Consider the following 57,671-nt stretch of genomic DNA (forward strand, 5'->3'; position numbering starts at 1 on the left):
GTAGTCGCAGGCTGTTCAACCGATTATAGCGAGGTCGATGTTCAAGGGAAAATTGTAGACGTAAATACTGAAGAGACGATGATTTTAGTCGAAGATCAAGACCGCGGTCAAATTTGGGTCGATGTATCCGGTTTGAATGACGAGATTGAACGACTGCACAGTCCGCTCGAGGTCAACGTTTGGTTAGACGAATCCATCACCGAAGACACCTCCACTGTAGGAAAGGCCGAACGAATCGATGTCATCAAATAATATCGAACACATCAAAAAAGCACGAACGCCCACAACGGACGTTCGTGCTTCTCTCATTTCTTGACCATTCCTTTTAACACGAACGCGACGTTGGCCGGACGTTCGGCGAGGCGGCGCATGAAGTAACCGTACCAGTCACGGCCGTACGGCACGTAGACCCGGACTTTATAGCCTTGGCGGACGAGCTCGAGTTGACGCTCGACCCGGATGCCGTACAGCATTTGGAACTCGAACTGGTCGAGTGGGATGTTGTTCAGTTTCACATGCTCGATGATGGCATCGATCATATGGTCGTCATGGGTCGCGATAGAGGCGTAATTCCCGTTCGCAAGATGGAGTTTGACGAGCTTCAAGTAGTTGTGGTCGACGTCTTCTTTCTCCGGGAAAGCGACCGTCGCCGGCTCTTTGTAAGCCCCTTTGACGATACGGAGGTTCGGCTTGATCAGCGCGAGATGATTGATGTCATCTTCCGAACGATACAAGTACGATTGGATGACCGTCCCGAGTCCGTCAAAGTCCGCTTTCAACTTCTTGAACAAGTCGAGTGTCTTCTCGCAGCGCGACTCGTCTTCCATATCGATGGCGACGAAGACGCCGACCGACTTAGCCGTCGTCAAGATCTGGCGCATATTGTCCTCGATCAACTTGTCCGAAATATCGAATCCGAGTGACGTGAGCTTGAGCGACATATAGGCGTCGAGTTTCTCTTCGGCCATGATCTCGATGGCACGGATGATCTCGTCACGGTTTTGGTTCGCTTCTTCGACCGTGTTAATGAATTCCCCTAGATGGTCGACCGTGACCGATAGCCCTTTCGCGTTCAGTTCGCGAATCGTCGGCACCGACGTCTTGAAATCTTCTCCCGCCACAAATCGTGACGCCCCGAACCGAAGCCCGTACTTTTTAGCCAAACTGTTGAGTGCTTTGTTTTGAGACATGTAAATAAAGCCATCACGTAACACTTTTTCCATCAGATTTTCCCCCTTGCGTTTACACTCATCTATCTCTATGACGATGTCTGAAATTATTATGACATACAAACGTCAATTCGTCTTTAGTTTTGTAACCGTTTCCAACACTTCATTGGCCAAGTTTATAAAAAAGCAGACGCCCTCACGGACGTCTGGTTCACAGGCCTGTATTCGGTGCGACGTAGAGCAAAATACTGAGGAAGACGAACACGCTCCCGGCGAGCACGAACAAGTGCCAAATCGCATGATTGAACGGCAGTTTCTGCCAGACGTAAAACACGATCCCGACCGAATAAGCGAGCCCACCAGCAAGCAGCAACATGAACCCTTGATGCCCGAGCGACTCGTAGAGCGGACGGATCACGATGATACAAATCCACCCGAGCCCAAGGTACGTCACGTTCGATACCCACATGTACTTCCCGGTCGAATACATTTTCCAGACGATGCCTAAGATGGCGACGCCCCAAACGATGCCGAATAACACCCATCCGAGCGTTCCCTGAAGCGACACGAGTGCGAACGGCGTGTAGCTCCCGGCAATCAATAAGTAAATCCCAGCGTGGTCGAACACTTGGAGCACCCGCTTCGCCCGTGGATGCGGGATCGCATGCATGAGCGTCGAGAACAAGTACAACAAGATCATCGATACCCCGAACACGCTCACCGCGATGACGTTGCCTGTGCTACCGGTCTCAGTCGCGGTCGTGACGAGCAGGACGAGAGCGACGATGCTGAAGATGACCCCTAGTCCGTGCGTGACGGCGCTCGCGATTTCTTCGCCGAGCGTATCGGCATGGAGCATGTCTTTTAGTTTCTCTTGATCCATTCGGGTCCCACCTTTCTTTCCTTGCCTCTATTATGGATATTCCCCAATTTTGTTGCAAATAAAAACACGGGTCTGTAAAAACCCGTGTCCTTGATTATGCGACTTCCTTCACCGGAACGTCACATTCCATATTTTGTGCCCGCATCGCCCGTGCGCGTATGTGGAACAAGACGAGTAGCGTCACCGTACCGATCGTCGCGATGACGTAGGGAATGACCCCATCCATCTTGAAACCGATCGGTGCTGTGAGGATGTAGAACCAAACCGCATACAGCATGAACGTCCCCGGGATGAGTGCGATCCAGTGGTTGCGTCCTTTAATGTACAAGTACATCGCACCAACGAACAAGGCGATGACCGCTGTCGTCTGGTTGGCCCAGTTGAAGTACTGCCAAAGCATTTGGAAGTCCATGTTTGTGAGCACGTACGAGATCGCGAACAACGGGAGTGCGATCCAAAGGCGTGACGAGAAGTTCTTCTGTGCGACTTTCAAGTAGTCGGCGATGATCATCCGGGCACTCCGGAACGCCGTATCGCCTGACGTGATCGGCAAGACGATGACGCCGAGGATGGCGAGCGTGCCGCCGATGCTGCCGAGCATGAGTGTCGCCACTTCTTGGACGACGAGCGCCGGTGTCCCCGCTTGAATCATGCCGAGCAACTCACCCGGCTCGAAGATGGCCATAGCCGCTCCGGCCCAGATCATGGCGATGACGGCCTCGACGATCATCATGCCGTAGAAGATGCTGCGGCCATTACTTTCTTTCATCGTCGTCCGCGAGATGATCGGCGACTGCGTCGCGTGGAAGCCTGAGAGCGCGCCGCACGAGATCGTGAAGAACAAGAGTGGCCAGATTGGCAAGCCGTCCGGGTGCATGTTCGTCAATGTCATCTCTGGGATTTGATAGCCTTGGACGAACAAGCTGACCCCGATACCGATGGCGCTGATCATGAGGAGCGCCCCGAAGAACGGATAGATGCGGCCGATGATCTTGTCGACCGGGAGAAGCGTCGCCAAGATGTAATAAGCGAAAATCGCAAAGACGACGAACACGAGCGTCGACGCGTTGCCGTCGAACAAGTTGTTGATCATGTTACTCGGTGACGTGACGAACACCGTCCCGACAAGGAGCAGCAGTAACAGGGCGAACCCGTTGACGATATGGCGGAGCGAGCGGCCGAGGAACTTCTCGGCGAGCTGCGGCAAGTGTGCCCCGTTGTTACGGAGCGAGATCATCCCCGTCAAGTAGTCGTGCACGGCACCTGCGAAGATCGATCCGAAGACGATCCACAGGAAGGCGACCGGACCGTAGAGCGCCCCCATGATCGGCCCGAAAATCGGACCGACGCCGGCGATGTTCAACAGTTGGATCATCGAGTTCCGTTTTTTCCCCATCGGCACGTAGTCGATGCCATCCTGCGACGCATAGGCGGGCGTCGTCCGCTCTTCCTTGATACCGAACGTCTTTTCGACGTAACGGCCGTAGACGATGTACCCGACAATTAAAATAGCTAAGGCGATAAAGAATGTAATCATGTGTGCTGTCCCCTTTTAAACTGTGTAGCCGATCCCCATCGGCCCCGAAAAATGAATCCTGATGTTTTACGCATATAATGTAAACGCTTTCGTGATTGATTATACAGCAATTCCCAACGTTTCGTAAGGGGTTTCGTTCACTTTTTTGACACAAAAATAGACCCGGCTTTTTATCGAGAGCCGGGTCGTCTATCGTACTGCTTATTGTTTGATCCGGACCGTGAACGGACCGTCCGCGGTGACGTCTTCGAAGACGACCGAGACCGGATAGGCGTGTTTGCCTTGGACCGGCTCGCTCAAACGAATCGTCGTGTTCGCGATCGCCTCGTCCCCGCTCACGAGTTCGAGCGGTAACTGTTCAACGTTCAGTTCATGCTCGTAGCCGTTACGGAGAAGCAACGTCGCCGTGACGTTCGTCTCACTTGTTTCGACCGAGACGAGCATCAAATTGAACTCATTCTCGCCGACGGGCGGTGTCGACACGTTCGTCCGACGGAGCTGTTGCCACGCCGTGTTCGAAAATTGTTCGACTTCCTCATCTAGAAGCATCTGTAACGGATCGATCGGATTCATTTGGAAGACGAGTCGCATCGACGTCAGTTCTTCCGCTTCAAACTCGCCGAACAGTTCATCTGCAAAAAAGTCCAAATAGACCGGTTTGCTCGTCCACGGCTCGAAGCTCGGAAGGTCGACGCGGCTGAATACTTTCCGCCCGAGCGGAACGTTGTCTTTGTTCAAGAGGAGAACCGGCAATTCATTGACTTCGAACGAGCTCGGGAGCGTGTTCCGGAACAAGGCGACGAGCGACAATCCGCCCATCAAGTTTTCAGCGTGCAACAGCTCGATCGACAGTTGGTTGTCGAGGAGCGCCGGCAGCCGCTTCGCATGATAGCGGAACATGTACTCGTCTTCTTTCGGAATTCCCATGTCGCTGTCGATCACGAGCGTCAGTTGACGCCCTGTCTCGGTCTTCCCTGTATCGATCTGTTTACGTTTACGAAACCCTAACATATTACTCCTCCTCCAATTGCGTGACGAAATAGCGGTCGAGCTGACATACTTCCGTCGTCACTTCACGGGCAATATTGACATACGTCTGTTCGAAGATCTCAAATCCTTCTTTACCGAACTGACGACTCGGGTCTTCCTGACCATAACTGCGGAGTCCGATGCCTTCTTTTAATCCGCTCATCGTCGTGAGGTGGTCCGTCCATTTTCCGTCCAACGCCCGTAACAGTGATTCTTTGACGAACGTCACGACTTCCTCGGCTTGAAGACGGGCCTCGGCCGTTTTGACGATGTCGTCGATCCACGGCGCAAGCTCTGCCTTCAATTCCAACGAGTCGGCGATCTCATCTGACCAGACCGGCTCGCGTGTCGTCAAGTAGACGAGGTCTGTCTTCAACTCGTCGAGCGGCCACTCTTCTGGGACGAGCTCGTCCGAGACGTGCATGTCGATACTGTTCGCTAAAGCGAGATGCATCATGCCGAGCACGTTGTTCGTGATCGCCGCAGCGTCGGCGTTGACCGCCTGATCGCGGATCGTGTAGATGATTTTCCGTTGTTCGTTCAAGACGTCGTCGAGCTTGAACAAGTAGTCCCGAATCGAGACGCCGAGTCCTTCGATCGTCGTCTGGGCGTACTCGATGACGTCAGCCGCGTCTTTTGCGGACACTTCGCCACGTTCGTCCGGCTTCAGTTTCTTCTCGATCCGCTCCAGTTTTTGGATCGCGTAACGTTTGACGATCTCATCTTCGAGCGAGACGAAGAACTGCGTCGCGCCGGGATCGCCTTGACGTCCCGAACGACCGCGGAGCTGGTTGTCGACACGTTGCGACTCATGGCGTTCCGTCCCGATGACGAACAAGCCGCCCACTTCTTTCGATTTCGCGTCAAGCATGATATCGGTCCCGCGACCGGCCATGTTCGTCGCGATCGTCACTTTGCCGAAGCGTCCGGCGTCGGCGATGATGTCCGCTTCTTGCGTGACCGTCTTCGCGTTCAACACCTCATGCTGAATCCGCTGTTTCGACAAGTGCTTACTGATGGCCTCGGACTGGGCGATCGACGTCGTGCCGATCAACACCGGGCGTCCCGTCTCATGCAGCTCGACGACTTTGTCGGTCACGGCCGCATACTTTTGGTCGACCGTCATGAAGATACGGTCCGGGTTGTCTTCGCGCAAACGCGGCCGGTTCGTCGGCACTTGGACGACGTCCATGTTGTACGTCTTCAAAAACTCTTGGCGAGACGTCTGGGCCGTCCCGGTCATACCGCCGATGAGCGGATACATCCGGAAATAATGCTGAATCGTGATCTCGGCCGTCGTCTTGTTCTCCTCGGTGATCGTGACGCCTTCTTTCGCCTCGAGCGCCTGATGAAGCCCTTCCGACAGACTGCGTCCTTCCATGATCCGTCCCGTGAACAAGTCGATGAGCTCGATTTTGTCTTCTTTGACGATATAGTCGACGTCGAGTTCGAACAAGACGTTCGCCCGGAGCGCTTGGACGAGGTAGTGATAGAGCACTTGATGCTCGGCGCTGAACAAGTTGTCGACCGCGAACATGTCTTCGATTTTCAAGATTCCGGAGTCAGTGAGCGCCGTCGATTTCGATTCGAGGTCGACTTCGTAGTCCGCCTCGTCGAGCTCGGTGACGACACGTTGCGCCAACTCCTTCAAGCGGATGTGCGAGCGGTCTTTTTGGGCGATGATGAGCGGCGTCTTCGCCTCGTCGATCAAGATGCTGTCGACTTCATCGATGATGGCGAAGTGGAACGGGCGCTGGACGCGCTCTTCCGGTGACCCGACCAAGTGATCACGCAAGTAGTCGAACCCGAACTCGGTCCCGACGCCGTATGTAATGTCGGCCTGGTAAGCAGCGTGCTTGTCGCTCTGTTCCATCTCAGGAACGTTCAACCCGACCGAGAGACCAAGGAAATCGTGGATCTGCCCGATTTGTTTCGCGTCACGCGTCGCGAGATATTCGTTGACGGTGATGACGTGGACGCCTTTGCCTTCGAGTGCTATGACGTAACTCGGGAGCGCGGCGACGAGCGTTTTCCCTTCTCCGGTCGGCATCTCGGAAATGTTCCCTTCGAGGAGGGCGAACCCGCCGATGAGCTGGACGTCATAGTGACGCATGCCTAAGACACGCACCGCCGCCTCACGGACGAGGGCGAACGCTTCTTCGGCGACATCATCGACTTTGGCGCCGTCGGCGATTTTTGCTTTCAATGTTTCGGTATATGTGCGCATCTCGTCGTCCGAGAGCGCCTGCATCGTTGTCTCTAATTGGTTGATCCGGTCGACGCGTCGCTGATAGCCTTTCAAGCGCCGGCTCTGGTCATTCGTCAATTGCTTTACAAACTGAATCACGTTGTAGCCTCCATTTAGTTCACAGTCATTGTCAAATCCATACCCGTCTATTATAGCGAAATTTTGCTCATTTCGGAGACTTTTTTACGAAAACTTCCTAAAAGATGGTTTTTAAATTGTGAAATTCCTATAAAAATTGGGTAAATTTCAAAATATATTTACAAGTTTATTTTCATTTTTCTATTTGAGACGGTTTGAGACCGTGATACGATAAGAAAAACAGAACATTTGTTCGTAAAAAGGAGATGGAATCATGCGCCGGCGGATCTTCTGTGTCGACAGCGTCTCATTTTATGCCAGCTGCGAGTGCGCAGCCCGTAACTTGAACCCGTACAAGGCGAAGCTCGTCGTCTTATCGAACTTACAGGACAGCGGCGCCCTCGTCCTCGCCGCGACCCCGCCGCTGAAACGGCTCGGCATCAAGACCGGCTCCCGGCGCTTTCACATCGACCGCCTGCCTTGGCATGAACGACGGCACGTCCTCTACGCCGAGGCCCGGATGAGCCACTACTTGAACGTATCGGTGCAAATCGTCCACATCCTGCACCAGTTCGCACCGCCTGAGGCGATCCGCGTCTACTCGGTCGATGAGACGCTCGTCGACTTGACGGGGACGGAGCGCTTGTTCGGGAACGATGACCACGTCGCCCGCCTCATCCGCTCGACCGTCTTCCGCTACACCGGCGTCCCGGTCACGATTGGGATCGGACCGAACAACGTCCTCGCCAAACTCGTCCTCGACTTGCATGGCAAAAAGACCGGTGTCGCCAGTTGTGCCCTCCACGACGTCGAACGATTGATCCATCCGGCGCCGATCGAGAAGATGTGGGGCGTCGGGGCGAAGATGGCGGTCCATCTCCATCGGCTCGGCATCGACACAATCGGCGACCTGGCCCGTTATCCGCTCGACGTGTTGCACGATAAGTTCGGTGTCATCGGCGCCGAGCTGTGGCACCACGCCTGGGGCATCGACGAGTCGCCGACGATCCTGCCGGCGAGTTCGCTGTTCGGGGCGAAACGCCAACGGCCCCGGACGATCGGCCACGGCATCACGCTCATGAAAGACTATACGACGGAAAGTTCGATCCGACTCGTCTTGCAGGCGATCGCCGTCGAGGTCGGGATGCGGACGCGGCAGTCGGGACTCGTCGGCGGCAACATCCATCTCGGTGTCCGCTACACTCGGACGAGCGAGCGGCGCGGCTTCAGCAAACAAAAAAAGCTCGCCCGCTTCACAGCGGACGAGCGTGAGTTTTTGCCGGTCCTGTTCCAACTGTTTCTTGAGGCGTGGGACGAGACGGAGGCGGTCCGTTACGTCTCGGTCGCCCTCGGCAAGCTCGAGCCCCGGAGCGACCACATCCAGCTGTCGTTGTTCGAGGACGAATGGGCCCGGGCCCGTCGGTTCGACTTTTTAGACCTCGTCGATCAATTGAACGTCCGCTTCGGCCGCGGCACGATCCGTCCGGCATCGAGTCTACTGAAAGACAGTCCGCTCCGCACGCGGCAACGCCTGATCGGCGGACATAAACAAGGAGGTGAACCGTCATGAGCCAAACCCGCTACAAAGACCGCGGTGAATTGAAGTGGATCCCGTTTCTCATGCCCGAACACGTGGCGCTGCTCAAAAAATATTACGCCCACGTCCAAAAGATCGAGCTGCCCGACATCGACGAGCAACTCCTTTATCTGTGGCAGACCGAACTCGAACGGGCCATCCGGGAAGGCGATCAAGTCGAACTGACGTTGTTCGAGGATGGTCTCGCCCGCTCTATGCGTGGCTACGTTCATGCCATCTATTACGCCGAACGCGAAGTCGAACTGTTCGACACGGACGTGCGCCGCATCCCGTTCGGCCACATCCTGTCGGTCCGTTAAGACGCGTCAATCGCGTCTTGCGTCGTCTCGAACGTCGCAATCCCGTCAAGGACGCCGTAATGGTCGAGCGTCTGCCGCACGGGTTCCGATAAGTGGGCGAAGACGACACGACGATCCGCCGCTTTCAGTTCCCGGACGACCCGGCGGACTTCTTCGACCGCCGTCACATCGATGACCGGACAGCGATGGAAGTTGAAGATGAACACGTTGGGCTCGTTATGGATCTGTTGCAGGACGTGCTCGAACATCTCGATCGCCCCGAAGAAGAGCGGCCCTTCGACGCTGAAGACGACTTGGCCGTCGCGCGTCACGTAACGTTCCGTCTGTTCGCGGACGTCGATCGTATCGGCCATCCGTTTCGCGAACAAGGCGAGCGCACAGATGACCCCGACCTCGACGGCGACGACGAGGTCGACGAAGACGGTCAGGCCGAGCGTGACAAGCAAGACGAGTGACTCGGCGGAGCGATGTTTGAGCATCTCGAAGACGTGGTGCCGCTCCGACATGTTCCAGGCGACGCGCATCAAGATCGGCGCGAGGGCGGCGAGCGGGACGTAGCTCGCGAGCGGTGCCAACACGAGTACGGCGAGGAGCACCGTCAACCCGTGGATGACACCGGAGCGGCGGCTGACGGCCCCTGCTTGGATGTTCGTCGCCGTCCGGGCGATCGCACCTGTCGCCGGGATGCCGCCGAAGAACGGGACGACGACGTTGGCGAGCCCTTGCCCGAACAGTTCCTTGTCCGGGTTCATCTTCGTGCCGGCCATGCCGTCCGCGACCGCACCTGACAACAGCGACTCGAGCGCCCCGAGGAAGGCGATGGCGAACGCCGATGGGAGCAGCGTCGCGATCAAGTCGAGGTCGATCGTGAGCCAGTTGAAGTCAGGCAGTCCGCTCGGGATGCCACCGTAGGCGCTGCCGATCGTCGCGACCTCCCCTGGGATGACGAGGCTGATAAACGTTGGCACGAGCATCGCCATGAGCAAGAGCGGCAACCGGACCGGCAGTTTCGGGACGAGCCAGAGCGTCAGAAAACCGATGGCGGCAATGAAAACAGGCCAAAGACTCGCCTCGGGGAGTGACGTGACGAGTTTTAGGACGTTCTCATGGAAGTGCGGCGCCTTCTCGAACGTGATGCCGAACAGTTCATCGAGCTGGTCGACGAAGATGACGACGGCGATCCCCGCCGTGAAGCCGATCGTTACGGCGCGCGGCATGAAGCGGATGAGCCGGCCGACGCGGAGCACGCTCATGAGGAACAGCAAAATCCCGGCGAGAAACGTCGTCACGAGCAGCCCTTCGTAGCCATGCGCCAGCATGACGCCCGAGACGATCGGGATGAAAGCGCCGGTCGGTCCGGCGATTTGGAACGTCGAGCCGCCGAACAGGCTGACGAGGATGCCGGCGATGATGGCCGTATAGAGCCCGTACACCGGTCCGACGCCCGAGGCGATCGCGAACGCCATCGCGAGCGGCACGGCGACGACCCCGACGGTGATCCCGGCCGAGATGTCTTTTTGCCACGCCTCTCGTGTTGTCATGAAGTTGTCCATTCTTGCATTCCTTCTTTCCATTAGTTCGAAAACAAGTTCAGTGTACGCCTGTCACCACTTCTTGTAAACGTCACAGAAGAAACGTTTACATAATCGACAAACCAAAAAGACGTATCCATCACGCGATGGACACGTCTTCGTTAATTCGTCGGTGCTTCGACGACTTGGTCACCCTCGTCCGCATCTTCCCCAAGCAAGCGAACGTGGCGGCCGAATAGCCACATGACGACGAGGTGGGCTTTCGCCTGCGTCTTCGTATAGAACCACCACGGCATGGCCGGCACGAACTCATGGATGGCGATAAGCCCCTCGTTCGAGTCCGGGAGCCGCCTGAACTCGAGGCGGCCGGTTTTATCGTCCTCGGTCAGCTTCGCGAACAGTCCCCCGTCGATCTCGAACGATGCCATGTCGTCCGTCGCCGCATCTTCAAGCGACAGATGGAGTGCGACGAGTGATGGGCGCAAAAGCGCGATCTCCCAATCATCCTGTTCTTTCGTCGTCTGGATGAGCGGATACGCGATCCGCCCGAGCCATTCGAAATATTCGTCGGCCATCCAGGCAGCCGACTTGTCGTCCGGCAGACCGAAGCGTTGGATCGAGCGGACCGTATACTGTTGTGGCGCTTTTTTCGTCTTGCCGGCCGACTTCTGCTTCTCTTCTTCCTCGAGCGCGTGTTCGACCGCTTCCTTGAACGGGATCTCACCTTGCTTGACGCCGTCCGTGTCTTTGGCGACCATGGCGTGATCCATGCTCTCGACGAGCGGATAGACGGTGTCTTTCGGCTCACCGGTGACAGCCATGACCCAAAGCCGTGACAGCTTGATCGTCGGGAACGGGAAGTCGATCATGACGCGACGCTTACCCATGACGTCAGCCGTATCTTCGATCATCTTTCGATACGTCATCACTTCCGGACCACCGATGTCGATATGATGGTCGTACAGCGACTCGGCCCCGACGACCGAGATGAGTGCTTGGACCGCTTCTCGCAAATCAATTGGATGTGTCTCCGTCTTCGTCCAGTTCGGGAGGATCATGACCGGGAGTCGTTTGACGAGTTTCGCGAGAATCGGAAACGACGAGCCTTCCGGACCGATGATGAGCCCAGCCCGGATCGTCGTCACCGGCACGCCTTGCCCGCCGAGGATGCGTTCGACTTCAAGTCGGCTCTTCAAGTGACGCGACAACGTCTTCGACTCTTTCGGGATGATGCCGCTCAAATAGACGATCTGCTCGATATCGTTCGCGCTCATTGCCCGGGCGAAGTTGTCAGCGATGAGCGCGTCCATGTCTTCGAACGTCGCCTGCGTCAACCCGCCGTCCGGGATCATCGAGTGGACGAGGAACATCGCATAGTCCGCTCCCTCGCACGCCTCGCGCGTCTGTTCATACGAGAACAAGTCGCACGACCGCCATGTGATGTGGTCCTCGTCTTCCTTGTTTTTCGTCGAGCGAGACAAGGCGATAATGTCATATTCTTCTTTTAAATGCTCCATCACGTTCGAGCCGATATAGCCGCTCGCGCCCGCGATGACGATGGTTTTTCGCATAGTGGTCACTCCCCTTCATTTGCACATAGAGGTAATGTACCCGTCTTAGGCTGAGATTAAATCAGTCGCGCGCCCTACAGTATGTACTGGAAAATTTATGTAAACTAGACTCAACTACAGGCAGAGGAGGACTGGCTATGGGCTTTTGGTATTTCTTGATGCTGTTGATCGGTGGATGGCTCGTGATTCGCGGTTTATTTAAAAAGAACACGAACGCGCTCATGCGGTTCGGCACACTCATCATCGGAGGTCTGTTGATCGCGCTCGGCTTGTTCATGTTCCAAGATGGAAGTGCTGCGATTGTTGCGGATCTATTCAACTTGTGGTGAGGATCAAATAAACGTAAACGAGTCGAACCTGTTTAGGAAGGTTCGACTCGTTTTATGTTTTCGGTGCCCAGTTGGCTTCAAACCCATTTTGGACCGCATAGTCATACAGATGAATCAGTTTGGTCTCTTTATACGTGCTCATCTGCTCGGCCACTCGCAACTCCTGATTTCGTTCCACAAGCGCATACAGATAATCAATTTTCGCCATTCGGTTGTTTTTACTCGTGTTGCAACTCGGGCATGCCAAGACAAAGTTCCATAATACATCATTCTGCATGTATGACCACGGGATAAAGTGGTCGACATGAATCTGTCTCAGCGGCTTCATGCAATAAAAACAGACGGGATGACCGTGGCTGAGTAAGATTTGCTTAAACTCATCGAGCGATTTTCGTGCCGAGACGAACTCAATTTTACTCAAAATCTGCTCCATCGCCTCGCGCGTATTGTATTTTTCTAAGAAGACAGCGAGTTGATAGTTCGTGACGTTCATCAATACTCGCTTGTACTTTTCAAAAAAGACGATATAGCTTGGCACGAGTTTGATCCACTCTTCTTTCCGATTAAATGAATAGATGGTCCCATCGAACGCAGTATAGAACGAGCCATACACATACTTCTTATAAAACTGATTCACGTTCCGAGTCAATTGTTGTTGCTGCTCATCCGGCAGGCGGTCAAAGTTCCAAGTGGACGGAATTTCGTGTGTCGCTTGAAACGTGAGCATCGTTTTTTCGACCGAGCTCAATTTCCCAATTTGATTCACTTGTCGCAACCCGTTCGTCACAATCAAATTCCAATACATCTTCGTCACATGCCTCGAAATTTGCTGGAACGTCACCACACCGGAATCGCTTAATTCGGTCGTGCATTCGAGCAACGCCTTCATGAGCATATGCTTGTACGTCGTCGTATGTGTCGCGTTCATGAGAAATTGTTGTGTATAGCGCCATAAGTCGGTTTCTGTTAAATACTCGCTTTTCGCTTCAGCGATTTCTAAATTCCAGCCCATTATGTTCACCACTTTTCAGAACTAACTAATTGTAGATAAACAGATTCAATTCGTTTTAAGGATCGTATTGTAAAATAGATGACAACTTTTCAATCGATAACCATGGTCTCACTCAATGCAACATACGGTGACAGTTCGAACAAACCGTGACAAATAGTTTAGCTGCCACGAAGCTTTCGCGAAGGGTATTTGATGCTTAATTTGACAAAATATCATTTCAAATAGCACTTACCACTCCAGATGACTATAAAATTCAGATGGGAAATGAATTTCTGAAGGATGACACCTATGCTCGATTGCTGCTTCTATAACCAGCCTTTTTTGGCGCTCATAATCTGGGGTTAGCTGACATGTTCGTTTCGCGAAAATATTAAAATTCTTTTTGCGTTTCTCTAAATCCATCTCGTTCCACTTACTGTTTAAGTAATCAATATATTGCGTAAATAAAATACTCTCTACACTATTTTCGGTAATCCATTTTTTAAAGCTTGTGAACTGTCTTGATGTAACCGTTTCTTCCACCAATTTAAAAATTGCAGATTGCAAAATACGCGCCTGTGTAACATGCGGATCCCAAATAGTGGCCTTTGAAGTTTTCTGATAATCTCTAATAAATGTTTCTAATGAAAAGACAACGTAAAGCATTTCTGGCCATAGTGTTTCAAATGCAAGATTCAAATTTTGTTTTGGCCCTACAAGCGATAAAAAGGCTAATTGCTCATCACTAAATCCATGTTCTATATAGGTTGCATTACGGTTCCCCATAAACGTATGTCTAATATCGTAACAAACGCCTAAAATTCGAATTGCCGATTCATTCTCTAATTCATCGCCTACATTTCCAACAATCTTATGTAATGAATCGTATAGAATTCTAAAATCTTCTGGTTCCCCCGAAAGTAAAACACCAGTCATATTAGGTGTGTGTGATGCCTGTAACATCCAATCCCTCCGTTATCTAGGTAAAAAAAGTATTATGAAAAGCTCGATAGAACTAGCTTACCATGCAATGAATTCAAAGAATATTGAAATAATTTATTCAATCAATTAGTTCAAAACCTAAATGGTTATGCATGAATACTCTAAATAAATGAAAAGCTAAACTAAATACTTTTTATCAAGTGTCTATCATTCTAGGTTTAGTTCATTTCGAATCTGATGGGTAAAAAGAGAAACAAGAAGAGGGCCACCCATGCAAAAATACGCACGAATGATCCTCTTCTTTTATTTCAACTTCTTATAGCATAACACTTGAAGTCAGCTAAACTTTCTGATCATTCACCAGACTGTTTCTTGTCGTTTTTCTTCTGCAAATATGCTTCTCGAATCTGATTAAGTTTTTCTTTTTTATTCGAAACAGCTGGTTTTTTACCGTCTTGATACTTGGCAGCAGCTACTTTACTTTTATGATCTAATTGATATTTTCCCATTTGATTCACCTGCTTTCATTTCATTGTGATTGACGTGCTCCGTTAAAATCAAAAAACCTTCTAATCTCAATGAAATTAGAAGGTTTTCAGTAAAAATCGTTGATTCCAGTCACTGTAGACTGCTTAAAAATGGAGACGGCGGGAGTCGAACCCGCGTCCGAAGGCATCGTAACGCATGCTTCTACGTGTGTAGTTTATCTATTGGATCTCAATGTGACACTGCCGATAAACAGGCGTTGTCGCATCCAGTCTGATTCATCTCTTCTTCGCGCCCTCAGACGGCGAGGTTGAAGCGTAGCTTGCTTAGTTTGAGACCCTGATAATCATCCACACAAGCGATGGATGTCAGGATCCGCAGGGCACTTAGGCTGCTGCGAGTTGTGTGTTAGTTTTGCCAGTTATAGGCGTTTGCGTTTTAACGAGGCCGACCCCTCGACACGCCACATACGACCGACCTACCCCCGTCGAATCCATAACGTCCCCGAGGTGGTAATTGGTACTATCACTACTATACCACAATCAGGTCTCGCTGTCAGTATTTTTGCCGGTCCCGGAGTGCCCGGTCGACGTCACGCTTCGCGTCTTTCTTCTTCAAGTCATCGCGCTTGTCATACTTCTTCTTCCCGCGCCCGATGCCGAGGAGACATTTAGCGAAGCCGTTCTTGAGATACACTTTGAGCGGGATGATCGTATACCCGTCCCGGCCTTGTGCGCCGATGAGCTGGTTGATTTGTTTTTTATGCAACAATAGCTTTCGGATACGGAGCGGCTCGTGATTGAACCGGTTCCCTTGCTCGAACGGGCTGATATGACAGTTGTGAAGCGTCGCCTCGCCACCGTCAAAGCGGACGTAGGCGTCAGCGATGTTAATCTTCGACTGGCGCACCGATTTAATCTCGGTCCCGGTCAACACCATGCCGGCTTCAATTGTATCTTCGATCGCATAATCGAAGGACGCTTTTCGGTTTTGCGCGAGCGCGTTCGAATCTTTCTTCTTGGCCATATTACTCAGTCCTTTATATCAAATTACGGAAGGGGTCTCCCCCTCCCGTCAGCGACGTTTCTTCGCTCCGCGTTTCGCGTCGCCTGTTCGTTTTTGACCGTCTTGTTTCTTCAGATCGAGCGCCGAACGTCCTTGTGACGATTTCGGCTTCTCGCCTGGCTTACTCGGCTTGCTCGCTTGGCCCGGTTTTCCCGGTTGTCCAGGCTTGCCTGGCTTGCCGCGTTTCGGACGTTTGTCGTCACGGCCGCGTCCACCGCGCTTATCGTCTTTCTTCGGACGACCTTCCGTCGCTTTGATCGTCGTCGGTTGACGACGACGCGTCTGTTCCCGTTTCGGCATGCCGACGACCGTGAAGTCGATCGTGCGCTCGTCTAGGTTGACGGCGTCGACTTTGACCCGGACCGAGTCACCGATCCGGAACTGACGTTTCGTCCGCTCGCCGAGCAACATGAGCTGTGACTCGTCGAAGTGGTAGTAATCATCCATCGTTTGAAGACGGACGAGCCCTTCGATCGTGTTCGGGAGCTCGATGAACATCCCGAAGTTCGTGATGCCGCTGACGACACCGTCGAACTCTTCACCGAGACGTGACTCCATGTACTCGGCTTTCTTGAGCGCTTGCGTCTCCCGTTCAGCGTCGACCGAGCGACGTTCGCGTCTCGACGTCTGTTCGGCGATCGAGCTGAGACGTTCCTCGTACTTGGCGATCGTCTTGTCCGACAAGTCCTGGTTGAAGGCGTACGTCCGCATGAGACGGTGGACGATCAAGTCAGGGTAACGACGGATCGGCGACGTGAAGTGCGTATAGAAGTCGGTCGCAAGACCGAAGTGACCGAGCGAGACATCGTCATACTTCGCCTGTTGCATCGAGCGCAACATGATCGTGCTGATGACCGGCTCTTCCGGCTGCCCTTCGATCGCTTTCAAGATCTTCTGAAGCGTCTTCGGTTCGACTTTTTGGCCTTTGAAGCGTTCGATATGCACGCCGAAGTTGGCGACGAAGTCGAAGAAGAAATCGAGCTTGTCTGATTTCGGGTTATCGTGCACACGGTAGATGAACGGGACGTCCATCTTGTGGAAGTGTTCGGCGACCGTCTCGTTGGCCGCGAGCATGAACTCCTCGATCAACTTCTCGGCGACCGAGCGTGGGCGCAAGACGATATCGGCTGCTTTCCCTTCCGTATCGACGATGACTTTCGCCTCGGCGAAGTCGAAGTTGATGGCACCGCGCGAGTTACGGCGTGCACGAAGTACTTCCGCGAGTTCGGCCATGAGGTCGAATTCACCGATGTACGGCTCGTAGCGCGCGAGCGTCTCCTCGTCGTCACGTTCGATGATCTCACGGACGTTCGTATACGTCATCCGCTCCGTCGTCTTGATGACACTCGGGAACAGCTCATGACTGACGACTTTCCCGTTTTGCGGCGAGATCTCCATGACACAGCTTAGCGTCAGGCGGTTGACGTGCGGGTTGAGCGAACAGATCCCGTTCGACAAGCGGTGTGGCAACATCGGGATGACACGGTCGACGAGATACACACTCGTCCCGCGTTCGAACGCCTCGACGTCGAGCGGTGAGCCTTCCTTGACGTAGTGTGACACGTCGGCGATGTGGACACCGAGCTCATAGTTGCCGTTGTTCAGTTTCTTGACGTGGACGGCATCGTCCAAGTCTTTGGCGTCTTCGCCGTCGATCGTGAAGATCGTCTCGTTACGCAGGTCGACACGGCCGATGAAGTCTTTCTCGTCCGCCTCTTCCGGCACGGCGTTCGCCTGGTCGATGACGTCTTCCGGGAACTCCGTAGGGATGCCGTGCTTGTAGACGATCGACAAGATGTCGACGCCAGGGTCGTTCTTATGTCCGATGATACGGACGACGTCACACGCTCCGGCGAAACGTCCATCCGGATACTTCGTGATGCGGACGACGACTTTGTGTCCTTCGACGGCACCGAGCGATTTGTCTGTGTTGACGATCGGCCAGAAGTTGATGCGTTTGTCGTCCGGTTCAATGAAGGCGAACTGGTCGAGGCGACCGCTCGGGAGCGTGTACGTCCCGACAAATTCAGATAGGCCGCGCTTCAATACTTTGAGCAACACGCCTTCTGTCTTGCCGCGGTTGTCCTCGCGTTTTTTGACGAGGATCGTATCGCCGTGATAGACGTCTTTCAATTGGTCCGGTGGCAAGAACACGTCTTCTGTCTCGCCTTCGACCGACAAGAAGCCGAAGCCGCGTTGGTGGATCGAGATGATCCCGGCCGCTTGGCCGAGCACGGCGAGCGTGCCGTAACGGTTCGTCCGCGTCCGGCCGATCAAGCCTTCCGCTTCAAGTTCGTTCAAGGTGCGGATGAGCTCTTTAAAGGCATCCGTCGACTCGAGCGCGAGACGCTCGGTCAATTGGTCCACAGTCAGCGCTTTGTCGCTTGACTGGATGATTTCTAGTAGTTGGTCACGTAAATTCAACGTGACACCTCCTTTTTCACACTGACCAGTCCAACGTTTCGAGAAAATCGAGCACGTCCTGGTGCAGTTTCTCTTTTTCTTTGTCGAGGGTGATCACGTGTCCCGAATGCTCGTACATGAGCAGTTCTTTTTGGAACGCGTTGATCGCCTCGTAGATCTCGTGTGCAGATTGAGGATCGACCATGCGGTCTTTCGCTCCTTGGATGACGAGCGCCGGTACGAAGATATCTTCGAGCCGAGACGTCGTCTCCTCGACGAACGCACGTAAATCGGTGAGTGTCGGCATCGGTTTGAAGTCCGCCATCTCCCGCTCGATTTGTTCGGTCGATTTGTCTTCCCTTGATTTATATTCTCGGGCGTACGCCTGGACTCCTTTATACAATCGGTCCTCGGCATCGATTTCAGTCGGTGCGCACATCGGCACGACACCTTTGACGCTCGCTTCTGAAGCGAGACGGAGCGACATGACGCCACCGAGCGATAGGCCGCAGACGGCGATCTCGGCGTAACCTTTGTCTTTCAACGTTTGGTAGGCGTCTTGGACGTCCTGCCACCAGTCGTTCGGTCCAAATTCGAGCAACTCTTCTGGTGGGACGCCATGTCCCCGGTACTGGGGTCCCATGCACGTGTAGCCTTCTTTTTGTAGGAAACGACCGAGCATGCGGACGTCCGCGCTCGATCCTGTAAAGCCATGTAACATTAACACGGCACGTGGTCCGCCTTCGAAGAAGAACGGTTTCGGTGCACTCACTTTCATCGTCCAAGTCAACTCCTCATACATTCCATTATTCCCAAAAAATAATGCAAAAAAACAAAAGCTGACCGCCTCACGTAAAAACCGAGAACGATCAGCCTTTCATCATAGTGATGCGACTAGTAATCCTAAAATGAAAAACAATGTGCCTAGTACAGCTGCAGTTCGGTTCAAAACAGCGTCAAAGCCGCGTGCTTTCTGGCGGCCGAACAACTGCTCCGCGCCACCTGCAATCGCCCCAAGACCTTGCGACCGACCTGACATGAGCAGTACGACGACAATCAATAAAACAGCCACGACGAGCAGGCTGATTGTAGCGATCGTTTGCATAATAGTCAGTTCCTCCTTCTTTTTACACGCTTCTTATTATATAGAAGTTGTGATAAAAACGCCAGCTTTCAAATTAACGGGATGGGTAGCTGAACCCTTCCCCGATCACTTCTTTCACTTGGTGGATGACGACGAACGCACGCGGGTCGGTCACTTCGACGATTTTCTTGAGCGGACCGACTTGGCGCTTGTCGACGATCATGTACAACATGTTCTTATCTTGCTTCGAATAATGGCCGTGACCGTGGATGATCGTCGCTGAGCGGCCGAGCGTCTCCGTCAAGACGGCGGCGAGCTCTTCGTGCTTGTCGCTGATGATCGTGACGGCTTTCCGGATGTTCAAACCTTCGGCGACGAGGTCGATGACCCACGAGCCGATGATGATGGCGATGAGCGTATAGAGCACGACTTGTTCCCCGAGGAAAAAGCCCGACGCCCCGACGACGATGACGTCGATGATGAACATCGAGACGGCGACGCTCATGTGGAGATAGCGTTCCATGAGCCGGGCGATGATGACCCCGCCCCCGGTCGTCCCGCCGACGCGGAGCACCATGCCGATGCCGACACCGATCAAGATCCCGGCATAAATCGCCGCGAGCAGTTTATCCTCGGCCGGGCTACCCCAGTTATGGGTCAAGCTGAGGAAGAACGACGTCGCGACGACGGCGACGACCGAATAGACCATCGTCCGGCGGTCGAGCAACTTATAGCCGACGATGAACAACAGGCCGTTCCCGATGATCGACGTGATACCGAGGTCCCAACCGAACAAGTAGTACAAGATGATCGTGACCCCGAGCAGGCCGCCTTCCGAGAAGGCGTTCGGGACGGTGAAGTAGTTGACCCCGAAGGCGAGGATGAACGACCCGGCGATGATCCAGGCGATGTCCTTCAATGAGATCGATTGGAGTTTTTGCCAAACTTGTTGACGCAAAAGATGTTGTTGCTGACGTTTCATAAAAAATCCCCTTTCCATTTTGCATATAAAAAAGACCGCGGCAAAAGCCGCAGTCTTAACGTTGTACTGGCTTTGGCGCACCGTCTTTCATAATCGGCAACTTGCGGTCTGCGACGTTTTCGTAGACGTTCAAGAGTGCCTCTTTTTCCAAATCCCAGTTATATTTCTCACGCGCCGTCTTCGTGTTCTCTTTGACACGGGCGTAAAGTTCTTGATCTTCGAGCAGGCGGTTGACGCCTTCTGCGATCGATTGTGGGTCGTGTGAGTCGACGACGACACCGACGTCGTTGCCGGCGACGACACGTTCGATCTCAGGGAAGTCACACGACACGACCGGCACTTCGGCCATCAAGTATTCAAACAGCTTGTTCGATGACGCCGAGTAGTGGTTGAAGCAGACGTTGTTCAACACTTGGAAACCGAGATATGCGTTCATCGTGTAGTACGGTAACGCCTCGACCGGTACTTTATCAATCATCTTGACGCGGTCACTGACGCCTTCGTCCTCGATCATCTGTTTGATGACCGGCTTCAGTTTCCCATCGCCGATCATGACAAGCGTGCCTTCTTTAAAGTCTTTCGCCGCCAAGACGAGTTGTTCGAGTCCGCGTCCCGCTTGGACGCCGCCTTGATAGAGCAAGATCTTCTCGTCTTTTGGCAAATCGAGCAAGGCGTGCAAGTCTTTCCGGAGCGAGAAGTCGAGCGGACGGTAGAACGGATAGTTATGGAGCACGTACGGATAGAAACCGTACAACTCTTCGTTGTGCGCCGCACGCGTATGGTTCTCGACCATCATCGAATCGACGTATGGCAACAACCAGCCCTCAAGGTTACTTTGAATGTAGCCGTAACCGGTCCGGTCGGTCTGGACCTCATGCGAGTCGTAGACGATCTTGCCTTTATTGACGAGTTTGCCGGCGATCAACGCCTGCGGCAATGTGTTCAAGTCGTTCGCGTGATAGAAGTCGTACGACTTCTTCGTCGAGGCGAACACCATCTCGAGCATCGCGCTCGCGTTGACGATGTTTTTACGGACCGGCGGGAGCAAAATCGCACCCGCTGCCGCGCCGAGACCGAGCATCGTCAGTGGCGCGAGGATGACTAATCCCGCCCCGACGAGACCGGCCCCGAGTTGGCGCGTCTTCTTCTCCGACACCCACGTCCGGACTGATTTCAACGCCTTCATCCCGTTGACGAGAATCGACGGTTGACGTTTCACACGGATGACGCGGAAACCTTCTGGGCGCATCTCTTCGGCCGGAAGCTCTTTGTTTTTAGGGTCTTGCAAGGCGATCAAGTCGACCTCGTACCCCGCCTCGGCGAGCGCCGAGCATTCGCGAAGGACACGGGCGTCATTCGTAAAGTGGTTCCAAACAAACATACATACCTTCATCGTTGTTCCTCCATCAATAACTTTTCGATCACGTCGTCGAGGACGTGTATATTATTTTCCCAGCACAGGTTGTCTTTCACGTAACGGATGCCGTTCGCCCCGAACTTGTCGCGCAGGTCCGGGCGATCGAGCAATGTCCGAAGTGACTGTTCAATCTCATCGATATCACGCTTCCGTGACACGTAGCCGACTTCCGCCGCTTCGATGACATTCGCCGCATGGCCTGACACCGCCGCGACGATCGGTTTGCCGACCGCCATATAATCAATCAGTTTACCCGGGATGACCGTGTCGAACACGTCTTGGTCGATCAGGCTGACGAACGCGACGTCGGCATTTTTGATCGCTTGGAACGCCTCCGTCCGTGGCATCGCCTCGAGGAAGAGGAAGTTCTTGAACCCGCGGGCTTTAATCGTTTTTTTCAATTCGTTCTTCCGATAACCGTAACCGATCAGCTTGAAGTGGACGCGCGGCTCGTCGCGGAACCGCTCCGCGAGTTCAAGCAACAGCGACACGTCCTGGGCGAGCCCCATGTTGCCGGCGTATAAAATCTCCATCCGGTCGTCTTCGGGAACGGTCCGCTCCAAGTTGCGCTCGCTCACACGGATCGAGTTCGGCATATAGTGGATCATGCCGTTATCGACACCGCGTTGGCGCAAATAGCTGCGGAAGCCTTCCGAGTTGATGATGATCGCATCGGCCGACTTGTAGAGCCGCTTCTCGAACCAAAACGCGGGCGTGAGCATCCAGTCGTACTTGAACACACCGACACCTTTGACCGACTCCGGCCACAGGTCACGGACGTCAAGTACGAACGGGACGCCATGTTTTCGCTTCGCATACACCCCGACGAACGCCATAAAAAAAGACGGGGTCGTCGCGAAGACGACATCCGGTTTCGTATCGAGTGCTCTGACGGCGGCGACACCTTTAATCATCTGTTCGAGAAACAAGGCGAGCCGGCTCAACATGTTCGACGTATGCTTGCGCTGTTTCGTGATCAACCGCTTGATGAACGGTTGGTTGTTCAGCTCCACGTCGTTCCAGAACCGGTCGTCTTTATACAAGTTGAAGTTCGGATACGACGGCGCGGCCGTGATGACCTCGACTTCGTAGCCGCGTTCTTTCATGAGATGCGTAATATTTTGCATCCGGTTGCCGGCGCTGCCGATCTCCGGATAATAGTTTTGACACACCATTAACATTGTTTTCAAAAATAACACACCTTACTGTTGTTCGAGTTCGTCCACGAACCGTTTTAACAGCTCATGGACGTTGGCTTTTAAATCTGGGTCGCGAAGCGCGTAGGCAATCGTCGCTTCGATGAAGCCGATCGGTTCCCCGACGTCATAGCGACGGCCGTCAAATTCGTAGGCGAACACCGTCTGCGCCTCGTTCAAGCGCGCGATGGCGTCCGTCAATTGAATCTCGCCCCCGGTACCGATCTCTTGGGCCGATAACGCCTCAAAGACGTCAGGCGTCAAAATGTAGCGGCCGAGGATGGCGAGGTTCGAGGGTGCTTCCCCGGCGGGCGGTTTCTCAACGAACGTCCGCACCGGGATGAGCTTCCCTTCGACGGCAAGCGGGTCAATTATACCATATCGATTCGTCATTTCATACGGGACACGTTGGACCCCGATGATCGAGCGTTCATGTATCTCGTACTGCTCGATGAGCTGGCGTGTCGCCGGCACTTCTGCCTCGATGATATCATCGCCCAAAAGGACGGCGAACGGTTCGTCGCCGATGAACTTGCGGGCACACCAAATCGCGTGGCCGAGTCCTTTCGGCTCCTGTTGGCGTATGTAGTGGATGTTGGCGAGGTTTGACGAGTGGCGGACCGACTCGAGCAGCTCGGTCTTCCCTTTCGACTCGAGGTTTTGTTCGAGCTCGATGGCCCGGTCAAAATGGTCCTCGATGGCACGTTTGTTCTTCCCGGTCACGATGATGATGTCCTCGATCCCTGAGGCGACCGCCTCCTCGACGATGAACTGGATCGTCGGCTTGTTGACGATCGGGAGCATCTCTTTTGGCATCGCCTTCGTCGCCGGCAAGAAGCGCGTGCCGAGACCAGCGGCTGGGATGATGGCTTTGCGTACACGTTTCATGGACCTATCCCCTTTTATCATTATGTAGATGATTATACCCAAAAATCCGACTTTCACGCACGCTCAAAACGGCCGTGACACATGTCACGACCATTTTCAATCGTCCATACGTGTGTAAAGCCGCCACCGCTGTTGTCTGCAGGCAATCTAGCAGTGCCGCTCGGACGGTGTCACTTGGAACATAAATTCGTCTCGTTGTTACTCGCATCCAACGCTTAAATAACCGGTCCGAGTTGACGTCAACGGAATCAGACGGTGGGCGACTCCTTGGGGAGAGTGATGCAAGGATGACCCCGTAAAGCGCGAAGGCGCTGCGGAGGCATCCGCATCACCCCAGGAAAGCGTCCCACCGTCGGATGAAGTGTCGACAACAAAAAACAGGCCCGCCATAAGGCGGACCTGAAACAATCAATCAATTATTTTTTGAGGTTGTAGAACGACTTGATGCCGTCGTATTTCGCTACATCGCCGAGCATGTCTTCGATGCGGAGAAGTTGGTTGTACTTCGCGATACGGTCTGTACGTGAAAGTGAACCAGTTTTGATTTGACCAGCGTTTGTCGCAACTGCGATATCAGCGATTGTCGCATCTTCTGTTTCACCAGAACGGTGCGAGATAACTGCTGTGTAGCCAGCTTTTTTAGCCATTTCGATCGCGTCGAATGTTTCTGTGAGCGTACCGATTTGGTTAACTTTGATGAGGATCGAGTTCGAGATGCCTTTTTCGATACCTTCAGCAAGTTTCTCAGTGTTCGTTACGAAGAGGTCATCCCCAACGAGCTGAACTTTGTGACCGATTTTGTCAGTGAGCAATTTGAAGCCGTCCCAGTCGTTTTCGTCGCAACCGTCTTCGATTGAGATGATTGGGTACTTGTCAACGAGCTCAGCGTAGAAGTCTACGAGCTCAGCAGTTGTCATTGACTTGCCTTCGCCAGCGAGTTCGTACTTGCCAGTCGACTTGTCGTAGAACTCAGACGATGCAACGTCCATTGCGAGGTAGATGTCTTCGCCAGCTTTGTAACCAGCTTTTTCGATCGCTTCAAGGATAACTGTGATCGCTTCTTCGTTCGACTTAAGGTTTGGTGCGAAACCACCTTCGTCACCGACAGCTGTGTTAAGACCCATACCAGAAAGAACTGATTTGAGGGCGTGGAATACTTCTGCACCCATGCGGAGCGCTTCGCGGAACGTTGGCGCGCCTACAGGCATGATCATGAACTCTTGGAAGTCAACGTTGTTGTCAGCGTGCGAACCACCGTTGATGATGTTCATCATTGGAGTTGGAAGCGTCTTCGCGTTGAATCCACCGAGGTACGTGTAAAGTGGAAGGCCGAGCTCGTCTGCTGCTGCGTGTGCTGCTGCCATTGAGACACCGAGGATCGCGTTTGCGCCGAGTTTACCTTTGTTTTTCGTACCGTCGAGCTCGATCATTTTCGCATCGAGTGCGTTTTGGTCGAAGACATCGTAGCCGATGAGTTCAGGTGCGATTGTGTCGTTTACGTTAGCAACGGCTTTGAGTACGCCTTTACCAAGGTAACGTGACTTGTCGCCATCGCGAAGCTCTACTGCTTCGTGCTCACCAGTTGATGCGCCTGATGGGACGAGGGCACGACCGAAGCCGCCGTCTTCTGTGAATACTTCTACTTCGATTGTTGGGTTACCGCGTGAATCCAAAATTTCGCGTGCGTAAATTTCTGTGATCATTGACATAAAAATCGCTCCTTTTTGTTTGGAAAATGTAGTTTACTTCTTAACGATTGACGTACCGGTCATTTCAGCCGGTTGCTCTCCTCCGAGGAGGTGTAAGAGCGTCGGCGCGAGGTCGCAAAGCGAACCTTTCATAACTGGTTTCAGTTCAACGCCTGGCTTCGTGACGATACATGGTACAGGTTCTGTCGTATGGGCCGTCATCGGTGAGCCGTCCGGGTTCGTGACGAGGTCAGCGTTCCCGTGGTCCGCCGTGATGATCGCCGCGCCGCCTTTGGCGAGTAGTGCGTCCACTACTTTACCGAGGCATTCGTCGACGACTTCGACCGCTTTTTTCGTCGGTTCGAGCATACCGGAATGGCCGACCATGTCCGGGTTCGCGTAGTTGATGATATACGCGTCGTACGTGTCTGATTCGATGCGCTCGAGAAGACCTTCTGTGAGCTCGTATGCGCTCATTTCCGGTTTCAAGTCGTACGTCGCTACTTTTGGCGACGGGACGAGGAAGCGATCTTCACCTTCGAACGGTGTTTCTTGTTGTCCGTTCAAGAAGAACGTGACGTGCGGGTATTTCTCAGTTTCCGCGGCGCGGAGCTGTTTGTACCCTTGCGCGGCGAGCGTTTCGCCGAGCGTGTTTTTCAAATCTTCCGGCGGGAAGACGATATCCGTATCGATCTCATCCGAGAATTTCGTCATCGAGACGAGCAAGACGTTCTCCGGATGCGCGCTCGAGAGCTCGAACCCTTTGAAGCCTGTCTTCTCTTTGAACACTTTCGCGAGTTCGATCGCCCGGTCCGGACGGAAGTTGAAGAACATGATCGCGTCGTTGTCTTTGATCGTCGCGACCGGTTGACCGTCTTTCTCGATGACCGTCGGCAAGACGAACTCATCTGTCAAACCGTCTGCGTACGACTTGTTGAGCACGTCGACCGCATTCGTTCCGACTTCGCCTTTCGCGTTGACGAGGACGTCGTAAACTTTTACGACGCGTTCCCAACGGTTGTCGCGGTCCATCGCATAGTAACGTCCAGACACGCTAGCGACTTGACCGACACCGAGTTCAGCGAGCTTCGCTTCCGTCTGTTCGAGGAAGCTTGCACCTGATTTCGGATCACAGTCACGGCCGTCCGTGAAAGCGTGAATGAATACTTTTTCAATGCCGTGGAGTTTCGCGAACTCGACGATGGCGAACATGTGCTGGATGTGGGAATGGATCCCACCGTCTGAGACGAGCCCCATGATGTGGAGGCTTGAATCATACTTCTTCACATGTCCCGCCAAATGGTTCATCGCTTGACGGTCGAAGAGCGACCGGTCTTTGATGGCGTTGTTGACGCGTGAAAGTGACTGATAGACGACCCGGCCGGCACCGATGTTCAAGTGACCGACTTCCGAGTTGCCCATCTGACCTTCCGGGAGACCGACGTACTCACCTTGCGCATTTAACAGCGTGTGTGGATACGTCTCCCAGTAACGGTCGAAGTTCGGTTTGTTCGCCGCAGCGACCGCGTTACCGAACGTTTCGTTCCGCATACCGAAACCATCTAAGATGATAAGGGCGACAGGTCTTGCCATTTAAATCGCCTCCAACAACTTGAGGAACGAAGCAGCTTCGAGTGAGGCACCGCCGACGAGTGCGCCGTCGATGTCTTCTTGAGCCATATACTCCTTGATGTTCTCAGGTTTGACTGAACCGCCGTATTGGATGCGAACCGCAGCCGCCACGTCTTCACCGTAAAGGCCTTTTACAACGTCGCGAACGTATTTGCATGAGCTTTGCGCGTCTGCTTCGTCCGCTGATTTGCCAGTACCGATTGCCCAAACTGGCTCGTACGCGATGACGAGTTGTTTGACTTGGTCAGCTGAAAGATCGGCGAGGCCACCTTCGACTTGCGTCTTGATGACTTCTTCGAACTTGCCGCCTTCGCGCTCGTCAAGTGTTTCACCGACACAAACGATTGGCGTAAGACCGTGTTCGAACGCTTTTTTCGTTTTGCTGTTGATGAACGCATCTGACTCGCCGAAGTATTCACGGCGCTCCGAGTGTCCAAGGATGACGTAAGTGACGCCGAGGTTGGCGATCATCGCCGGGCTCGTTTCACCTGTATATGCCCCGCTGTCTTTGTCGTACATGTTTTGCGCACTAAGCTTTAAGTTCGATCCTTTAGCCGCTTCTACCATTGGGGCTAAGAATACTGCTGGTGCACCAATCGCCGCGTCAACTTTGTCCGTTGACGGGATATTGTTTTTAACTTCCTCTACGAAAGCGACCGCTTCCGAGAGTGTTTTATTCATTTTCCAGTTACCTGCAATAATCGGTTTACGCATCGATAATCCTCCTCAGTTTTACTTGTCGTTCAACGCTTCGACGCCTGGAAGTTTCTTGCCTTCCATGAATTCGAGTGAAGCGCCGCCACCAGTTGAGATGTGACTCATCTTGTCAGCAAGGCCGAACTTGGCTGCTGCCGCGGCTGAGTCGCCACCACCGATGATTGAATACGCGTCGCTGTCTGCGAGTGCTTGAGCGACACCTTTCGTTCCGTTAGCGTATTTATCGAGTTCGAATACGCCCATCGGTCCGTTCCAAACGACAAGTTTCGATTCGCGAATCGCTTCCGCGTAAATTTCGACCGTCTTCGGTCCGATGTCGAGACCCATGTGATCCGCAGGGATCGAGTCGATATCGACTGGTCCGACGTATGTTTCTTCGCCGAATTCTTTCGCAATCACAGCGTCGACCGGCAACAAGAACTTCACGCCTTTGTCTTCTGCTTTTTTCATGAACTCACGAGCGAGGTCGAGCTTGTCTTCTTCAAGGAGTGACGTTCCGACTTCGTTCCCGAGTGCTTTCGAGAACGTGTACGAGAGTCCGCCACCGATAATGAGCGTGTCAACGATGTCGAGAAGGTGGTCGATGACCCCGATCTTGTCAGCAACTTTCGAACCGCCGATGATAGCCGTGAACGGGCGATCCGGGTTCGAGAGCGCTTTGCCGAGCACTTCAAGTTCTTTCTCCATCAATAAACCAGCAACCGCCGTGTCGACGTTTTGCGCGATCCCTTCCGTCGAGGCATGGGCACGGTGAGCCGCACCGAACGCGTCGTTGACGAAGACGTCAGCGAGCGCCGCAAAGCCTTTAGCGAGTTCTGGATCATTTTTCGTTTCACCAGGGTAGAAACGGACGTTTTCGAGAACGACGACGTCACCTTCACCAAGTTTTGAAACGGCTTCTTCTGCAACTGGACCGTACGCCTCTTCAGCGAGCGGGACGTCTTTGCCGAGAAGTTCACCTAGACGTTTTGCAACCGGTGCGAGCGAGTATTTTTCGTTCTTCTCGCCGCCTGGACGGCCGAGGTGGCTCGCCAAAATGACTTTCGCGCCGCCGTCGATCAAATGCTTGATCGTCGGAATAGCTGCTTGGATCCGCGTCTCGTCTTGAATGACGCCATCTTTAGTTGGAACGTTGAAGTCAACGCGGCAAAAGACGCGCTTCCCTTTTACATCGATGTCACGAATAGACTTTTTGTTCATAAACTTCGCCTCCATATGTCGTGCGTTTAAATTTCATAAATAGAGCGGAGAACAATCTCTTGTTTCCGCTCCTATTTGGTTCTATTTAGTTCACGAACTTACTTCGCGATTTCAGCAAAGTGCTTGAGTGTGCGAACCAATTGTGCAGTGTATGACATTTCGTTGTCGTACCATGCAACTGTTTTAACGAGTTGCTTGTCGCCGACTGTCATGACTTTCGTTTGTGTCGCATCGAAGAGTGAACCGTAAGTGATTCCGACGACGTCAGAAGATACGATTTGGTCTTCAGTGTAACCGAATGACTCGTTCGCTGCTTTTTTCATTGCTGCGTTGATTTCGTCAACAGAAACTGTTTTCTCGAGAACTGTTACGAGCTCAGTCAATGAACCAGTTGCGACTGGTACACGTTGTGCTGCGCCGTCAAGTTTACCTTGAAGTTCTGGGATAACAAGGCCGATCGCTTTAGCCGCACCAGTTGTGTTCGGTACGATGTTCGCTGCTGCCGCACGTGCACGACGGAAGTCACCTTTAGGGTGTGGAGCGTCGAGTGTGTTTTGGTCGCCAGTGTAAGCGTGGATTGTTGTCATGAGACCTTCGATGATTCCGAACTGATCTTGGAGAACTTTCGCCATTGGCGCCAAGCAGTTTGTTGTACAAGAAGCACCAGAGATTACTGTCTCAGAACCGTCAAGGATTTCGTGGTTCGTGTTGTAAACAACTGTTTTCATGTCACCTGTAGCCGGAGCCGAGATCACAACTTTTTTCGCGCCAGCTTTCAAATGAAGCTCCGCTTTTTCTTTGTCTGTGAAGAATCCAGTACATTCGAGAACGATGTCAACACCGAGCTCGCCCCATGGAAGTTCTTCTGGGTTGCGGTTAGCAAGTGTAACGACTTTCTCGCCGTTTACGAGGAAGTGACCGTCGTGTACTTCAACTTCTCCGTCGAAACGACCTTGTGTCGTGTCATATTTGAGAAGGTGAGCAAGCATCTTCGTGTCAGTCAAGTCGTTGATTGCAACAACCTCGACGCCTTCACTCTTCAAGATCTCGCGGAATGCCAAGCGACCAATACGTCCAAAACCGTTAATACCAACTTTTACTGTCATAGTTAATTTCCTCCTTAGGGTAGAAGCTATTTATTAGAAGAGCCAACGGGGGTCAACTCTTTAATAACGAGTTAATAATTCTGTGGCCGCACCTTCGTCTGTGACGAGGATGATGTTCGGCCTATGTTTCGCATATGCGGCAATCGCTTGTGCCTTTGACTTTCCTCCGGCGACGGCGATGACGGTGTCCATGTCGTCGAGCTCCTCTAATTGAATGCCGACCGTCTTGACCCGATGAACGATTTCGCCTTCTGCGTTGAAATAATATCCGAACGCTTCGGCGACGGCTTCGTGCCGTTCGATCATCCGCAAATGCTCCGGTGTGGCGTGACGACGTTTTGCCATCGTTTCGGCCTCACCAATTCCATGTACCACTATTCGAGCCGCTCTAATCATTTCCAGCACATTTTTTATGCTTGGTTCCTCCACCATCCGTTCAAACGTCTTTTGTGAAACCTCATCCGGAATGTGGAGTAAATGATAGTCGGCATGGGCCCGGTCCGCCATTCGAGAACAGACGGTGTTCGCCTGTAACTCGAGCGTTTCGCCGAGTCCGCCGCGTGCCGGCACGAAATGCATCGGTCGTTCTTTTTTATCGGGCGACATCATTGCCGCAACCGATGCCATCGTCGTCCCGCCTGTGACCGCGATGATATTGTCGTCAGGTGCCAGTCGCGCTTTTAGTTGCGTGACGGCGGCCCGACCGATATCTCGCTGGACCCAGAACGTCTCGTCCGAATCTCCCGGTACGATGACGACTTGGCGAACGCCTAGTTTTTGCTCGAGAACTCGTGCGATTTGTGAAATCCCTAGGATTTCTCCCATGACCTCGTGCAAGTCTCTGAGAACGTTTCGGCCCGATTCTGTAAGTGAGATCCCTTGGGTCGCGACTGTGAGAAGACCTTGGTCTTTCAAAAAGTCGACTTCTCGTCTTAAGATTCGTTCCGTCAGCCCGAGGCTAGTGGCCAACGTCCGGCGGCCGATTGGCTGCATGAGCCGGACATAATGTAAGATGTCATAACGATGTCGGAGCGTGTCGAGCAGGTCAGGGACGATTTGCTTCTGAACTTGAATCAGTTGCTGGATCATGCTCATTCCCCCTCGACTTAAAGTGTGGACAAAAATTGTCCCACTTTTATTTTTACGTCCCACCGCTACGAGTTCATCTTACCAATCACCTTACCGTCTGGCAACCCCTTCAAACGTTTTTTTTCGATGTAAGCGTATACTTAACAAATTCTTCAACTTTCTCGTCATCGTATCGCCCTTGACTAATAAGGGTTCCTTCATGTAGAACGACGGGAATCTCAAATAAATATTTTTCTTCAAGCAACGCGTCGCCCGTGATGTCGATTTGCTCGAGCTCGAACGGATAATCTTCCTGTAGCCATTCGAGCATGACGAGCGCCTCCTCACAAAGCGAGCAGTTCTCCCGGCGATATAACGTCAGTACCATGTCACGTCTCCCCTTTCCATAACTGTCGTTCCCGCTCCCGCGAGTTGCCAAAACCTAGCGCCTCACGATAATTCGCGACCGTCCGCCGCGTCACGGTGTAGCCGATCCGGGCCAGCTCATCGGTGAGCGCCTGGTCGCTCAAAGGCGCCGTCTCTTGTTGGATCAGCTCGGCGAGCGCCCGTTTAATCATGAACGGGGCTTGGCCGTGGTACGTGGCGCGGACGAAGAAGTGACGCCACTCCATCACGCCGCCCGCGGTCTTGGCGTACTTGCCTTGAATCGCGCGGCCGACCGTCGACTCATGCTTGCCGATCTCGATGGCGACTTCTTTTCGTGTGAGCGGATGCAGGACGAGTTGGCCGCGGAGCCAGTCCGCCTGGCGTCGCTCGATGACGGCCCACACAGAGCGGAGCGTCTCTGCGCGCATCGCGAGCGTCTCTTGCCACCACTTCGCCTCCCGGTCCGAACCGACGTCCAAGTCAATCATCGGACTGAACCACGTCGTGATGAGTTCCCCGTCTTGAACGACGACCTCGAGTTCGGGTAGAATATGCTCGGTTTCTTCATATAATATCGGTGTCCTCGGGAGCGTGGCGACGATTCGGCTGATTCGCTCGTATTCGTCGGTCGTCATCCCGAGCCTGTCCGCTACATGCTCGACCTTTGCGTCAAGCGCCTCGAACACGTCGAGCACGTGTGGATCGTCATGCTCGATCGCGTGACGGTATTGGCAGTCATGTTCTGAAGCCGCACCGATCCCGGTCGGCTCTAAAAATAACAGTGCGCGCCGGGCCAGATCGACGTCCGCCATCTCGACACCGAATCGCTTCGCGAGGACGGCATCGGTCTCCGGAAGTAGACCGCGATGGTCGAGCGCCATGACGAGTTGTTTTTGAAGCTGCTTTTGGGCCTCGGTCCCGCTTCCTTCGTCAATCTGTTCAAATAGCCGTGCTTCAAAACCGCCCGCCGCCTCCGCAATCCATTCGACCGTACCGCCCGTTGTGACGTGCGTGTTTCGTTTAGCCAACCGGACGAGCTGCCACTCGAGCGCGACCCGGTCCGCCTCAAGAACCGGCAGACGCCGGACCATGTCTTGTGTCAGCTGAAGCTTCTGCAGTTGTTGCTGTTCTTGCCGTTGCATCGGTCACACCCCTCTCACTTCTAATTGTAACGAATGGTCGCCAAACGCGCTTGCAAAAAAAGACATAACAACAGGATTGCTTTTTCAAAAAAACAATTGTATAATAAATCGTGTCAGAGAACATGCACCCGTAGCTCAGGGGATAGAGCACTGGTTTCCGGTGCCAGGTGTCGGGAGTTCAAATCTCTCCGGGTGTATCTACTTATTAAGACGAAGGCAATTTGCCTTCGTCTTTTTTTGTTTTATTACCAATAAAAATCCATCGTATATCATTAATTACTATATGTAGTATATTTAAAGAAATAAATGTGATTGAGGTGTACATGATGGCTTTATCTGTTCCTGAAACAATTCGTACTTCTGCAACGTCAGGAGAGCGCTTAGTGTTTCGTACGTTAAAGCACTATCTTCCTGATGACTATATTGTCTATTTCGAGCCTAGCATTCTTGGCCGACGACCTGACTTCGTAATCATTGGACCGGACTTAGGGCTATTAGTGCTAGAAGTGAAAGACTACACTCGTAATACATTATTTCAATTAACAAACGATGAATGGATCATCACACCTACAGACGGCAAACAGCAAAAAATAAAAAGTCCTTTCGTTCAAGCACGAGAAAATATGTTTCATATCGTTGATGTTCTTAAACGTGATCAAAATTTGATACAAGCAGAAGGGAAATACACATCATCTTTAAAATTCCCTTACGGTTCTGGGGTAGTGTTCACCAGGCTAAATCAAGATGAATGTATACGTCATGGACTTTATAATGTCATTGACCCTTCATTCTCTTTTACACGTGACGAAATAAATCCTGATGACGATGATTTTTCAGAGACTGTGCTGATCGAAAAAATATTAAATATGTTTACCGTCCCCTATCGACTGCGGACCCCTCTCACCCATGATGATATTGACGCTATTCGATATCACTTGTTCCCCGAAGTAAGAATTAGTGCCGAGTTCAAAAAACCCGCACAATATCAAGACCAGTTGCTACTTTCCCTTCACAATATTCGTGCCATGGATTTACATCAAGAAAACTTGGCGAAACAGTTGGGGGATCAAAATAGGCTAATTCGTGGTGTTGCCGGAAGTGGGAAGACGTTGATTCTGGCGAGTCGTGCTAAGTTACTATCGAGACAACATCCCGACTGGAACATCTTAATCCTTTGTTACAATATTTCACTTGCACGTTTCATTGAACAGATGGTCAATCAAATGATGCTCGAACCGGACGATCTATTCGACTTCGATCCTGAAAAAAGAAGAGATCACCATGTTCAAATACGTAACTTCCACGCATGGCTCAAACATGATTTAAAGTTTTCAGAGCAGTCGTTACCACACGTGATTGAAAAACTTCGAAAAAATGAAACGATTTTGCCAATGTACGACGCAATTTTGATTGATGAAGGTCAGGATTTCGAACCCGAATGGCTAGAGCTCGCGAGTGAGCTTCTTAATCCAGAAACAAAATCACTCCTCCTTGTCGAAGATCGCGCGCAATCCATTTACAAACGTAAACGAAGCTATGCACAAGACACAGGTCTGGATTTCCGAGGACGATCTAAAATATTAAGTATCAATTACCGCAATACGGCCCAAATCGTAAAGTTCGCTTGGGATTTTTACCAATCGCAATCAAAATTAAAAAATAAAGTAGTTTCTAAAGAATTAGACGGTGAAATAATCGCACCTCAGAGCACAAGACGACGTGGAGTAGAGCCTGCCATCGTTAAATGCGATAATTTTTTCATAGAAGCAGATATTGTTGCCCGTCAAATTAAAAAGTTACACGTTGAAAAACAAATCCCTTACTCGGAAATGATAATCTTATATCGAGTTCAGAAACTATCGACCATGTATTATGTGGATGTGCTGAGCAGGGCTTTAAATAAACAACAAATCGGGTATTACTGGATAACTGAAAACAGTGAATCTAAACGAAACTTCTCAAAAGATGATCAACTAGTAAAAATTAGCACGATCGATAGTAGTAAAGGGTTAGATTTTCAAGCCGTGTTCATTGTAAATGTTGACAATATGCCTTTCAAATATGAAAGTGATGTCGAACGAGAAGTGGCATTGCTTTACATCGGAATGACTCGCGCCAAAGAATTTTTATTTTTGTCTTACTCTGGGCAATCCGCTTTTACGCAATACCTCGAGTCTCTCAAAACTGAAGTGAAGTCTAGGTTACTGAGGAAAGATAGCTAAGTCATACTTAAAAGTTTTATTGCTGTTTAATCGTGGAATATAGGCTAGAAAGCTTAACCGTTTGACCAACATTGACTATAGCGGTTATGATAGGTTTACACGATACATACAAGGAGGCAAATTCAATGTTAATTCCAACAGTTATCGAACAAACAGGTCGCGGGGAACGCGCGTACGACATTTACTCACGCTTGCTTAAAGACCGGATCATCCTTCTCGGAAGCGCGATCGACGACAACGTCGCCAACTCGATCGTCGCCCAGCTTCTTTTCCTTGCAGCTGAGGACCCAGATAAGGACATCTCACTCTACATCAACAGCCCGGGTGGCTCGATCACTTCCGGAATGGCGATCTACGACACGATGAACTTCATCAAGCCGAACGTATCGACAATCTGTATCGGAATGGCCGCATCGATGGGTGCCTTCTTGCTCCAAGCCGGTGAAAAAGGTAAACGCTTCGCGCTTCCAAACGCGGAGATCATGATTCACCAACCGCTCGGCGGAACACAAGGTCAAGCGTCGGACATTAAAATCCACGCTGAACGGATCATCAAGATGCGTGAGAAGTTGAACCAAATCATGTCCGACAACACAGGACAGCCGCTTGAAGTCATCGAGCGCGACACAGAGCGCGACTACTTCATGTCAGCTGATGAGGCGAGCAACTACGGTCTCATCGATAAAGTCATGACACGTTAACACGTAAACCCATTCTCAGCGGAGAATGGGTTTTTTATTTACTCTTCGACCTTGACGCCGAACACGTAACGGCTGTCGCCTTGTGCCCAGTCCCCGCCCGTCTCGAACAAATAGACGCCCGGTTCATCGGGAACGACTTGCTCGGACGGGACGAGTTCCCCGTCGACAATCTGATTGAATGAAAAGTTCGACGGCTCGGCGTGGAACGTCACGTCGATCTCAGCACCCGGTTTGACCGGGACGAGCTGCAGGTCGTCCGCTCCCGGTAACCCATGGTCTTCACATACCCCTTGTCCCTGATCGGACCAACAGAACGTCGACTGTCTCACTTCGGCGGTCACTGAACCGACCCGGACCGTCGGCAGTGGCGGGCGCAGCGACGATTCTGCTTTCCAAAGGGATATCGCGAGCAATCCTCCCCCGACTACCAGTAACCCGATCACCCACACCCATCGCCCTTTTCGCTTCAACACGCTCATCTCCTTTCCCTGTCTATTCCCCACTCCACAAAAAAAAGACCCACTTTCGTGAGTCTTCCGTTCATTTCGGGCGTCGGAGCCCTTTCAACATATATCCACCTTTAAAATCGACCGGGTCGAACGCGACGAGAAACGCCTTCGGTTCATACTCCTCGACCATTTGGCGCAATTCTTTCATCCGCGTCCGAGCCGCCAAGACATCAAGACGATAACGCGTTCCATCACGGCCTTGACCTTGATAGTGCGTCACACCGTAACCGCTGTCGCGCATCTTTTGAATGAGCTCAGCCGGAAACTCTTGCGTGTGGACTTGGATCATGTTGTAGCCGATCGCAAGTTTCCGCTCGACGAAACCGCCGAGAAGAATACCGAGCCCGAACCCGACCGCATACACGATCATCCCGAGCGTCGTCAAATCTTGAAAGACGATACCGAGCGCGAAGATGTAGATGAGCGTCTCGAGCGTCCCGAACATGGCCGCAATCACCGTTTTCCCTTTGACGAGCATGATCGTCCGAAGCGTGAGCACCGGTACAAATAGTAATTGTAATAATAAAATGAGCAAGAGTTGGCTCGCTTGTCCCATAGGATCGACCTCCATTCCAATTCAGTAACTCCACTATTCCAAATTTCCGTGACGGATGCAACCAAAAAAGGCTGACCGCGGTCAGCCCTTTTCTCATTTACTTAAATTATCAACGCTCGTGAGCAGTTCATAGTCTTTACGGATGACTTGGTAAATCGCGTTCGTATCGCCTGACAACATCTCTTCAGCACGCAACTGGTTGAGGAAGAGGCTTGTCGCGAATGTCACGAGCGCACTTTTCGGAATCCCGATTTCTTTGGCCCGGTCCGTGATGACCCGGTCTAGCTCAGCGTCAATCGTGAGCGAGAGTCTTTTCTTTGCATTCGACATAATGTTGAAGCTCCTTTAGTTTACATTTCAAATTCCTATACACAATTGCTAATTATATAGGAAGAATGCTTTTGGCGCAACCGGTGTCAGGATGACCCGATTTCTTCGCCGCTGCGAACTTTCTCCGCAATCTGGTCGATTTTGCGAAGCCGGTGGTTGATGCCCGACTTCGAGATCGGTCCCGTCTCGAGCATTTCCCCGAGTTCTTGGAGCGACACGTCTTGATGGGTGACCCGAAGCTCGGCGATCTCGCGGAGCTTGACCGGTAAAATTTCAAGCCCGACCGTCCGTTCGAGATACTTGATATTCTCGACTTGCCGGAGCGCCGCCCCGACCGTCTTGTTCAAGTTTGCCGTCTCACAGTTGACGAGCCGGTTGACCGAGTTGCGCATGTCTTTGATGATGCGGGCGTCCTCGAAATCGAGCATGCCGCGCGTCGCCCCGATCAGTTTAAGGAAGTCGGAGATCTTCTCGCTCTCTTTGATGTAGAGGATATGCCCTTTTTTCCGCTCGAGCGTCTTCGCGTTCAAGCCGAAACGGTTGGCGAGGTCACGGAGCGCCTGGTTATGGTTCTCATACAGACTGTACACCTCTAGATGGTAAGACGACGTCTTCGGATGGTTGATCGATCCCCCGGCGAGGAACGCACCACGCAAGTAAGCGCGGGCCAGGTTCTGGTTGCGCGTCATATCCGAGTTGAGTGTCCGGATCATCTCATAGTTCTCCCCGAGGATCTCGAGGTCACGGAGCATCGTCTCGGCGCGTTGCGAGACACGGACGATGTAGACATTGTTCTTCTTCAACCGCATTTTCTTCCGGACGAACAGATCCAAGTGATGGTCGTACAGACGTTTCATGAGGGAGTAGATGCGGCGCGCGATCGCGGCGTTCTCGGTCGAGACGTCAAGCGTCATCCCCCGTCCTAAAGCGAGCGAGATGACACCGTTCATGCGGACGAGCGCGGACAATTCCGCTTTCGCCTCGGCATCGGTGACGTCGAGTTGCGTCAGTTCTTTTTTCACTTCTGAGGCAAAGCTCATCTCGGTCCCCTCCTTTCCATTCCTGCTATTTCAGTTCAAGCTCCTGGTACGAGCGTGGTTTCTTGATCCGCAGCACGCGTTGCATGACGAGTCCGGCAATCGCGTCCGAATCGTGACGGATATAGTCCCGGTTATAGTCGACGATGTCCCCGGCGAGCACGTTCGTGCCATAGTTGCGGAGCTTCTTCCGATCGAACCGGACTTCTTCCGATCCGTCTTCGAGGTAGCGCTCTAAATAAATATCTTCAATCGGTTCATTGTTGACGACGATCGTATCGACCGTCGACTTCCCGAGGTACGCCTCGACCGACTTCAAATGCCGCATCGCGTCGTAACCTTGCGTCTCACCCGGCTGCGTCATGACGTTACAAATATAGACGATCGGGACGCCGGCCCGGACGATGGCATCGCGCACTTCCGGGATCAACAAGTTCGGAATGATGCTCGTATACAGGCTTCCCGGACCAAGGACGATCACATCCGCCTGTTCAATCGCCTCGACGACGCCCGGTGCTGCTTTGATGCCTTCTTCAAGCAAGAACAGACGCTTGATCGCTTTTCCGACGAGCGGGATCTTTGATTCGCCTTTGACGATCGTCCCGTCCTCAAATTCAGCGGCGAGCGTCATGAGCGTCTCCGTGACCGGCAAGACCTTCCCTTGGGCGTTCAACAGCTGCGACAACACGTCGATCGCCTTGACGAACGACCCTTCACAAATATGTGTCGCCGCCGTCAACATCAAGTTGCCGAGCGAATGACCCTCGAGCCCGTAGCCGCTGTCGAACCGATACTGTAAGATACGGTCCATGAGCGGCTCGACTTCCGATAACGCCAAGATGACGTTACGGATATCCCCGGGCGGTAGCATATGGAACTCGTCGCGGAGCCGTCCCGAGCTGCCACCGTCATCCCCGACCGTGACGATCGCCGTGATCGCGAGCGGATAATGCTTGAGACCACGGACGAGCGTCGATAGACCCGTCCCGCCACCGATGGCGACAACTTTTCTCTCGCGTCTCATCTTACTTCTCCTTCGTCGCGTGGACGAGGTCACGATGGACGGTCTTGACGTTGTAGCGCTCGGCGAAATGGGCCGATACTTTTTCAGCGAACGTGATCGAGCGGTGTTTCCCGCCCGTACAACCGAAAGCGACGACGACTTGCGCTTTCCCTTCCCGCTTGTATTGCGGCAACAGGAACTCGAGCATATCGATCACTTTTTTATAGAACGCCCGCGCCTCAGGATGCGACATGACGTAGGTCTGGACTGCTTCCGTCTGACCGGTGAGCGGCCTTAGCTCCGGGATGTAGAACGGGTTCGTGATGAAGCGGACGTCGAACAATAAATCGATGTCGAGCGGTACGCCGTGCTTAAAGCCGAACGACATGAAGTTGACGGTGAACGGGATCCGCTCCTCGTTGAACTGGAGCAAGATCCGGTCTTTGAGCATTTGTGGCTTCAAGTCGCTCGTATCGTAGAGCGTGTGGGCCCGGTCACGGAACCCTTCGAGCAGCGAACGCTCCATCTTGATGCCGACGAGCGGTGCGTCTTCCGGGGCGAGCGGATGCGACCGGCGCGTCTCTTTATAACGACGGACGAGCACTTCGTCCCGTGTGTCGAGATAGAGCAGATGCGGGTGCACGTTCTTTTGTTCGAGATCATCGATGACGATGAACAAGCTATCGATGAAGTCCGGCGTGCGCGTGTCGATCGCGACCGCGATCTTCGGACGGACCGAACTGATGACATCGATCAGCTGCGGCAACAGTACCGGCGGCAAGTTATCGACGCAAAAATAGCCGAGGTCCTCAAAGCTATTCATCGCGACCGATTTACCAGCCCCACTCATCCCGCTGATGATGATCAATTCTTCTAATCCTTTAAAGTCTTCCATGTCGCTGACGCCCCCTTAAATTTGACAACCGAGCCGTGTGTTCGGCTCTCTTCCACCCTCAGTATAACGAACGCCCGAAAAAAAGAGAAGGGATTGCGGTTGCCCGCAATCCCTTCTGCCTTGGTCACGCGTTTTGTTCTTGTAATTTCTCGAGGAGACCCTCGATGAAATGTTGCGCGTTTTGAGCGGCGATCGACCCGTCGTTCGTCGCTGTGACGACTTGACGGAGCGTCTTGTCGCGAACGTCTCCAGCGGCGAAAATCCCAGGGATCGTCGTCTCCATCGCTTCGTTCGTGACGATATAGCCTTGCTCGTTCAAGATGCCGAGGTCTTTGACGAATCCAGTGATCGGGTTCATCCCGATGTAAATGAATACGCCATCAATCTCATGCTCTGACTCCGTGCCGTCGATCGTGCTGACGAGACGGGCGCCGCCGACTTTCCCGTCTGCTTCTACGATCTCTTTCAACGTATGGTTCCAGATGAAGTCGACTTTCGGGTTGTCGAACGCACGTTTTTGCAGGATCTTCTGCGCCCGTAGCTCATCGCGACGGTGGACGATCGTCACTTTGTCCGCGAAGCGCGTCAAGAACACGCCTTCTTCGACAGCAGAATCGCCGCCGCCGATGACGAACAAGTTTTTCCCTTTGAAGAACGCACCGTCACAGACTGCACAGTAGGATACACCGCGACCGCCGAGCTCTTCTTCGCCCGGTACGCCGATTTTTTTATACTGCGCCCCTGAAGCAAGGATGATGGCGCGTGCCTTGTAGTCACGGTTATGGGCGTGGACGACTTTATATTCGGTTTCGTCCGAGATGCTTTGGACATCGCCATACGCGTATTCCGCACCGAACGCTTTCGAGTGGTCAAACATTTTTTGAGATAGGTCAGGACCGAGAATGCTGTCGTAACCTGGATAGTTTTCGATATCTTCCGTGTTCGCCATCTGCCCACCTGGGATGCCTCGTTCGATCATAAGTGTCGACAAATTGGCACGCGACGCGTAAAGTGCCGCCGTCATTCCGGCTGGGCCGGCCCCGATGATAATGACGTCATAGATTTTTTCTTCTGTCATAGTGATTCCACCTCTGCATGAAATTGATTGACTTCAGTATAAGAAACCTAGGGAGGTATCGTCTATCTTTATGCTTGCTCGAGTGTCCGCTTGAACGTCCGGATCGTCCCGGTGAGCGTGTCAACCGAGACGCCGAACGTATCGGCGCACTCCTCGAGCAGGAGTGATTCGCGTTTCGCGTAAAACATCCAGACGAGCGCCGCGGCCGATGCCGCGACGTCTTCGAACGTTTCTCCCGCTAGCAGCAGTCGCGCGAAGCGCTCATAGAAATCGCCGTCGAGACTCATCTGTTCTGCTTCCGTCACTTCTGTTTCGGCGAGGACGAGCGCAGCGTATCCTCGTTCGATCTGGGCGTCGCCCATGAACGGAGAACCGCAAATTTCAGCGCGACACTTTTCGGCGAACGAGATCACCGTCTCGTTGTCGGTCAATCCGTTCGTCAAGGCGAGCGCCTCGAACGCTTCGTCATCGGCGAGCTTTGAGATGATCCGAATGATCTCGATGCGGGCCGTGTCTTCCTCTTGGCGCAGACCTTGGACGAGCGCCGAGCGGAACTCGAGGTTGTCGCGGATGTCGAACGGATTTTTCTCTTCAAACTGTTTCAACTCGTCACTGTTCAAATAGGTAGCCGCTTCTTCAGAACGTCCTGTCTTGTAGGCGGATACGCTGAGCCAATGCCCGAACAGTGAGTCGCCACGGAAGCCGCGTTCTTTCAATAGACGCAGTTCTTCGTAGGCATGGTCGTACTGGCCGACGAGAGCTAGCGTCGTAGCGAGCTTGTAGCGCAATTCAAATTGGATCGGACGGACGCGTGTGAGCGGGACCGACAGTTGCAGCGCCGCTTCCGACTGTCCGGCCTCATGTAATAGAAGAATCGTGTTCAAGATCGCATGCAAGTTGCCCGGATTTTGGTCGAGGACGTACTCGAGCGTCTCGAACGCCGATTCGTCGTTGCCGAGGTAAAAGTGGACGATGGCCAAATTGTTGAACGCCGGCCAAAACGTCGGATATTGATCGATCAAGCGCTCAAGCGTCGACTTGGCGGCGAAGAGCCGACCTTTGTCGATGTGTTGCTGCGCCTCGGTGTGCCACGTGATCAACTCGTCCTCTTCTTCGTCCTCGAGCTCTTGTTCAAGCTCGATCAGTTCGAGAAGGGATTGGACCGATTCCGCGTAACGACCGTGCGCTTCCTGTTCAAGATAGCGGCTCGCATACGTGGCCGCTTCTTCGTACTGTGAGATATAGGCGCAGTTGCTCGCGAGGTGATAAAGTGCCTCTGTCGCCGTCTGGTCGAGTTCTAATACCCGTTTCCACACATCGTTGGCGTGGTAGACCTCCCCTACTTCGAATAACAGTTCAGCGTACTGTTTGTGGTAATCGACGCGATGGACTGCCGCAGCAGTTGCTTCAGCCATGAAAAAAGTCGCTTCATCTAGGCGACCTTCTCGTAACGCTCGACGACCTCTATAGTAGTGGAGCTCCGCAGCAAGCGGAGATTCTGGTTCGGGTAGCGTCATTAGTGCTTCATAGTTCGCTTCCATATTCTAAATCCTCCACATCGTCTCTAGTATCTTTTTTTAGTTGCAGGATTAAGAATACCGCACTCAATCCATGAGGGCAACCGAAAAAGTTTAAAAAAATCGGGACTATATTCCTTCTATAATGAATATATTTTACTAGGTCTGACAATTGTTTTTCGACAAAAATATACATTATGACCTAGCTCCCGTCACGACACAAAAAAACGGCATCACCTTCAAATAAAGTGATACCGCTCAAGTATTTTTCACACGAAGACCGATCGAGCAACATGAAATGATTTCGCGCTAAATTGTGTCTATTTCGTGTCGACAGTGTGCAGTTTGGCGCCGACGACACGTTCACCGGGCAAAACGTCGCGATGCACGACGGCTCCGGCTCCGACGACCGCCTTGTCCCCGATCGTGATGCCCGGCAAGATTGTCACGTTCGCCCCGATCAAAACGTCGTCACCGATCCGGACGTCACCGATCCGATACTCGTCGACGAGATATTCGTGACAAAGGATCGTCGTGTTGAAGCCGATGACCGTGTTGCGTCCGATCGTGATCCGCTCCGGGAACATGACGTCCGGCGTCACCATGAGGGCGAGGGCGCTATACTCCCCAATCTTCATCCCGAGGAAGTTCCGGTACAGCCAACGCTTCGCCTTGACGGACGGGAAGTAACGCCCGACGAGGACGACCGTCGTATTTTTGAAGACTCGCAAGAAGCGGATCGTCCGATACATCTGCCAGAGCGGATTGGGCCCGTCCAGATGATACCGTTCCGTCTTACGCATGGACCGTGACCTCGTCGAGCCACGTCTCGAAGTGCTCCATCGACTCGATGATGACGTCAGGCTCGAGCGTCTCTAAGAACGCCCGGCCCTTCAAGGCCCAACCGACGGCGACCGTCTTCGTGCCGGCGTTTTTGCCGCTGAAGATGTCCGTATCGTTGTCCCCGACCATGACGGCCCGTTCCGGTGCCGAACCGAGCGCGCGCAGCGCCTGTTCGACCGGCTCGGCGTGCGGTTTCTCGTTTTCGACGTCGTCAGCCGTGACAACGACGCCAAACAAGTGGTCGATGTTGAACAGGCGAAGTCCGTGTTCGACGACCGGCCGGCCTTTCGATGTGACGATGCCCATCTTATAGCCTTTTGTGTGCAGACGATGCAGTCCTTCGATCACGCCAGGATATTCGGCGACGAGCGCGTCGTGCATGGCGATGTTGAAGCTGCGATAGAATGCCTGCATCTCTTTCCATTCCGGTTCATTGAGCGCTTTGAACGACTTCTCGAGCGTCGGCCCGATGAACGGGAAGATATCTTCGTCCCGATACGTCTCGTTCGGGAAGTAATACCCGAGCGTATGCCGAAAACTCGCAAGGATGAGCGGGTTCGTATCGAGCAACGTGCCGTCTAAATCAAATAAAATCGTATCCATCAATCAAACAGTCCTTTCTCAGAAGGGTCATCGTACCGCTTCGCTTTCCGGCGCAACACCATCATCACGATCCCGAACACGATCATCGCGATCGAGACGAGCTGTGCCGTCCGCAGATCACCGGCCATGAGGCTGTCCGTACGGAGTCCCTCGATGTAGAAGCGACCGATCGAGTACCAGACGAGGTACGACAAGAAGATGTAGCCGCGCGGCGGATTGCCGACCATGCGCCAAACGACGAGCAAGATGACGCCGATGATGTTCCAGACGCTCTCGAACAAGAACGTCGGCAAGTAGTACGCCCCGTCAATATACATCTGGTTGACGATCCAGTCCGGTAACAACAATGTCTCTTTCAAAAACCGGCTCGTCGTCTCAGACCCGTGCGCCTCTTGGTTCATGAAGTTGCCCCACCGTCCGATCGCTTGACCGAGCAAGAGCGATGGCGCGAGGATGTCGGTCACTTTCCAGAACGACATCGATTTACGCATCGAGTAGATGATGACGACGAGCAAGGCGCCGAAGATGGCCCCGTGAATCGCGATCCCGCCTTGGCGGATATCGATGATCTGCCCGAGGTTTTGGCTGTAGTAATCCCATTGGAACACGACATAGTAAATCCGGGCGAAGACGATACTGATCGGGATCGCCCAGATGATGACGTCGACGACCCGCTCCGAATCATAATTGAGTCGCTTCGCCTCGAACAAGGCGAGGACGAGACCGAGCATCGCTCCGAAGGCGATGATCATGCCGTACCAATAGATCGGGAGCGACCCGATCTCGAACGCTACGCGGTCAAACGTCGGCTCCACCATCATTCCATGTCCCCTTCGTTATCGTGGATCGCGTTGGCGAGTCGTTCGGCGAACTCTTCCGCCGTGTTGATGCCCATGTTTTGCAGGCGATAGTTCATCGCCGCGACTTCGACGATGACGGCCAAGTTACGTCCCGGACGGACCGGGATCGTGAGTAGCGGCACTTCACTGTCGATGATCTTCATCGTGTTATGGTCGAGCCCGACGCGGTCATACACTTTGCCGGCGTCCCAGTTCTCGAGGTTGATGATCAAGCTGATCTTTTTATGCGAACGGACGGCGCCCGCTCCGAACAGCGTCATCACGTCGATGATGCCGATCCCGCGAATCTCGAGCAAGTGGCGGATCAGTTTTGGTGCCGACCCGACGAGCAGCTGGTCGCCCGTCTGCCGGATCTCGACCGAGTCGTCGGCGACGAGACGGTGGCCCCGCTTGACGAGCTCGAGCGCGGTCTCGGATTTACCGACGCCGCTCTGTCCTTTGATGAGGACGCCGACACCGTAAATGTCGACGAGGACGCCGTGCATCGCCGTCATCGGTGCGAGTTCCATCTCGAGGAAGTTCGTGATCTGTGACTCGATCGACGTCGTCACCGCGTTCGTGCGCATGAGCGGAACGTTTGCCGCCTCGGCCTCTTCCTCGATCTCGATCGGGATGTCGAATCCGCGCGTGATGAGAATGCCCGGTGTCGACTCCGTGCAAAGAATTTTGGCACGCTCGCGCCGGCTTTCTTCAGACAGGCTCGCGTAAAACGTGAGCTCCGTCTTGCCGAGCACTTGGAGACGGTTCTTCGCATAGTGTGTATAGTAGCCGGCGAGGACAAGTCCTGGTCGACTGAGGTCCGGTGTGGCGACAGGACGGTGAAGCCCTTCTTCCCCGGAAATGACTTGAAGCTTGAAGCGCTCAACGAGTTGAGCCGTGCGTACGATATTTTGCATAAGTATCTGCCCCTTTCACGCTCATTATTGTATCATAGCTCCTCATGAGAAGCGTTAATGAAAAGTGAGCCAAAACTTGTCAATTCAAAAGGAATGAAACTAATTTGTGGCAATTGCTTAGAACGGGTATAGAAGTTTATAAGGAGGTGAAACAAAATGGACGCACTCTTTTGGATTGCCATCGTCTTTATTTTTATCGTCGGGATCGCGGCGCTCGTCTATTTGATCAAGTCGCTCATCGACATGTGGCGCGAATATGCGACGACGAAGAACGAGACGGTGCTCCTGTTGTTCATCCTGAACATCGTCGGTGTCTTCTTGTCCGGCTCGTTACTTTCGATGATCGTCGCCATCATCTTCTACTGGAACCGCTCGAAAAAAATGCGGAACCTCGGGATCTTCTTATTGATCGCCGGTCCGATCCTCGTCATCCTGCTTGTCATCGGTTCGTTCACGTTATATGACGCCCCGATGATGGAATGGGAACAGTTCGAGAACGAAATGAATTTATGATGAATGGGCCCGAAGGCGATCGCCTTCGGGCTTCTTATGATTCACGCTGTACAAAAAGAACCCCGAAGGCGCTCGCCTTCGGGGTTGATCGTCATTGCTGATGGAACGGGTTGTTCAAGTCGGCCGGATTGACCGGATCGACCGGATCATTCGGTTCCGTCGGTTCGTGCTTGTCTTCTTCGAGGAACGTCGACGGCGTGTGGAGTGAACCGTGCTCGAGGTCGATCGTACCAGTACGCGTACCGGCCTCGACTTCGATGCGCGGCGTCTGACCACGGCCTGATAAGAACTCGAGACGACGCTGGGCGACATCTTTACGATCGCGGACGATCTCGAGGTCGTCTAAGTCGCAGTGGAGCCCACCGAAGTTCGTCTCGAGATCACCTTCGACTTCGACGCCGTGAGGCAAGACGAGTCGGATGTTCCCGGCGAGCGAAGCGATTTCGAACTTGGCCGGACGCGCCGTCGCGAGTTCGGCGCGGATGTTGCCGTTCCCGGTCTTGAGCGAGGCCTTGTCATACTTCCCGTTCACGATGACAGAACCGTTACCGGTCCGGACGTGGACGAGCTCAGACTCGGTCGCTTCGACCTCGACCGTACCATTGCCCGTGTTGACGAGAATCTCTGAAGCGTGCACCTCGTGAAGCACGACGCGCCCGTTCGCCGTCTGGACACGGAAGCTCTCGACGTCGATCCCGTCGGCACGGACTTCACCGTTCAACGTTTGGACGTTCAAATGGTCGAAATGATGATGCGGGACGTACAGTTCGACGTGGGCCCGGACGAGCTTGTCACGAAGTGAGATGACGAGACGGTCGCCGATGACCGAATGTTTGACCGCCGACTGGAGCTGTTCAAGCGCCTTGTCCGCGTCTTGCTGCCGGAGCGGACGACCGGTGACGATCAGTTCACACTCGTCATGGTCCGACGAGACGATTGTCGCCGAGGCGTTGAACAAGTCGAGTAGGATGTCTTTCCCGGTGAACGGGAACGATTTCGAGTACGTCACTTCCGGCCCGAAGTTCGAGCTGAACGAGAAGTCGCTGTCGCGAAGTTTCGTCACGAGTCCATCGACCGCTGACGTCAGTTTCGTCGTGAGCGACTCGACCGAGTAGGCATCGACCTTCTCCGTCTCTTGATGTTCTTCAAGCGCTTGCATACGCTCCGGCTCCAACTTCTCGAGCCGCTCGAGTTGGGTCATCCCTTCCTCGATCGTCAGTTTGCCATCTTTCACTTGCTGGAGAATCAGTTCACGCATTTCTTGTTTCACGTTCGTTTCCCCCTTCGATTTGGTTACACGTCAATCATGTTCCCGTTTCTAAACATTTCTATACTTATTTCTTTTTTCCTGCTTTCGGTTTGGCCCGGGCCGCATCGCGTTCGAGCACCGGTTTCAAATACTTGCCGGTGTACGACGCCGTGACTTCGGCGACTTCTTCCGGCGTCCCGGTCGCGACGATCGCGCCGCCGCCGTCCCCGCCTTCAGGTCCGAGGTCGATCAAGTAGTCGGCCGATTTGATGACGTCTAAGTTATGCTCGATGACGAGCACCGTGTCCCCGTTCTCGACGAGGCGCTGCAATACGACCAACAACCGAGCGATATCGTCGACGTGAAGACCGGTCGTCGGCTCGTCCAAGATGTAGATCGTCTTGCCGGTCGAACGTTTGTGAAGCTCAGACGCGAGCTTGACGCGTTGCGCTTCCCCGCCCGACAGTTCGGTCGCCGGTTGTCCGAGCTTCATGTAGCCGAGGCCGACGTCATAGATCGTCTGGATCTTCCGCTTGATTTTCGGAATCTTGTCAAAGAAGTCGAGTCCTTCCTCGATCGTCATGTCGAGCACATCGGCGATCGTCTTGCCTTTATACTTCACTTCGAGCGTCTCCCGATTGTAGCGTTTGCCGTGACAGATCTCACACGGGACGTAAACGTCTGGAAGGAAGTGCATCTCGATCTTGATGATCCCGTCCCCGCGGCACGCCTCACAGCGCCCGCCTTTGACGTTGAAACTGAAGCGGCCTTTCTTGTAACCGCGCATCTTCGCCTCGTTCGTCGACGCGAACACGTCACGAATGTCATCGAACACACCCGTATACGTCGCCGGGTTCGACCGCGGCGTCCGTCCAATCGGCGACTGGTCGATATCGATGACTTTATCGATCTGGTCCAGCCCTTCGATCGTCTTATGCTTCCCTGGCTTCGCTTTGGCGCGGTTAATATGGTGCGCGAGCGACTTGTACAGGATCTCGTTGATGAGCGTCGACTTCCCGGAGCCGGAGACACCGGTGACGGCGATGAACATACCGAGCGGAATCGATACGTCGACCTCTTTCAAGTTGTTCTCTGCTGCTTTGACGATCCTGATGAAACGCTCGTCCGGTACTTTGCGCTCAGCCGGCAGCGGGATGAACCGTTTTCCCGACAAGTATTGCCCGGTGAGCGACTTTCGGTTCTTCATAATCTGCTTCGGTGTGCCGGCGGCGATGACTTCTCCACCGTGCTCTCCGGCGCCAGGTCCGATGTCGATCAAGTAGTCGGCTGCCATCATCGTGTCCTCGTCATGCTCGACGACGATGAGCGTATTGCCGATGTCGCGCATCTGTTTGAGCGTCGCAATCAAGCGGTCGTTATCACGCTGGTGCAGGCCGATCGACGGCTCGTCCAAGACATACAAGACGCCGGTCAGCCGCGATCCGATTTGCGTGGCAAGACGGATCCGCTGCGCCTCCCCGCCTGATAACGTCCCGGCCGCCCGCGACAACGTCAAGTAGTCGAGACCGACGTTGTTCAGGAAGCTGAGCCGCTCTCTGATCTCTTGCAAGATGAGCCGGGCGATGGCGATATCTTTTTCGCTCAGTTCGTCCATGAGCGACTCGAACAAGGCGAGCGCATGCTCGACCGAGAGTGTCGTCACTTCCCCGATGTGGCGGTCGGTGATCTTGACGGCGAGCGTCTCTTCTTTCAACCGATAGCCGTCACACGTCGGGCAGGCGTGCGTCGCCATATACGTCTCCATCTGTTCCCGGATGTAATCCGACGTCGTCTCTTTATAGCGGCGCTCGATGTTGCGGAGCACTCCTTCAAAAAAGATCGTGTTCGTTCGGACTTGACCGAAATCGTTCTCATAGCGGAACAAGAACGATTCTTCTTCCGTCCCGTGCAAGACGAGGTCTTGGTCACGTTTTGACAGCCGTTCGAACGGCACGTCCATGTCGATGTCGAAATGCTGACACATCGAGGCGAGCAGCTGCGGATAATATTGCGAGCTCGTCGGCTGCCATGCGACGACCGCGCCTTCTTTCAGCGTCTTCGACGGGTCCGGGATGACGAGCTCCGGGTCGACGTCGAGTTTCGTACCGAGACCGTCACACGTCGGGCAGGCCCCGAACGGCGAGTTGAACGAGAACATGCGCGGCTCGAGCTCACCGATCGAGAAGCCACAGATCGGGCAGGCGTGATGTTCGCTAAACAGGAGCTCGGTCCCGTCCATCTTGTCGATGATGGCGCGGCCGTCGGCGAGGCGGAGTGCCGTCTCGAGTGAATCGGCGAGGCGGCCTTCGACGTCAGCGCGGACGACGAGCCGGTCGACGACGACCTCGATCGAATGTTTCTTGTTCTTGTCGAGCTCGATGTCATCGGTCAGTTCGACCGTCTCCCCGTTGACACGGACCCGGACGAACCCTTCTTTTTTGAGCGAGTCGAACACTTTGACGTGCGTGCCTTTCCGTCCCGACACGATCGGCGCCAAGATTTGCAGGCGCGTCTTCTCCGGGAGCTCCATCACTTGGTCGACCATCTGTGAAATCGTCTGGCTTGAGATCTCGATGCCGTGGCGCGGACAGACGGGTTTCCCGATGCGGGCGAACAAGAGCCGTAAGTAGTCATAGATCTCCGTCACCGTCCCGACGGTCGAGCGCGGGTTACGGCTCGTCGTCTTCTGGTCGATCGAGATGGCCGGGCTCAACCCTTCGATCGTATCGACGTCCGGCTTGTCCATCTGTCCGAGGAACTGACGGGCGTATGCCGACAGGCTTTCGACGTAACGGCGCTGCCCTTCGGCGTAGATCGTATCGAATGCGAGCGATGACTTCCCTGATCCCGACAGACCCGTCAAGACGACGAGCTGGTCACGAGGGATATCGATATCAATGTTTTTCAAGTTGTTGACGCGCGCCCCTTTGATGACGATCGCATTTTTCTTTTCAGCCATTTAATTCCCTACCTTCAACTCCAAGATTAAGTCACGCAATTCGGCCGCCCGCTCGAACTGAAGGTCGCGGGCCGCTTGTTTCATTTCTTCTTCTAGTTTGCCGATCGCCGCCTCGCGCTCGTCTTGATTCATCGAGCTGAGCGACTCGAGCACGTCTTCTTCGGCAGCGACCGTCGCGCGAATGACGCCGCGCACTTCTTTACGGATCGTCTGCGGCGTGACGCCGTGCTCTTCATTGTATTCTTGCTGGATCGTGCGACGGCGGTCGGTCTCCCCGATCGCCCGTTTCATTGAATCGGTCATCTTGTCGGCGAACAGGATGACGTGCCCGTTCGAGTTACGGGCTGCCCGTCCGATCGTCTGGATGAGTGACCGGTCAGAACGGAGGAACCCTTCCTTATCGGCGTCGAGGATCGTGACGAGACTCACTTCCGGGATATCGAGACCTTCCCGCAGCAAGTTGATCCCGACGAGGACGTCGTATTTACCGAGCCGCAGGTCACGGATGATCTCGATCCGTTCGAGCGTCTTGATCTCGGAGTGCATATAGTTGACCTTGATGCCCGCTTCACGGAGATAGTCCGACAAGTCTTCGGCCATCTTCTTCGTGAGCGTCGTCACGAGGACGCGTTCGTCCTGTTTGATGCGGTCGCGGATCTGGTCCATCAAGTAGTCGATCTGTCCTTTGATTGGGTGGATCTCGATCGTCGGGTCGAGTAGACCCGTCGGCCGGATGATCTGCTCGATCATGTTTGGTGTATGCTCGAGCTCATACGGGCCCGGTGTCGCCGAGATGAAGATCGCCTGACTCAACTTCTTCTCGAACTCATCGAACTTGAGCGGACGGTTGTCCTTGGCTGAAGGCAGACGGAAACCGTGGTCGACGAGCACTTGTTTACGTGCCTGGTCGCCGTTGTACATCCCGCGGACTTGCGGCAATGTCACGTGCGACTCGTCGGCGATGAGCAAGAAGTCTTTCGGGAAGTAATCGATGAGCGTGTACGGCGTCGCCCCTTCCTCCGTCAAGTTCAGATGGCGCGAATAGTTCTCGATGCCTGAACAGTAACCCATCTCGCGCATCATCTCGAGGTCGTAGTTCGTCCGCTGCTCGAGACGCTGTGCTTCAAGCAGTTTGCCTTCTTCGCGGAACTTCTCGAGTTGTTGCTCGAGCTCGGCCTCGATGTTGACGATCGCCTTTTGCAGCTTCTCGTCGCGGGTGACGAAGTGGGATGCAGGGAAGATCGAGACGTGTTCACGGTCGGCGATGATCTCGCCGGTGAGCGGGTTCATCTCGCGGATGCGGTCGATCTCGTCACCGAAGAATTCGACGCGCAAGCACTGCTCGTCGCGTGACGCCGGGAAGATCTCGACGACGTCGCCGCGGACACGGAAGCGCCCGCGCTGGAAATCGATGTCGTTCCGTTCATATTGGATGTCGATCAGTTTGCGGAGCATCTGGTCGCGCCCCATCTCTTTGCCGACGCGGAGACTTAAGACGAGACTGTTATATTCTTCCGGGTTACCGAGACCGTATATACATGACACGGATGCGACGATGATGACGTCGTCCCGCTCGAACAAGGACGACGTCGCCGAGTGACGGAGCTTGTCGATCTCGTCGTTGATCGAGGCGTCTTTCTCGATGAACGTGTCGGTCGACGGCACGTACGCCTCCGGTTGATAGTAGTCATAGTAGCTGACGAAATATTCGACGGCGTTGTTCGGGAAAAACTCTTTGAACTCGGAATAGAGCTGGCCGGCGAGCGTCTTGTTGTGAGCTAAGACGAGCGTCGGCTTCTTCACTTCCTGGATGACGTTCGATACGGTGAACGTCTTCCCGGTACCGGTCGCACCGAGCAGCGTCTGGTAACGGTCGCCGCGATTGACGCCTTCGATGAGCTGGCGGATCGCCTCCGGCTGGTCGCCGGCCGGACTATATTCCGAATGTAATTCGAACGGAACATTGATCTTATCCATGTATATTCCTCGCTTTCTGTTCCTTGCATATTGACTTGATTATAGCACATACACGAACAAATATTCGCTTCTGAGACGCTTCCCAAACCGCTCCCCGATTCGCTATAGTGAGGAGGAATCTAAACAGAAATGGGTGGGTCGTCATGTGGTCACTTCTCTTCATTCCGCTCGGCGCGGTCGTCGGCGCCTTGTCCGGTTTCTTCGGCATCGGGGGCGGTGTCATCATCGTCCCGGTGCTCTTGTTCAACGGATACTCGGCGGCCGAGGCGGTCGCGACGTCACTTTTGTTCGTCGTCGGGACGAGCCTGGCCGGCGCGAAGAAGCACTCGTCGCTCGGCAACGTGTCGTGGTCGACCGGTCTCACGGTCGGTCTGACCGGCGCCGTCACTGCGCAGCTGTCGAGCCGGCTTGTGCTCTCGATCTCCGGGACGTATGATTGGTTGCTGAATGTGTTCTATTTGCTTATCCTTTCTTATTTTGCCGTTACGCTTCTAAAGAAAACATCGAAGCCGTCGAAACGGAAAAAATCCGGATTTGCCGCAAGTTTCTTCATCGGTGCGATCGCCGGACTCTTGTCGGCGCTCCTCGGCATCGGCGGCGGTTTTATCATCGTCCCGCTGCTCGTGAGTTGGCTCGGGTTTTCGACGCACCGTGCCGTCGGGACGAGTCTCGCCGCCGTCCTGTTCATCTCGCTCGGCGGGCTCAGCGGTTACCTGCCGTCGCTGTCGCTCGATTACGTGGCCCCGATCGCCTTGGTGACGGGTGCTTTCATCGGTGCCCCATTCGGCGCAGCGCTCACGAATCATTATCGGGACCACGAGATTTCAAGACGGCTCGCTTGGCTCTACTTGGCTGTCATCACCTCGATCGTGCTCGACCTCGGGGCGACATGGTGGACACCGTTGTCTTATGCGAGCTTGAGTACCCTTGCTGTATTTCTCGTCGGCATCAGCATCGATTTTTCCAAACGATTTACCAGTCCGAACCACTTTTCTCGTTGAGAAGTGGTTTTTTCAATATCTTGGTTTCGAAGCGCTTTCATTTAGGGGATATAAAAAAGTGGTAAGTCAACTCTAATACGAAAGGAAGGGAGTATCACATGTCAGCATTTGTCAGCGAAATCATCGGTACGATGCTACTCGTCTTGCTCGGTAACGGTGTCGTCGCCGGCGTCGTCCTCCGCCACTCGAAAGCCGAGAACGGCGGCTGGATCGTCATCACGTTCGGTTGGGGCTTTGGCGTTATGATTGGGGTGTACGCTGCAGGTATTTACGGAGGCGCGCACATCAACCCGGCCGTCACGATCGGACTCGCCACGAGCGGGGCCTTCCCATGGGCTGATGTGCCACTGTACATCCTGGCCCAGTTCATCGGGGCGTTCATTGGGGCTTGTCTCGTCTACGCGCACTACAAACCGCACTACGACGTGACCGAAGACCAAGGTGCGAAACTTGCGACGTTCTCGACCATACCAGCGATCCGGAACATCCCGTTTAACTTGATCTCAGAGATCATCGGGACGTTCGTCCTCGTCTTCGCCATACTCTCGTTCGGCGCCAACACGTTCGCCGACGGGTTGAACCCGCTCATCGTCGCACTCCTCGTCGTCTCGATCGGTCTCTCACTCGGTGGAACGACCGGTTATGCGATCAACCCGGCCCGTGACCTCGGACCGCGGATCGCGCATGCGATACTCCCGATTAAAAACAAAGGGACGTCAGACTGGCCCTACGCATGGGTCCCGGTCGTCGGACCGATCATCGGCGCCGTCATCGCCGCGTTGCTCTATGGTATCCTCGTCCCATAATCACCCTAACTTCTAAGGAGGCACATTCATATGGACAAAGAAAAACGGTATATTTTAGCAATCGACCAAGGTACGACCAGTTCACGGGTCATCATCTTCGACCACGACGGCAAGATCGTCACGACCGCTCAACGCGAGTTCAAGCAGTACTTCCCGAAACCAGGCTGGGTCGAGCATAACGCCAACGAGATTTGGGGTTCGGTCCTCGCCGTCATGGCCGAGGCGTTCGGTTCGGCCGACATCGACCCGAAAGAGATCGCGGCCATCGGCATCACGAACCAACGGGAGACGACGGTCGTTTGGGAGAAGTCGACCGGCAGACCTGTCTACAACGCCGTCGTCTGGCAATCGCGTCAGACTGCCGGCATCTGTGACGAATTGAAAGCAGCGGGCCATGCGGACTTGTTCCGTGACAAAACCGGCCTCTTGATCGATGCTTACTTCTCGGGGACGAAAGTAAAATGGATCCTCGACAACGTCGAAGGCGCCCGTGAGAAAGCGGAAGCGGGAGACTTGTTGTTCGGAACGATCGACACGTGGCTCATCTGGAAGCTCTCGGGCGGTCTCGCGCACGTCACCGACTACTCGAACGCGTCACGGACGCTCATGTACAACATCTACGAGCAGAAGTGGGACGATGAGTTGCTCGACATCCTCACCGTACCGAAGTCGATGCTGCCTGAAGTCAAGCCATCGAGTGAAGTATACGCCCACACGATCCCGTACCACTTCTTCGGGTTCGAAGTCCCGATCGCCGGCGCGGCCGGTGACCAGCAGGCCGCCTTGTTCGGCCAAGCCTGCTTCGAGTCAGGCGAAGGGAAGAACACATACGGAACGGGTTGCTTCATGCTTATGAACACGGGAGAAGAAGCCGTCAAGTCGGACCACGGTCTGTTGACGACGATCGCCTGGGGCTATAACGGAAAAGTCGAGTACGCGCTCGAAGGATCGATCTTTGTCGCCGGATCGGCCATCCAGTGGCTCCGTGACGGGATGCGTATGCTCAAGTCGGCGAAAGATACGGAACAGTATGCGAACCGTGTCGACACGACCGACGGGGTCTACGTCGTCCCGGCCTTCGTCGGACTCGGTGCCCCGTATTGGGACTCGGACGTCCGCGGCGCCATCTTCGGGCTCACCCGCGGTACGGAAAAAGAACACTTCGTCCGGGCGACGCTCGAATCGCTCGCCTATCAGACACGCGACGTCTTGACGGCGATGGAGCAAGATTCCGGCATCGCATTGAAGACGCTCCGCGTCGACGGTGGTGCGGTCAACAACGACTTCCTCATGCAGTTCCAAGCGGACATCTTGAACGTACCGGTCGAACGTCCGGAAGTGAGTGAGACGACGGCGCTCGGCGCCGCCTACCTCGCCGGACTCGCCGTCGGGTTCTGGAAAGACCAGAACGAGATCAAGCAGCAATGGAAACTCGACCATCAGTTCGAACCGAACATGGATGAAACGCATCGTGAAGAGCTCTACAAAGGCTGGCAACACGCCGTCGAAGCGACAATGGGCTTCAAACCATCAAAACTTGAAGTCTAAACACAAGCAAGGGAGCATCCGCGACGGATGCTCCCTTTTATAATTTCCGTAAGCGCAAGCGCGGGCTCATCGGTTCCCCGACGAACAAGATCCCGAGCTCGTGCGGGTCGGCCTCATACATCGCCCGTTGCACGAAGCGGATATCCCCGTTCAAGTTGAGCACTTCGAGCTTGATGTACGGCTTATGGAGTTGAAGCGCCTCATAAAAGCTGCTCCCTCCGGTGATGACCGTACCGTTCACTTTGTAGATCGACTCACCTGGAACGAGCTGCATCGTCTCCCCCGGCGAACCCGGAAGCGTATCGATGATGACCGCCCCGCGGTTCCCGTTCAGGAAGACCGGTGTCGTGCCGCGATTCTCGCGTTTGATGAGCTGCAAGGCGAACTCGTACAAGACGAACAGACCGATCAACACATAAGCGACGTACGGGACGTCGAGGACGTACGACCCGGCAAACAGGCCGAGCGCGACCACTGCGAGCAAACCGCGATACAGGCTCAAGCGGCCGAGCAGCGTTCCCGGCAGTGCCCCGGTCGATAGCAGGCTGACCCCGATCGGGATCGGCAAGATGACCGGCACCGAGAAGTCGAGCCCGAACGACGGCGGTAAAAAGACGATGAGCGGAAAGAACCAAATCCGCTTGACGACGTGTCCACCGATGAACTGGCCGCGCTTCGACAAGATGAGCGTCGGTGACGTCTCTTTGGTTCCGTTCCAACGAAGGAGGATCGCTTCGGCGAGCGTGACGATGCCGAACACGAGCGCATACACCGGCCACTCGACGTCGGCGAGCCGGTCGACCCAATCCGTGAGCCCCGCGAGCGAGACAACGTCACGCAGACTGATGACCACGAGCATGATCAGGAACGGAAACGCCGGACTCATGAAGCGCGGATGCATCGTCAAGACGATCAGGGCGTAGAGGACGGTGAACGTGATGACCCACTCGAAGTTGACCGTCGTCTCGAGCAAGACGGTCGCTACCGTTCCGAGGACCGCGAGCAACAGACTCGGCCACACAAAGTGGCGCCAATCTGACTTTGGCGAGCGTCGGCGCGACCGGAACATGCTTCGCTCTCGTTTAATGCGCGTCATAGATATGTAAGCGAGGGAGACGAACGTCGCCCAGAGCAGCGGACTACCTAACAAGGTCAACAAAGCGGTAAAACTCATTCGTAGAACGTCCACACTTGTCCAATCCTTTCCCTAATCCTTATTTTGCGGCTTCTTCAAGTGCCCGGTTCAACTGGGCATCGTTCGCCTCGTCTTGGATGACTTCAAGCAACCGTGACTCGAGCGCGGACGCTGTCGCTTCATTGACGACCCCGTCCTCCGCCAAGTTGTTGTCGGCTTGGAAGTCCGAGACCGCCTGTGCCATCGTGTCACCAAAGTAACCCGGCTGACCGCCCGGCGCGTAACCGATCCCGGTCAACACCGTATGCAGGTTCGACACCGTCTCGCCGTAGTCCCCGACTTCGAGCGCATCCTCTTCCGCGAGGATGCGGTTGACCCCGAAGTAATCCGGTTGATCGACCTCAACGTCAGGCTCGATACCCGTCTCGTTGATCCAGTTGCCGTCCGGTGTGAGCCATTTGCTCGTCGTCAGCTTCAAGTTGCTGCCGTCTTCCAAGTCGAACGCCGTCTGGACGACGCCTTTCCCGAACGTCGCATTGCCGATAATCGTCGCACCGGCGCCTTCTTTGAGCGCACCGGCCAAAATCTCGGACGCCGAGGCCGAGCCTTCGTTCGTCAAGACGAACAAATTGTACGGCTTCGCCTCACGGGCGCGTCCGTTTTGGGATTGACGTTCGCCGTCGGCGTTCTCGATCTGAACGACCGGCTTGTCCGTCGGGACGAACCCTTCGGTCATCGCGATGACGGCCGGCAAGAGACCACCCGGG

General features: G+C 53.9%; 53 protein-coding genes, 1 tRNA gene and 1 other RNA gene (2 of these 55 running past the window's edge). 11 read left to right on the forward strand and 44 right to left on the reverse strand.

The annotated features are described in order from the left end of the window. On the forward strand, positions 1-252 hold the 3' portion of the coding sequence (locus tag EVJ26_RS03900) for a hypothetical protein (protein ID WP_131468261.1). Its footprint begins 69 nt before the window's first position; the window shows 252 of its 321 coding nt (coding positions 70-321); the start codon falls outside the window, past its left edge; it ends in the stop codon at positions 250-252. A gap of 53 nt (positions 253-305) precedes the next feature. On the opposite strand, the gene EVJ26_RS03905 is transcribed toward EVJ26_RS03900, so the two are convergent. The 5 genes from EVJ26_RS03905 to secA2 form a co-directional block, all read right to left on the reverse strand. Further along, positions 306-1,223, reverse strand: a complete 918-nt coding sequence (locus tag EVJ26_RS03905) for a proline dehydrogenase family protein (protein WP_131463959.1) — start codon at positions 1,221-1,223, stop codon at positions 306-308. Positions 1,224-1,380: 157 nt separating this feature from the next. Further along, a complete protein-coding gene (trhA, locus tag EVJ26_RS03910; RefSeq protein ID WP_070328723.1) occupies positions 1,381-2,052 on the reverse strand; it encodes a PAQR family membrane homeostasis protein TrhA in 672 nt (223 codons plus the stop codon). Positions 2,053-2,146: 94 nt separating this feature from the next. After that, positions 2,147-3,589 (reverse strand): carbon starvation CstA family protein, encoded by a 1,443-nt coding sequence (locus EVJ26_RS03915; RefSeq protein ID WP_131463961.1) that lies wholly within the window; start codon positions 3,587-3,589, stop codon positions 2,147-2,149. 201 nt (positions 3,590-3,790) lie between these two features. After that, positions 3,791-4,600 (reverse strand): SLAP domain-containing protein, encoded by an 810-nt coding sequence (locus EVJ26_RS03920; protein ID WP_131469797.1) that lies wholly within the window; start codon positions 4,598-4,600, stop codon positions 3,791-3,793. Position 4,601: 1 nt separating this feature from the next. Next, complete coding sequence (secA2, locus tag EVJ26_RS03925; RefSeq protein ID WP_131455876.1) at positions 4,602-6,965, reverse strand: accessory Sec system translocase SecA2; 2,364 nt, start codon at positions 6,963-6,965, stop codon at positions 4,602-4,604. 253 nt (positions 6,966-7,218) lie between these two features. On the opposite strand from secA2, the gene EVJ26_RS03930 reads away from it, so the two are divergent. After that, complete coding sequence (locus EVJ26_RS03930; protein WP_131469799.1) at positions 7,219-8,514, forward strand: Y-family DNA polymerase; 1,296 nt, start codon at positions 7,219-7,221, stop codon at positions 8,512-8,514. Next, positions 8,511-8,840 (forward strand): YolD-like family protein, encoded by a 330-nt coding sequence (locus tag EVJ26_RS03935; RefSeq protein WP_131469801.1) that lies wholly within the window; start codon positions 8,511-8,513, stop codon positions 8,838-8,840. Before EVJ26_RS03930 ends, EVJ26_RS03935 begins: the two co-directional genes overlap by 4 nt. On the opposite strand, the gene EVJ26_RS03940 is transcribed toward EVJ26_RS03935, so the two are convergent. Together EVJ26_RS03940 and EVJ26_RS03945 are read right to left on the reverse strand one after the other, a co-directional pair. Further along, positions 8,837-10,393, reverse strand: coding sequence for a SulP family inorganic anion transporter (locus tag EVJ26_RS03940; protein WP_131469803.1), 1,557 nt, complete (start codon positions 10,391-10,393; stop codon positions 8,837-8,839). The two genes, EVJ26_RS03935 and EVJ26_RS03940, sit on opposite strands and share 4 nt — an antisense overlap. 140 nt (positions 10,394-10,533) lie before the next feature. After that, positions 10,534-11,943 (reverse strand): NAD-dependent epimerase/dehydratase family protein, encoded by a 1,410-nt coding sequence (locus EVJ26_RS03945; protein WP_131469805.1) that lies wholly within the window; start codon positions 11,941-11,943, stop codon positions 10,534-10,536. A gap of 137 nt (positions 11,944-12,080) precedes the next feature. Between EVJ26_RS03945 and EVJ26_RS03950 the strand changes: the two genes are divergently transcribed. Continuing rightward, positions 12,081-12,272 (forward strand): hypothetical protein, encoded by a 192-nt coding sequence (locus EVJ26_RS03950; RefSeq protein WP_131455868.1) that lies wholly within the window; start codon positions 12,081-12,083, stop codon positions 12,270-12,272. 52 nt (positions 12,273-12,324) lie between these two features. On the opposite strand, the gene EVJ26_RS03955 is transcribed toward EVJ26_RS03950, so the two are convergent. The 20 genes from EVJ26_RS03955 to EVJ26_RS04050 form a co-directional block, all read right to left on the reverse strand. Further along, positions 12,325-13,284, reverse strand: coding sequence for an HNH endonuclease signature motif containing protein (locus tag EVJ26_RS03955; RefSeq protein ID WP_131455866.1), 960 nt, complete (start codon positions 13,282-13,284; stop codon positions 12,325-12,327). A gap of 228 nt (positions 13,285-13,512) precedes the next feature. After that, the gene (locus EVJ26_RS03960) at positions 13,513-14,226 is read right to left on the reverse strand and encodes a DUF6904 family protein (protein WP_131455864.1); all 714 of its coding nucleotides are present in this window, start codon (positions 14,224-14,226) and stop codon (positions 13,513-13,515) included. Between the two features lie 332 nt (positions 14,227-14,558). Continuing rightward, entirely contained in the window at positions 14,559-14,714 is a 156-nt protein-coding gene (locus EVJ26_RS03965) for an alcohol dehydrogenase (RefSeq protein ID WP_131469807.1), read from the reverse strand. 127 nt (positions 14,715-14,841) lie between these two features. Continuing rightward, positions 14,842-15,197: a transfer-messenger RNA gene (gene ssrA, locus EVJ26_RS03970) on the reverse strand. Positions 15,198-15,246: 49 nt separating this feature from the next. Further along, on the reverse strand, positions 15,247-15,717 hold the full coding sequence (gene smpB / locus EVJ26_RS03975; RefSeq protein ID WP_070328710.1) for an SsrA-binding protein SmpB: 471 nt from the start codon (positions 15,715-15,717) through the stop codon (positions 15,247-15,249). 48 nt (positions 15,718-15,765) lie between these two features. Next, positions 15,766-18,180, reverse strand: a complete 2,415-nt coding sequence (gene rnr / locus EVJ26_RS03980) for a ribonuclease R (RefSeq protein WP_131469809.1) — start codon at positions 18,178-18,180, stop codon at positions 15,766-15,768. Positions 18,181-18,196: 16 nt separating this feature from the next. Beyond that, positions 18,197-18,937, reverse strand: a complete 741-nt coding sequence (locus EVJ26_RS03985; RefSeq protein WP_131469811.1) for an alpha/beta hydrolase — start codon at positions 18,935-18,937, stop codon at positions 18,197-18,199. A gap of 102 nt (positions 18,938-19,039) precedes the next feature. Next, positions 19,040-19,264: a preprotein translocase subunit SecG gene (gene secG / locus EVJ26_RS03990; RefSeq protein WP_012726902.1), complete on the reverse strand. Its 225-nt coding sequence runs from the start codon at positions 19,262-19,264 to the stop codon at positions 19,040-19,042. A gap of 73 nt (positions 19,265-19,337) precedes the next feature. Beyond that, positions 19,338-20,225 carry a YitT family protein gene (locus tag EVJ26_RS03995; RefSeq protein WP_167615727.1) on the reverse strand — a complete coding sequence of 296 codons (888 nt, stop codon included), beginning with the start codon at positions 20,223-20,225 and terminating at the stop codon, positions 19,338-19,340. 55 nt (positions 20,226-20,280) lie between these two features. Continuing rightward, complete coding sequence (locus EVJ26_RS04000) at positions 20,281-21,618, reverse strand: glycosyltransferase (RefSeq protein ID WP_201738328.1); 1,338 nt, start codon at positions 21,616-21,618, stop codon at positions 20,281-20,283. Beyond that, entirely contained in the window at positions 21,615-22,823 is a 1,209-nt protein-coding gene (locus EVJ26_RS04005) for a glycosyltransferase family 4 protein (protein WP_236635495.1), read from the reverse strand. The genes EVJ26_RS04000 and EVJ26_RS04005 overlap by 4 nt, the downstream gene beginning before the upstream one ends. Before the next feature lie 21 nt (positions 22,824-22,844). Beyond that, a complete protein-coding gene (gene galU / locus EVJ26_RS04010; protein WP_131468796.1) occupies positions 22,845-23,726 on the reverse strand; it encodes a UTP--glucose-1-phosphate uridylyltransferase GalU in 882 nt (293 codons plus the stop codon). Positions 23,727-24,142: 416 nt separating this feature from the next. After that, complete coding sequence (eno, locus tag EVJ26_RS04015; RefSeq protein ID WP_131455853.1) at positions 24,143-25,435, reverse strand: phosphopyruvate hydratase; 1,293 nt, start codon at positions 25,433-25,435, stop codon at positions 24,143-24,145. 33 nt (positions 25,436-25,468) lie between these two features. Next, positions 25,469-27,007, reverse strand: coding sequence for a 2,3-bisphosphoglycerate-independent phosphoglycerate mutase (gene gpmI, locus EVJ26_RS04020; RefSeq protein ID WP_070328704.1), 1,539 nt, complete (start codon positions 27,005-27,007; stop codon positions 25,469-25,471). Further along, positions 27,008-27,760, reverse strand: a complete 753-nt coding sequence (tpiA, locus tag EVJ26_RS04025; RefSeq protein WP_070328703.1) for a triose-phosphate isomerase — start codon at positions 27,758-27,760, stop codon at positions 27,008-27,010. 18 nt (positions 27,761-27,778) lie between these two features. Further along, complete coding sequence (locus tag EVJ26_RS04030) at positions 27,779-28,963, reverse strand: phosphoglycerate kinase (RefSeq protein ID WP_070328702.1); 1,185 nt, start codon at positions 28,961-28,963, stop codon at positions 27,779-27,781. A gap of 98 nt (positions 28,964-29,061) precedes the next feature. Next, the gene (gap, locus tag EVJ26_RS04035; RefSeq protein ID WP_131469815.1) at positions 29,062-30,069 is read right to left on the reverse strand and encodes a type I glyceraldehyde-3-phosphate dehydrogenase; all 1,008 of its coding nucleotides are present in this window, start codon (positions 30,067-30,069) and stop codon (positions 29,062-29,064) included. 60 nt (positions 30,070-30,129) lie between these two features. Next, on the reverse strand, positions 30,130-31,155 hold the full coding sequence (locus tag EVJ26_RS04040) for a sugar-binding transcriptional regulator (RefSeq protein WP_201738329.1): 1,026 nt from the start codon (positions 31,153-31,155) through the stop codon (positions 30,130-30,132). 112 nt (positions 31,156-31,267) lie between these two features. After that, positions 31,268-31,525, reverse strand: a complete 258-nt coding sequence (locus EVJ26_RS04045) for a glutaredoxin family protein (protein WP_131455847.1) — start codon at positions 31,523-31,525, stop codon at positions 31,268-31,270. Between the two features lies 1 nt (position 31,526). Continuing rightward, on the reverse strand, positions 31,527-32,666 hold the full coding sequence (locus EVJ26_RS04050) for an RNA polymerase factor sigma-54 (protein ID WP_131469817.1): 1,140 nt from the start codon (positions 32,664-32,666) through the stop codon (positions 31,527-31,529). A 124-nt stretch (positions 32,667-32,790) separates the two neighbouring features. Between EVJ26_RS04050 and EVJ26_RS04055 the strand changes: the two genes are divergently transcribed. The 3 genes from EVJ26_RS04055 (at position 32,791) to clpP (ending at position 35,589) form a co-directional block, all read left to right on the forward strand. Then, positions 32,791-32,863, forward strand: a tRNA-Arg gene (locus EVJ26_RS04055). Positions 32,864-32,992: 129 nt separating this feature from the next. After that, positions 32,993-34,888, forward strand: coding sequence for a 3'-5' exonuclease (locus EVJ26_RS04060; protein WP_131469819.1), 1,896 nt, complete (start codon positions 32,993-32,995; stop codon positions 34,886-34,888). An 86-nt stretch (positions 34,889-34,974) separates the two neighbouring features. Further along, complete coding sequence (gene clpP, locus EVJ26_RS04065; RefSeq protein WP_255417547.1) at positions 34,975-35,589, forward strand: ATP-dependent Clp endopeptidase proteolytic subunit ClpP; 615 nt, start codon at positions 34,975-34,977, stop codon at positions 35,587-35,589. A gap of 38 nt (positions 35,590-35,627) precedes the next feature. Here clpP and EVJ26_RS04070 read toward each other — a convergent pair whose 3' ends face one another. From EVJ26_RS04070 to hprK, 12 genes are all read right to left on the reverse strand, one after another. Beyond that, on the reverse strand, positions 35,628-36,068 hold the full coding sequence (locus EVJ26_RS04070) for a hypothetical protein (RefSeq protein ID WP_131455839.1): 441 nt from the start codon (positions 36,066-36,068) through the stop codon (positions 35,628-35,630). Positions 36,069-36,129: 61 nt separating this feature from the next. Beyond that, positions 36,130-36,654 carry a DUF2179 domain-containing protein gene (locus EVJ26_RS04075; RefSeq protein ID WP_236634017.1) on the reverse strand — a complete coding sequence of 175 codons (525 nt, stop codon included), beginning with the start codon at positions 36,652-36,654 and terminating at the stop codon, positions 36,130-36,132. Between the two features lie 93 nt (positions 36,655-36,747). Continuing rightward, a complete protein-coding gene (locus tag EVJ26_RS04080; RefSeq protein ID WP_016508644.1) occupies positions 36,748-36,984 on the reverse strand; it encodes a hypothetical protein in 237 nt (78 codons plus the stop codon). An 86-nt stretch (positions 36,985-37,070) separates the two neighbouring features. Continuing rightward, entirely contained in the window at positions 37,071-38,024 is a 954-nt protein-coding gene (gene whiA, locus EVJ26_RS04085; protein ID WP_131455835.1) for a DNA-binding protein WhiA, read from the reverse strand. A gap of 25 nt (positions 38,025-38,049) precedes the next feature. Further along, positions 38,050-39,045 carry a gluconeogenesis factor YvcK family protein gene (locus EVJ26_RS04090; RefSeq protein ID WP_131455833.1) on the reverse strand — a complete coding sequence of 332 codons (996 nt, stop codon included), beginning with the start codon at positions 39,043-39,045 and terminating at the stop codon, positions 38,050-38,052. Between the two features lies 1 nt (position 39,046). Then, positions 39,047-39,919, reverse strand: a complete 873-nt coding sequence (gene rapZ / locus EVJ26_RS04095) for an RNase adapter RapZ (protein WP_131455831.1) — start codon at positions 39,917-39,919, stop codon at positions 39,047-39,049. Positions 39,920-40,043: 124 nt separating this feature from the next. Continuing rightward, on the reverse strand, positions 40,044-40,997 hold the full coding sequence (trxB, locus tag EVJ26_RS04100) for a thioredoxin-disulfide reductase (RefSeq protein WP_070328693.1): 954 nt from the start codon (positions 40,995-40,997) through the stop codon (positions 40,044-40,046). A gap of 68 nt (positions 40,998-41,065) precedes the next feature. Next, complete coding sequence (locus EVJ26_RS04105; RefSeq protein WP_236635490.1) at positions 41,066-42,538, reverse strand: tetratricopeptide repeat protein; 1,473 nt, start codon at positions 42,536-42,538, stop codon at positions 41,066-41,068. A gap of 296 nt (positions 42,539-42,834) precedes the next feature. Continuing rightward, the gene (locus EVJ26_RS04110) at positions 42,835-43,317 is read right to left on the reverse strand and encodes an acyltransferase (protein ID WP_131455829.1); all 483 of its coding nucleotides are present in this window, start codon (positions 43,315-43,317) and stop codon (positions 42,835-42,837) included. Further along, positions 43,310-43,960, reverse strand: a complete 651-nt coding sequence (ppaX, locus tag EVJ26_RS04115) for a pyrophosphatase PpaX (RefSeq protein ID WP_131455827.1) — start codon at positions 43,958-43,960, stop codon at positions 43,310-43,312. Before ppaX ends, EVJ26_RS04110 begins: the two co-directional genes overlap by 8 nt. After that, positions 43,960-44,781, reverse strand: coding sequence for a prolipoprotein diacylglyceryl transferase (gene lgt / locus EVJ26_RS04120; protein ID WP_131455825.1), 822 nt, complete (start codon positions 44,779-44,781; stop codon positions 43,960-43,962). The genes ppaX and lgt overlap by 1 nt, the downstream gene beginning before the upstream one ends. Then, positions 44,778-45,716, reverse strand: a complete 939-nt coding sequence (gene hprK / locus EVJ26_RS04125; RefSeq protein WP_070328687.1) for an HPr(Ser) kinase/phosphatase — start codon at positions 45,714-45,716, stop codon at positions 44,778-44,780. The genes lgt and hprK overlap by 4 nt, the downstream gene beginning before the upstream one ends. 156 nt (positions 45,717-45,872) lie before the next feature. Here hprK and EVJ26_RS04130 point away from each other — a divergent pair, with 156 nt between their 5' ends. Further along, positions 45,873-46,229 (forward strand): hypothetical protein, encoded by a 357-nt coding sequence (locus EVJ26_RS04130; RefSeq protein ID WP_131469821.1) that lies wholly within the window; start codon positions 45,873-45,875, stop codon positions 46,227-46,229. A 91-nt stretch (positions 46,230-46,320) separates the two neighbouring features. Here the strand turns inward: EVJ26_RS04130 and EVJ26_RS04135 are convergent, their stop codons facing one another. The 3 genes from EVJ26_RS04135 to uvrB all read right to left on the reverse strand — a co-directional run bounded on the left by EVJ26_RS04135 (position 46,321) and on the right by uvrB (position 52,414). Then, on the reverse strand, positions 46,321-47,499 hold the full coding sequence (locus EVJ26_RS04135) for a DUF4097 family beta strand repeat-containing protein (protein ID WP_131455819.1): 1,179 nt from the start codon (positions 47,497-47,499) through the stop codon (positions 46,321-46,323). A gap of 64 nt (positions 47,500-47,563) precedes the next feature. Further along, positions 47,564-50,437, reverse strand: a complete 2,874-nt coding sequence (gene uvrA, locus EVJ26_RS04140) for an excinuclease ABC subunit UvrA (RefSeq protein WP_131469823.1) — start codon at positions 50,435-50,437, stop codon at positions 47,564-47,566. Then, positions 50,438-52,414 carry an excinuclease ABC subunit UvrB gene (gene uvrB, locus EVJ26_RS04145; RefSeq protein WP_304984902.1) on the reverse strand — a complete coding sequence of 659 codons (1,977 nt, stop codon included), beginning with the start codon at positions 52,412-52,414 and terminating at the stop codon, positions 50,438-50,440. It abuts the gene before it with no gap. A 143-nt stretch (positions 52,415-52,557) separates the two neighbouring features. Between uvrB and EVJ26_RS04150 the strand changes: the two genes are divergently transcribed. From EVJ26_RS04150 to glpK, 3 genes are all read left to right on the forward strand, one after another. Next, on the forward strand, positions 52,558-53,415 hold the full coding sequence (locus EVJ26_RS04150) for a sulfite exporter TauE/SafE family protein (RefSeq protein WP_131469825.1): 858 nt from the start codon (positions 52,558-52,560) through the stop codon (positions 53,413-53,415). 98 nt (positions 53,416-53,513) lie between these two features. Beyond that, positions 53,514-54,221, forward strand: coding sequence for an MIP/aquaporin family protein (locus EVJ26_RS04155; RefSeq protein WP_131468780.1), 708 nt, complete (start codon positions 53,514-53,516; stop codon positions 54,219-54,221). Positions 54,222-54,251: 30 nt separating this feature from the next. Continuing rightward, positions 54,252-55,769: a glycerol kinase GlpK gene (glpK, locus tag EVJ26_RS04160; RefSeq protein ID WP_131468778.1), complete on the forward strand. Its 1,518-nt coding sequence runs from the start codon at positions 54,252-54,254 to the stop codon at positions 55,767-55,769. A gap of 37 nt (positions 55,770-55,806) precedes the next feature. Here the strand turns inward: glpK and EVJ26_RS04165 are convergent, their stop codons facing one another. Then, positions 55,807-56,943, reverse strand: coding sequence for a PDZ domain-containing protein (locus EVJ26_RS04165; RefSeq protein WP_131468776.1), 1,137 nt, complete (start codon positions 56,941-56,943; stop codon positions 55,807-55,809). Between the two features lie 40 nt (positions 56,944-56,983). Further along, positions 56,984-57,671, reverse strand: partial view of a S41 family peptidase gene (locus EVJ26_RS04170; protein WP_131455806.1) — the 3' end only. 716 nt of this gene lie beyond the right edge of the window; only the last 688 of its 1,404 coding nucleotides appear in the window; its start codon lies off the right edge, out of view — the gene reads right to left on this strand; the stop codon is at positions 56,984-56,986.

Source organism: Exiguobacterium sp. SH3S1 (assembly GCF_004337105.1).
In the GTDB taxonomy this organism is placed as follows: domain Bacteria; phylum Bacillota; class Bacilli; order Exiguobacteriales; family Exiguobacteriaceae; genus Exiguobacterium; species Exiguobacterium aurantiacum_A.

Excerpts from the sequence above, each read along its gene's own strand:
- EVJ26_RS03905 (WP_131463959.1), bottom strand. The coding sequence starts at position 1,223 with ATGGAAAAAGTGTTACGTGATGGCTTTATTTACATGTCTCAAAACAAA.
- trhA (WP_070328723.1), bottom strand. The coding sequence starts at position 2,052 with ATGGATCAAGAGAAACTAAAAGACATGCTCCATGCCGATACGCTCGGC.
- EVJ26_RS03915 (WP_131463961.1), bottom strand. The coding sequence starts at position 3,589 with ATGATTACATTCTTTATCGCCTTAGCTATTTTAATTGTCGGGTACATC.
- EVJ26_RS03920 (WP_131469797.1), bottom strand. The coding sequence starts at position 4,600 with ATGTTAGGGTTTCGTAAACGTAAACAGATCGATACAGGGAAGACCGAG.
- EVJ26_RS03930 (WP_131469799.1), top strand. The coding sequence starts at position 7,219 with ATGCGCCGGCGGATCTTCTGTGTCGACAGCGTCTCATTTTATGCCAGC.
- EVJ26_RS03935 (WP_131469801.1), top strand. The coding sequence starts at position 8,511 with ATGAGCCAAACCCGCTACAAAGACCGCGGTGAATTGAAGTGGATCCCG.
- EVJ26_RS03940 (WP_131469803.1), bottom strand. The coding sequence starts at position 10,393 with ATGGACAACTTCATGACAACACGAGAGGCGTGGCAAAAAGACATCTCG.
- EVJ26_RS03945 (WP_131469805.1), bottom strand. The coding sequence starts at position 11,943 with ATGCGAAAAACCATCGTCATCGCGGGCGCGAGCGGCTATATCGGCTCG.
- EVJ26_RS03950 (WP_131455868.1), top strand. The coding sequence starts at position 12,081 with ATGGGCTTTTGGTATTTCTTGATGCTGTTGATCGGTGGATGGCTCGTG.
- EVJ26_RS03955 (WP_131455866.1), bottom strand. The coding sequence starts at position 13,284 with ATGGGCTGGAATTTAGAAATCGCTGAAGCGAAAAGCGAGTATTTAACA.
- EVJ26_RS03960 (WP_131455864.1), bottom strand. The coding sequence starts at position 14,226 with ATGTTACAGGCATCACACACACCTAATATGACTGGTGTTTTACTTTCG.
- EVJ26_RS03965 (WP_131469807.1), bottom strand. The coding sequence starts at position 14,714 with ATGGGAAAATATCAATTAGATCATAAAAGTAAAGTAGCTGCTGCCAAG.
- smpB (WP_070328710.1), bottom strand. The coding sequence starts at position 15,717 with ATGGCCAAGAAGAAAGATTCGAACGCGCTCGCGCAAAACCGAAAAGCG.
- EVJ26_RS03985 (WP_131469811.1), bottom strand. The coding sequence starts at position 18,937 with ATGAAAGTGAGTGCACCGAAACCGTTCTTCTTCGAAGGCGGACCACGT.
- secG (WP_012726902.1), bottom strand. The coding sequence starts at position 19,264 with ATGCAAACGATCGCTACAATCAGCCTGCTCGTCGTGGCTGTTTTATTG.
- EVJ26_RS03995 (WP_167615727.1), bottom strand. The coding sequence starts at position 20,225 with ATGAAACGTCAGCAACAACATCTTTTGCGTCAACAAGTTTGGCAAAAA.
- EVJ26_RS04000 (WP_201738328.1), bottom strand. The coding sequence starts at position 21,618 with ATGAAGGTATGTATGTTTGTTTGGAACCACTTTACGAATGACGCCCGT.
- EVJ26_RS04005 (WP_236635495.1), bottom strand. The coding sequence starts at position 22,823 with ATGTTAATGGTGTGTCAAAACTATTATCCGGAGATCGGCAGCGCCGGC.
- galU (WP_131468796.1), bottom strand. The coding sequence starts at position 23,726 with ATGAAACGTGTACGCAAAGCCATCATCCCAGCCGCTGGTCTCGGCACG.
- eno (WP_131455853.1), bottom strand. The coding sequence starts at position 25,435 with ATGTCAATGATCACAGAAATTTACGCACGCGAAATTTTGGATTCACGC.
- gpmI (WP_070328704.1), bottom strand. The coding sequence starts at position 27,007 with ATGGCAAGACCTGTCGCCCTTATCATCTTAGATGGTTTCGGTATGCGG.
- tpiA (WP_070328703.1), bottom strand. The coding sequence starts at position 27,760 with ATGCGTAAACCGATTATTGCAGGTAACTGGAAAATGAATAAAACACTC.
- EVJ26_RS04030 (WP_070328702.1), bottom strand. The coding sequence starts at position 28,963 with ATGAACAAAAAGTCTATTCGTGACATCGATGTAAAAGGGAAGCGCGTC.
- gap (WP_131469815.1), bottom strand. The coding sequence starts at position 30,069 with ATGACAGTAAAAGTTGGTATTAACGGTTTTGGACGTATTGGTCGCTTG.
- EVJ26_RS04045 (WP_131455847.1), bottom strand. The coding sequence starts at position 31,525 with ATGGTACTGACGTTATATCGCCGGGAGAACTGCTCGCTTTGTGAGGAG.
- EVJ26_RS04050 (WP_131469817.1), bottom strand. The coding sequence starts at position 32,666 with ATGCAACGGCAAGAACAGCAACAACTGCAGAAGCTTCAGCTGACACAA.
- EVJ26_RS04060 (WP_131469819.1), top strand. The coding sequence starts at position 32,993 with ATGGCTTTATCTGTTCCTGAAACAATTCGTACTTCTGCAACGTCAGGA.
- clpP (WP_255417547.1), top strand. The coding sequence starts at position 34,975 with ATGATAGGTTTACACGATACATACAAGGAGGCAAATTCAATGTTAATT.
- EVJ26_RS04070 (WP_131455839.1), bottom strand. The coding sequence starts at position 36,068 with ATGAGCGTGTTGAAGCGAAAAGGGCGATGGGTGTGGGTGATCGGGTTA.
- EVJ26_RS04075 (WP_236634017.1), bottom strand. The coding sequence starts at position 36,654 with ATGGGACAAGCGAGCCAACTCTTGCTCATTTTATTATTACAATTACTA.
- EVJ26_RS04080 (WP_016508644.1), bottom strand. The coding sequence starts at position 36,984 with ATGTCGAATGCAAAGAAAAGACTCTCGCTCACGATTGACGCTGAGCTA.
- whiA (WP_131455835.1), bottom strand. The coding sequence starts at position 38,024 with ATGAGCTTTGCCTCAGAAGTGAAAAAAGAACTGACGCAACTCGACGTC.
- EVJ26_RS04090 (WP_131455833.1), bottom strand. The coding sequence starts at position 39,045 with ATGAGACGCGAGAGAAAAGTTGTCGCCATCGGTGGCGGGACGGGTCTA.
- rapZ (WP_131455831.1), bottom strand. The coding sequence starts at position 39,919 with ATGGAAGACTTTAAAGGATTAGAAGAATTGATCATCATCAGCGGGATG.
- trxB (WP_070328693.1), bottom strand. The coding sequence starts at position 40,997 with ATGACAGAAGAAAAAATCTATGACGTCATTATCATCGGGGCCGGCCCA.
- EVJ26_RS04105 (WP_236635490.1), bottom strand. The coding sequence starts at position 42,538 with ATGGAAGCGAACTATGAAGCACTAATGACGCTACCCGAACCAGAATCT.
- EVJ26_RS04110 (WP_131455829.1), bottom strand. The coding sequence starts at position 43,317 with ATGCGTAAGACGGAACGGTATCATCTGGACGGGCCCAATCCGCTCTGG.
- ppaX (WP_131455827.1), bottom strand. The coding sequence starts at position 43,960 with ATGGATACGATTTTATTTGATTTAGACGGCACGTTGCTCGATACGAAC.
- lgt (WP_131455825.1), bottom strand. The coding sequence starts at position 44,781 with ATGATGGTGGAGCCGACGTTTGACCGCGTAGCGTTCGAGATCGGGTCG.
- hprK (WP_070328687.1), bottom strand. The coding sequence starts at position 45,716 with ATGCAAAATATCGTACGCACGGCTCAACTCGTTGAGCGCTTCAAGCTT.
- EVJ26_RS04130 (WP_131469821.1), top strand. The coding sequence starts at position 45,873 with ATGGACGCACTCTTTTGGATTGCCATCGTCTTTATTTTTATCGTCGGG.
- uvrA (WP_131469823.1), bottom strand. The coding sequence starts at position 50,437 with ATGGCTGAAAAGAAAAATGCGATCGTCATCAAAGGGGCGCGCGTCAAC.
- uvrB (WP_304984902.1), bottom strand. The coding sequence starts at position 52,414 with ATGGATAAGATCAATGTTCCGTTCGAATTACATTCGGAATATAGTCCG.
- EVJ26_RS04150 (WP_131469825.1), top strand. The coding sequence starts at position 52,558 with ATGTGGTCACTTCTCTTCATTCCGCTCGGCGCGGTCGTCGGCGCCTTG.
- EVJ26_RS04155 (WP_131468780.1), top strand. The coding sequence starts at position 53,514 with ATGTCAGCATTTGTCAGCGAAATCATCGGTACGATGCTACTCGTCTTG.
- glpK (WP_131468778.1), top strand. The coding sequence starts at position 54,252 with ATGGACAAAGAAAAACGGTATATTTTAGCAATCGACCAAGGTACGACC.
- EVJ26_RS04165 (WP_131468776.1), bottom strand. The coding sequence starts at position 56,943 with ATGAGTTTTACCGCTTTGTTGACCTTGTTAGGTAGTCCGCTGCTCTGG.